This window comes from Bradyrhizobium sp. McL0615, from assembly GCF_049993905.1.
Lineage (GTDB): Bacteria > Pseudomonadota > Alphaproteobacteria > Rhizobiales > Xanthobacteraceae > Bradyrhizobium.
In genome coordinates, this window is record NZ_CP188254.1 from 7,887,366 (window position 1) to 7,945,036 (window position 57,671).

Below are 57,671 nucleotides of genomic sequence, written 5' to 3' on the forward strand. Positions count from 1 at the left end.
CCTCCGAGTTGCTTCCCGCCAAATGGTGTGCCGAGCTCGGATTGCCGGACCGGGCGACTTATGCCTCCGCCGCGGACATCTTCCTTGGCGCCTTCGCAGGCCAGACCATTGTGCCCTGGCCCTACGATTTCCCGAGCAAAGCCGAAATTCCGGATCCGGCGGTCCGCGAGCTGCATCCGCAGCCGTCAGACGACAGCGCCTTTCAGCCCTGACCCGGCTTCCGGCTGCAATGGCGGCGAGGCGAGCGGCGCTTCGGCGCGAAGCAGATCGGCCATTTGCTTGGCGGGCAACGGCTTGGAGAACAGAAAGCCTTGCATCTCGTCGCAGGCGTGGCTGCGCAGGAAGGCCTCCTGCTCCACGGTCTCGACGCCCTCCGCAATGACGGTCATGCCAAGCGCCTTGCCCATGCTGATGATCGCCTGCGCGATGGCCTGGTCTTCGGAATCGATCGGCAGATCCCGAACGAAGGAGCGGTCGATCTTGATGGTGTCGATCGGGAACTGCTTCATCAGCGACATCGACGAATAGCCGGTTCCGAAATCGTCGATCGCAAGCCGGATTCCGCGGCTCTGGATTGCGTCCAGCACCTTGATCGCGCGCGAGACGTTGCGCATCACCATGCTTTCGGTGACTTCAAGCTGCAGCAGCACCGGCGACATGCCGCTTGCCACCAGCGCCTCGTCAACATCGCGCAACAGATTCGGATCGGCGAATTGCCGCGGCGACAGGTTGACCGCCACCGTCACCGGCCGCAGGCCGCGGCGCTGCCAGGCCATGTTCTGCGCGCATGCTTCCTCGAGCACCCAGCGGCCGATCGGAACGATCAACCCGGTTTCCTCGGCGAGCGGAATGAACTGCCCCGGCGACACGGTGCCGAGATCGGGATGATTCCAGCGCAGCAGCGCCTCGACACCGGTGATCTGGCCGCTCGCCATGTCGATCTTGGGCTGATAGTGCAGCGAGAACTGTTCGCGCTCCAGCGCGCGGCGCAAGGCGCTCTCCAGCTTCAGCCGCTCGATCGACTGCGTCTTGAATTCCTTGGTGAAGAAGCGGAAGCCGTTCTTGCCGTCCTCCTTGGCGAGGTACATCGCCATGTCGGCGTTCTTGGTCAGCGTCTGCATGTCGGTGCCGTCGGACGGGTACATCGCGATCCCGATCGAGGCGGTAGTGTGACATTCGTGACCGCTGAGCTGCAGCGGCTGGCTCAGGACGGAAAGAAGCTCGCCGGCAATGCGCTCGACCTCGGGACGCTCGGCGGTCTCCTCCAGAATGACCACGAACTCGTCGCCACCAAGCCGTGCCACGACGTCGCTCGAACGCAGCGCGCGGCGCAGCCTGCCGCCGATCTCCACCAGCAGCATATCGCCCGCGTCGTGTCCCAGCGAGTCGTTGATCACCTTGAACCTGTCGAGGTCGATGAACAGCAGGGCAAACTGCCGCTGGTATCGCGCGGCGGCATCGATCGCGCGACGCAGCAAGCCGTTGAACATTTCCCGGTTCGGCAGGTGCGTGAGACTGTCGTGCGACGCCAGATACTCGATCCGCTCATCCGCCTTGGCCTTTTCATCGACGCGGTCGAAGTTCTCCAGCGCGAAGGATACGTTGTCGACCAGCCGCTGCAACAGCTCGGCAAACTCGGGCGTGAACGTTTCCTTCTCAAGGGAAATGAAAATCATGACGCCGACCACGCGCCCCTGCGCGAACAGAGGGAACGCGCCGCCGGAATTGGCGCCATCCCTGCGCGCTCTGTCGTGGAACGCTTTAACGCTGGAGTCGGCCAGGTAATCGTTGACGATACAGGCTTGTTGGGAACGGATCGCCCCGCCGGAGAGCCCGTGTCCCTCGGGCCGCATGACGTTGGCCGAGACACGCACTTCCAGCGCGCTGGCGGCGGTTGGACCGGCGGCGGCGGCGACATCGAGGAAGTCGTCATCCGGCTTCATCAGCATGATCGAGGTGGAGGTAAATTTTCCGCCTTTGGCAGCTGCTTCGCACACCAGTTCGAACAGCTCCGCCCGCGAACTCGCGCGGATGATCGCTTCGTTGGTCGAGCTCAGGGCCGCCAGCATACGCGTCAGGCGCTCCTTCTGCACCTCGGTCCTTGCCTTGTCGTCGGCATGGTCGAAATTCTCCAGCGCAAAAGACACGTTGTCGACGAGGCGCTGCAACAACTCCGCGAACTCCGGCGTGAACGTGTCCTTATCGAGCGACATGAACGACATCGCGCCGACCACCTGCCCCTGCACCAGCAAGGGGAATGACGCGCCGGAATTTGTGCCGTCAAGCCGCGCTCGATGGTGAAACGCCTCAGCGCTCGGATCGGCAAGATAATCGTTGATGATGCAGGCCCGCCGCGAGCGTATCGCCTGGCCGCACAGCCCACGTCCCTCCGGGTGCGCCTCATTGATCGATATCTTGGCCAGGCGCGCGCTGAGCCCGGTCGGACCGTCGGCCGCCGCAACATCGAGGTAGTCGCTGCCGGGTTTCATCAACGCGATCGAGGTCAGCGTGAACTTGCCGCCATCAGCCGCGGCCTCGCACACCAGATCGAACAATTCCGCCCGTGACGTCGCGCGGATAATCGCCTCATTGGTCGCACTCAGCGCCGCCAGCATTCGCGTCAGGCGTTCCTTCTGGATCTCGGTCCGTACCTTGTCGTCGGCCCGGTCGAAATTCTCCAGCGCGAATGACACGTTGTCGGCCAATCGTTGCAGCAGTTCGGAAAACTCGGGCGTGAAAGTATCCTTGTCGAGCGACATGTAAATCATGACACCGACCGGCTCGCCGCGAACCAGCAGCGGAAAGGCGGCGCCTGACTGTGCGCCGTAGGTGCCGACGACGCCCTGGAACGCGGCGACGCGCTGGTCGGTCACATAATCATTGGTAATGCAGGGCCGTCTGGTTCGGAACGCCGTTCCGCTGAGCCCGCGGCCCTCGGGGCGGGCTTCGTCCACCGACAACCGGACGTGCCGGGTCGTCTCGGCCGCGGGGCCTGCGGCGGCCACGATTCTGAGCAGGTCGCTGCCGGAATCGGCCAGCGCAATGGTGGCCGAGGTGAACCGGCCGCCGTTCGCCGCCGCTTCGCACACCATATTAAACAGTTCGTCGCGGGATTTGGCCCGCATGATGGCTTCGTTGGTTGCGCTCAGAGCGGCGAACATCCGCGTCAGGCGCTCTTTCTGATTCTCGGTTCTCGCCTTCTCGTCGGCCCGATCGAAGGTCGCGATCGCGAACGACACGTTGTCGGTGAGCCGTTGCAACAGTTCGGCGAATTCGGGCGTGAACGTATCGATCTCCGAGGAGATGAAGAACATCACGCCGACCGCCTCGCCGGAAACCATCAGCGGGAACGCCGCGCCCGACATCGCGCCGTCGCTGTGAATGAACTGGTGGAACGCCGACCCGCGGGGATCGGCACGCAAATTGTTGGCAATGCAGGCCTGCCGAGAGCGGAAAGCGTTGCCGCACAGCCCGCGTCCTTCCGGATAATCCGCGTTGGTCGAAACCTTGACCCGGCGCATGTTGGCGGCCGTCGGCCCCGCCACGGCCACCATATCGGTATAGTCGCTGTCCGCTCGTGCCAGGAGAATGCTGGTCGAGTTGAAACGTCCGCCCTTCGCGGCAGCTTCGCATACCAGTTCGAACAGCTCCGTCCGCGACGTTGCACGAACGATCGCTTCGTTGGTCGCACTGAGCGCCGCCAGCATGCGCCCCAGACGTTCCTTCTGGGTATCGGCTCTCGCCTTTTCGCCGGCGCGCTCGAAATTATCCAGCGCGAACGAGACGTTCTCCGCGATCCGCGCCATCAGCGCGACGATCTCTTCGTCCTCCGCCCACAGTCTTCCGACAAAGAACAGCAACACGCCGATGCTCTCGTCGGCCTTGATCAAGGGAACGGCGACGCAGGCGGTGACGCCGGTTTCGCGTGCGGCCTGATGCCAGGGCTGCCCCTGGGTCGAGTTGAGGATATCGTTATTGACGGCTGGCTGCTGCGTTCGGAATGCCCTGCCGCAGACGCCCGTTCCATACACGTTGCCGGCATCGATCGAGAATGGCGCCCGCATGATCTGTTCGACGATCGCGCCCGTCCCGGCGGCCGGCTTCAACCAGATCGAGTCCCGCTCCGCCAGCAGCACCACGGTAGCTGCGGATTTGCCGCTGTGTACCGCGGCATCGCAAACGCGCTGATAGAGTTCCTGTTCGGTCTTGGCGCGCAGAATGGCTTCGTTGGTCGCACTGATGGCGCCGAACATCCGGTTCAACCGCCGCATCACGCGCTCGCCGCTCTTGCGCGCGGCCTCATGGTCGAAATTGTCGAGTGCAAACGAAACGTTTGCCGACACGCGCTCCAGCATCGAAACGATCTGCCCGTCGATCGAGTGCGCCTCGCGCCGCGAAACGAGCAGCACGCCGATACTCTGGCCATTGCAGATCAGCGGCAGCGCTGCCGCTGTGCCCACTTGGCCGGCCTTGGCTCCCTCGCGCCAGGGCAGCGAGCGCGAGTCGTTCAGAAAATCATTGCTGACGCATATTTTCCGGTCGCGGAAGGCATGCCCGGAAACCCCGGACCCCTCGGGCGTACCGGCCACGATCGAGATATCGATGCTGCGCAGGCGCGGAACATCATCGCCAAAACCGGCGGCGAAGCGCAGGAGGTTGGTTTCCGGCTCCAGCAGGAAGATCGCCACGGCCAGGAAGTCGCCAACCGAGAACGCGGCTTCGCACACCTTCGTGTACAGTTCTTCTGGTGATTTGGCGTACAGAATCGCTTCGTTGGTCGCATTCAACGCCGCGAACGTCCGCGCAATATCGGTCTTCACCGTCCCCAAGCTCCTGCCGGCAGCGCCGGGCTGCCCCTTGCGGATTTTATGCGTGCAACAGGCCTAAATGCTCGTTATTGGCGGCTGCGAGTTGCGATTCAGAGTAAATGTCAAACGAACGGCTAACGTCATCGCTCCGAAGAACTACGGTTCATTTCACGATTTATCAGCCATACCAGCGGCAACCGCGGGGCCGGGATACCGGCCGCCGAATTTTGCAGGATGAAATTTCGAGCCATCGAGGGTCGTGCCTGCGACATGGCTAACAGGATATTTCCACGCTTGCCCTGCCGCCGCCGCTTTGACAGCATGACGGCCCCTGCAACAAGCAAGACCCGCCGTTCGCGCGGGCGTTAAATGGTAGAGGAAAGCCCCATGCCGATCGTCCAGGCCGACCGTCTCACACGCATCGGCGCGGCGCTGCTCAGGGCCGCCGGCGCGTCAGAGGAAGAAGCCAACGCCGTCGCGGTTGGCTGCGTCAATGCCAATCTCGCCGGCCATGACTCGCACGGCGTGATCGCGATCCCGACCTATATCGATCGCATCAAGGCCGGCCATATCGTGCCCGGCGCCAAATGGACCATCGTCCAGGAATCGCCGACCACGACCGTGATCGACGGCCATTGGGGGTTCGGCTTCCACGTCAACGCCAAGGCGATGGTGCTGACGATCGAGAAGGCGAAGACCGCGAACGTCGCCGCCTGCACCGTGTTCCGCCAGAGCCATGTCGGGCGCCTCGCCGCCTATCCGATGATGGCGATGCGGGCGGGCATGATCGGCATCGCCACCGCTGATTCCGGCCGCTCGCCAAAACACGTCGCACCGTTCGGTGGTCGCGAGGCAAGGCTTGGCACCAACCCGATCTCGATTGCGGTGCCATCGGATCTCGAAGCGCCGTTCTATCTGGATATGGCGACCTCGGCGGTCGCGGCCGGCAAGATCGCGCTGTCAGTCGCGCGCGGCGAACAGATCCCGCAGGGCTGGATCATCGACGCCGAGGGACGGCACACCACCGATCCGACGCAGTATCGCAAGGGCGGCGCGCTGCTGCCGCTCGGCGGCAGCGAGGGCTACAAGGGAAGTGGGCTTGCCGCGATGGTCGAAGTGTTGTGCGGCCTGCTCACGGGCTTGGGGTTTGGCGTGGAGCCAACCGGCCGCCACAATGACGGATGCTTCATGGCGGTGTTCAATGTCGCCGCCTTCCGCCCGCTGAAGGATTTCGAGAAGGAGGTCGGCGAGTTCGCGCGATACCTGAAATCGACGCCGCCATCCGAAGGCTCGCCTGGCGTGTTCTATCCCGGCGAGGTCGAACACATTCGCGAACAGCAGCGCAGGCGCGACGGTATCGCGGTCGAGGACGCGACCTGGGACAAATTGAAGGCGCTGGCCACCGACTACAGACTGGCTGCCGAACTAGACCTGAAATGACTTCCGCCAGCACAAGGAGAACCGCATGACACGGCAAATGGCGCTGGTGGGATTCCTGCAGGCGCAGAACTGCACCAACCTGCCGAGTTCATGGCGGCATCCGGACTCACGCGACGATTCGATGTCGGCGGATTACTACCAGGAGATCGCCCGGATTCTCGAAGCCGGCAAATTCCACATGGCGTTCTTCGACGACCGCCTGGCGATGCCGGACCGTTACGGCAACGACCACGCCCACACCGTCGAATACGGTATCCGATGCGTGAAGATGGATCCGCTGATCGTGCTAACCACGATGGGCATGGTCACGACGAAGCTTGGACTGGGGTCAACTGCTTCGACCACCTATTTCGAGCCGTTCGACGTCGCGCGCCGTTTTGCGACCCTGGACCTGATGTCGGGCGGACGCGCAGGCTGGAACGTCGTCACCTCCCTCAACGACGGCGAAGCGCACAACATGGGCAAGGACGCCCATCTCGAACATGACTACCGCTACGATCGCGCCGACGAATTCATGGAAGTCGTGCTCGGCCATTGGGACACCTGGGAAGACGGCTCGCTTATCATGGACAAAAAGAGCGGCCGCTTCGCCGATCCGGCCAAGGTGAAGCGGCTCGACCACAAGGGCGAGTTCTACAAATCGCGCGGCCCGTTCACCGTGCCGCGCTCGGCGCAGGGACATCCCGTCATCATACAGGCCGGCGCCTCCGGCCGCGGCCAGCGCTTTGCGGGACGATGGGGCGAAGTGATCTTCACCGCCGCGCGCAACGTGGCGGCAGCGAAGGAAGGATACGCGGCGGTCCGCAACGAAGCGGCGAAAGCCGGCCGCGACCCGGACCAGATGCGCCTCTGCAACCTCATCACGCCCGTCTGCGCCGCTACCAAGGCCGAGGCCGAGGACAAAATGGCCGTGATCAACAAGCTGCCGCTGGAGATCGACGCGCTGTCGCTGCTCGCGGAGGCCTTGAACTTCGACTTCGCCTCCAAGCCGCTCGACGAGCCGCTGACGTCAGAAGACCTCAAGAGCATGCAGGGCATTCTTGGCATTCGCGACGGCGTGCTGAAGAATTCAGGCAAGTCCAATCCCAGCGCGCGCGATTTCGTCACCTTCTCGGGCCGCGGCCAGGTGCATGACGCGATTGTCGGCGGCCCGAAGGAGGTCGCGGACAAGCTCGAGGAAATGTTCGTCGAGCGCGGCTGCGACGGCTTTGTCATCGCGGCCACCATCGTGCCCGGCTCCTACGCCGATTTCGTCCAGCACATCGTGCCGGAATTGCAGCGCCGCGGCCTGTTTCACAAGGATTATGCGGGCACGACGCTGCGCGAAAATCTCGGCCTGACGCGGCCCAAAGCCAGCGCCTGGAAAGCCAGTCCGCGGGCCGCGGCCGAATAACAATAACAAGAGGACACCTCATGCGTTGGCTCAAATTCACCGCCGCCGGCAAGACATCCTGGGGCATTGTCGAGGGCGACAACGTGATCGCCGTCAGTGGCGATCCGCTCAGTGAATGGCAGCGCGGAACGCAGTCGCATGCGCTGAAGGACGTCAAGATCGAACTGCCGCTGATCCCGCGCACCTTCTATTGCGTCGGGCTGAACTATCTCAAGCATCTCAAGGAAGCGGCCGACAAGGCCGGCACGGTGCCCAACGTGCCCGACCGGCCCGAGATCGGCTATCGCGCGCAAAACGCGCTGATCGCCCATGACGAGGATGTCGTGATCCCGGCGAGCGCGACCGAGAAGATCCACTACGAGGGCGAACTCGTGGTCGTGATCGGCAAGAAGGCCAAACACCTGACCGAGGCCAACGCGATGGATTGCGTGTTCGGCTACACCATCGGCAATGACGTCAGCGAGCGCACCTGGCAGAAGGCCGACCGCAGCCTGTGGCGCTCCAAGAACGCCGACACCTTCAAGCCGATGGGTCCGTGGATCGAAACCGATGTCGATCTCGACGAGATGGAAACCGTGATCCGGGTCAACGGCACGGAGACCGGCCGCTTCCATACCAACGATATGATCTTCGGCGTCGTGCCGTTCCTCGTGGAGCTGTCCAAATATTTCACGCTGTCGCCTGGCGACGTGATCTGGATGGGCACCGACGGCGCCTCGCCCAACCTCAGGGACGGCGACGTCGTCGAGATCGACATCACGGGAATCGGCACATTGCGAAACAGGTTTGTGAAGGAGAAGGTTTGAGATCTCCGCCCCTCATCCTGAGGAGCGCGGAACGCGCGTCTCGAAGGATGAAGGCCCGGCTGGTGGCCTCGCCCTTCGAGACCGCCGCTGCGCGGCCGCCTCACGGTGAGGGTCTAACGGCGTCCTCAGAAATGAGGACAGGCGCCGGAACCGGCAGCGGGTAAGGTTCGTCCGGACGGTACCTGGTTCTACGGAGGATTATCATGGCTCGCAGCACACTCCTGCTCGGCTCGGCCCTTACGAGCCTTGTCCTCGCCGCGGCGTCTCCAGCGGCTTCGCAACAGGCAATCGACCTAGATCAGCTGACCGCGACGCAAGCCGCTGCCGACCTCTGCGCCGGAAAGATCACCAGCAAGGCGTTGACCGCGGCAGCGTTGGCGCGCGCCAAGGCAAAGGGCGACCTCAACGCCTTCATCACGCTTGACGAGGCCGGTGCGATGAAGGCTGCCGAAGCCTTCGACGCCGGCCGCAAGAAGGGTTCATGCAAGCCGCTCGGCGGCGTTCCCGTCGTCATCAAGGACAATATCGAGGTGGCCGGGCTTCCGGCCAGCGCGGGAACGCCGGCGCTGAAGGGTTTTGTCCCGAAGAAAGATGCGCCCGTGGCGGCAAAACTGCGCGCGGCGGGCGCGATCATCATCGGCAAGACCAATATGCATGAGCTCGCCTTCGGCATCTCCGGCTACAACGCCGCATTCAAGACCGGCGCGGAGTCCGGGGTTCGCAACGCCTATGATGCGACGAAAATCGCCGGTGGCTCGTCGTCCGGAACAGGGGCTGCTCTCGGCGCACGCATTGTGACCGCAGGACTTGGCACGGATACCGGCGGTTCGGTCAGGGTGCCCTGCGCGCTGAATGGCTGCGCCGCGCTCCGTCCGACCGTCGGCCGCTACCCCCAGGCGGGGATCGCACCGATCTCCCACACCCGCGACACCGCCGGCCCGATGGCTTCCACGATGGCCGACGTGGCAATCCTCGATCGCGTCATCGCCGGAGGCGGCGCGATCACGCCCGCCGAGCTGAAGCAGGTGCGCATCGGCGTCGACAAATCCATGCTGGCCAATCTTGACGGCGATACGGAAGCTGCATTCAAAGCCGCGCTGGAGAAGCTCAAGTCCAGCGGCGTGACGGTGGTCGATATCGAGATGCCAAAATTGGCTGAGCTCAACGGCCAGGTCGGATTTCCGCTCGCGCTTTACGAGGCCTATGACGACATGGTCGTCTATCTCAAGAAGAGCGGCTCCGGCGTCAGCATCGAGAACCTCGCCAAGGAGATCGCAAGCCCGGACGTAAAAGGCACCTATGACGGGCTGGTCATTCCGCGCAAGCTGCCGGGGCCGAACAACACGGTCACCGAGGCCAAGCCGGCCTATGACGCCGCCATGAAGACCGCCCGGCCCGCGCTGCAGGCGCTCTATCGCGATACGTTCGCCAACAACAAGCTCGATGCCATCGTCTTCCCGACCGTGCCGAAGGTCGCAATTGCCTCAAATGCGGACTCGTCGAGCCTCGCCAATTTCCTGCTGTTCATCCAGAACACCGATCCCGGCAGCAATGCCGGCGTCCCCGGCATCCAGCTTCCGGTCGCGCTGGGCGCATCGAGCAAACTGCCGGTCGGGCTCGAACTCGATGGACCCGCGGGAAGCGATCGCAAATTGCTTGCGGTCGGCATGGCGATGGAGAAGATCTTCGGCCGGCTGCCGCCACCGTCACGCTAGAACAGCGCTCGCGCGGCGTTAATGCCGTGCAAACAGGCTCGCGACGCCGCTGCGGCGGCGGACGCCGAGTTTTGCGAATATCCGTTCGATATGGGTGCGGATGGTGGAGACCTCGACCCGCAGCCGATGCGCGATCTCCTTGTCGCTGAGGTCATCAGCAATCATTCGCGCGATCTCGAATTCGCGCACCGAGAGTTTGAGGATCGGTGAACCGTCGGCCGCGATGGCCACCGCGCCACCGGCGGCGCGGACCAGCGCGCCGGTGAAGGCCGGCTCGATCAGCCGCAACAGCTCCAGCGTATGGCCGTCGAAATTCTCGCGCCGCCGGCCACGCCAGATCCTGACGTCGCCGATATTGCGGCCACCGACGTAACTATAGGCATTGACGCCCCAATGCAGGCCGTCGCGGGCGAGGAAATCGTTGAAGAACTCGGTCCGCATCAAATCGCGTTGCGGCATCACCTGCGTGACCAGCGTCGCCTCGCGGCGGGCCTGAAGCTTTGAGGTGATCGGGTCGTGCTGCTGAAAATAGCGATCGTAGGCCGCGATGTTGGCCGGATCCATGTTGAGGTACACGGCCTTTTCGAAACGGCCGGTCGAATCCTGCCACACGAACGAGGCGTAATAATCGGCCTCCAGCAATTCGAGCAGATGGCGGCCAACCGCCTCGCGCACGTCGCGTTCGCTGAGGTCTTCGGACAGCAGCCCGAAGATGCGCGCCAGCACCCGGCTCTCGGAAGCGCTCACATACATGCGGGCGATCCTAGCGGGGAACTGCGATCAGGGAAACCGGCGGGAGCGCCCTACTCGGCCTTGATGCCGGCGTCCTGGATCACCTTGCGCCAGCGCTCTTCTTCGCCGGCAAAATAGCGGTCGAGCGCTGCGGGCGGCTCTGCCACCATGACCAGGCCTTCATTCGTACCCAGTTTCTTAAATGCCTCGGATTGAACGGCTTTCGCGGCCGATCTGTTGAGGCGGTCGATGATCTCGGGTGGCGTTTTGGCCGGCGCGTAGAGGCCGTACCAGGCTTCGGCGGCGTAGCCGGGAACGCCGGCTTCCGACACCGTGGGCAACTGCGGGAACGCCGGCGAGCGTTCAGCCGACGTCACGGCGATGGCGCGTAACTGGCCGGCTTCGACCAGCGACGCAGCGCTTGCGACCGTCGTGAAGATCACGTCGATCTGGCCGCCCATCAGGTCGGTGATCGCGGGCGCCGCGCCTCTGTAGGGCACCGTCGCCAGATCGACCCCGGCCATGTGCTTGAACAATTCGCCGGCCAGATGCGCCGAAGTGCCGGTGCCGTAGGTCCCATAGGTGAGCTTGCCCGGCGCGGCCTTTGCCGCAGCGATCAGGTCCGCGATCGATTTGATCGGCGACGCCGGATTGACCACGACGATGTTGAACGAGCGCGCCAGCAGCGCCACCGCGGCGAAATCCCTGTGCGCGTCATAGGGCAGCTTCGCATTCAGGCTGGGATTGACGGCATTGGCAAACGTTCCCATCAACAGCGTGTAACCGTCCGGCGCGCTGGCTGCGACCAATTGGGTACCGAGAATGGTCCCGGCCCCAGGCTTGTTCTCGATAATAACGGACGCGCCGAGTTCCCTTGCCATCTCCTGCGCCAGCGTCCGTGCCACGACATCGGTACCACCGCCCGGCGCGAACGGCACCACGATCTTGATGATGCGGTCGGGATAGGCAGCCGAAGCCGGCGCAAGCGAGCACGACAACGCTGCAAGCGCGAACAATATCGATGCGAGAAATCTAGACATGGAGAGCCCCGGCGCGAGAGGAGGACCCCTTGATACACGTGTTCGCCATGCAATGGAGCATGGTCCGCCATGACGCGGCAGGCGCGTGGGAATCAAATCGTCCGCGCCACCAGCGGAATCCTTCGCAATAACACCGTGAGCAGCCAGCTGCCGCCAAGCGTGACGGCGAACACGATGGCCGCCTTGATGCCGGCGGGCCATGCCGGGTCGTAGACGAAATATTGCAGCCAGATGATGAACATGTAGTGGAAGAGAAAGATGCCGTAAGCCGATGGCTGCATCGCATCGAGCAGCCACAGGCTGGCGCGCGACAGCCGCAACGAGATCGTGGGCACCGTAAAGGCCATGGCCGCGCTGAACACAGCGAAGGCTGTGCCATACGCGGTTCTCCACCACAGCGGCGGCGCAGCAACGTTCTCGATCCAGTTGTGATGCGCAAAGACCAGGAGCAAGAGCAGGCCAAAAAGCAGAACCGCGAAGGCGAGCCATGTCGCCCAGCGTTTTGCCACTTCCCCATTCTCAGCGAGGATGCCCACCCTCAGGCTGATAACGCCGATGCCGACACCGGTGAAGAAATAGGCGGGATAGAGCAGGATGCGGCTGGTTTGAACTGGAAACGGGTAATGGCCTGGCTCGAACCAGGCGCCGTCGCCGAACCAGACATGCATCGGCAAATAGGACACGACCGAGACGACAACAAAGGCCGCAAAGGCCACTACCGGCCGGCTGCGAAGGGCGCCGATCAGACGACCGAGGGCGCCGAGGATTTTCGGCGCTGTCATCCAGATCGCGGCGGCGATGACGTCGAACACGAGCAGCACCCACAGAAACCATGACTGTCCAGAAGGCCACGGCCCGGTGGTGATCATGCGCCCCCAATAATGGAAGTAGTTGAAGTCTGTCGTGCCGGGCATGTGATAGCGCAGGAACGAAGCATAATAGGCGATCGGGATCAGCACGAAGATCGACACCAGCAGCGGTATCCCCAATCGCCAGGCGCGGCGGCGCAAGTATCCGCCCGCGCCGTGGCGGGTCAGGCTGTCATGGACGAACAGTCCCGAAATCAGGAACATGAAGGCCATGAAGAAGCTGTCATTGAACAGCACGACCAGGTCGAACCCCAGCCAGCGCATTCGGTCGCCATTGCCGAAATGGGTGAAGTTGACGACGGAATGGTGGATCACCACCAACAGCGTGATGAAGGTGCGCGCCCGGTCGAACGCCACGATGCGTCCGGTCATCGTACCGACCTGATCGCTCCCGCCGACCTTTCGCAGCATGGTTTCGACTCCCATCATGCCAGATTCATTTTTCGAATGCATCGTAGATCAGCTTCTTGACGTTCACCTGAACATGCAGGCGGCCGGACGGCGCATTTTGCAGCACGACAAAGAACATGTCCTGGGCACGGTCGACCACGAGGTAGGCGCCGGTCGCACCGTCCCATTTGATCTCGCCGGGCGAACCCGGCGGCGGCGGCACCGCATTGCCGGGGTCGGTACGGACGCCGAAGCCGTAGCCGAACCCAAAGCCGTCGCCGGGGTAATAGAAGTAGTTGCGCGCGACGCCCGAGCCCGGACCGACGTGATCCGTCGTCATCGCCGCAAACGTGTTGGGACTGAGATAGGTCTTGCCGTCGAGCGCGCCGCCGTTCAACAGCATCTGCCCGTAGCGTGCAAAATCGGCGATGGTCGTGACCAATCCGCCGCCGCCGGATTCCCAGCGCGTAACGTCGAGTGAATTGCGTTCGATATGGCGGTCCTTGCGTAGCGGTTGGGCATAGCGTGTCCGCTCCCCCGGATCGGTCAAAAAGAATTTGGTGGTCGGCATGCCGAGCGGGTCGAACAATTCAGTCTTTTCGAACGCGTAGAGCGACTGTCCGGAGGCGACCTCGATGACGCGGCCGAGAACGTCGATCGAGTGCCCGTAGTCCCACAACGTGCGCGGCTGCTCGGCGAGCGGGACCTTGGCGATCCGTTCGGCAAACCCGGCATTGTCGAAATCGCCGAGATAGATCCCGTCATAGGCCGCCTTCACCAGCCCCCGCGGCCCGTAGAAGCCATAGGTGATCCCCGACGTATGCAGCAACAGATCCTCGATCGTGACGGGCCGGCTCAACGGCACGAGATCGAGCACCACCTTGCCGGAATCATCCTTGCGCTCGACGCCGACCTTCATGCCGGCGAAGGAGGGAATGTATTTGGCTACGGGATCGTCGAGCCTGATTTTTCCGCGATCGACCAGCATCATCGCGGCAAAGCTGGTGATGGTCTTGGTGAGCGAATGCAGCGGGAAGATCGCATCCTTCGTCATGTCGATCCCGGCGTCGACATCGCGCTTGCCGAACCACTTGAAATAGACCGGCTTGCCGTGGCGCTGGATCAGGACGATGGCGCCCGGAATTTCCCCTCGTGCGACCTGGTCGTTGAGGAACGCGTCGATCCGCGACAGCTTCTCCAGCGACAAAGGTGCGTTCGGCGGCGGACCGAAGGTGGCCGCGGAGAGCTGGGCCGGCGGGGAAACGAGGATCGTAAAAAGCAGAGCGACGTACCGGCTCAATGATGCAATCCTGCCTGTGAACATCACGCTTCCCTGCCTGAACCGGCAAAAACATAGTATCCGGCCCGCGGCCGTATCACGTCACCCATGTGGCAGACAATAGCAGCAGGAAACAACATCACGAATATGGATTGATCCGCTTCTGCTGTTCGCCGCTGTGCTCTACCAGCATGTCGATGATGGTCCGCACCTTCGCCGAGAGATGATGGCGATGTGGATACACCGCATTCATCGACAATTCGATTGGCCGGTATTCAGGCAGCAATCGAACCAGCCGGCCGGCTTCGAGATCGTCATGCACCAGAAAGCCGGCGGCGAGAGAAATGCCGCCGCCCTGCAGCGCAGTCATTCGCAGCGTGTCACCGCTGTTGGTGAGCAGATTGCCGGCAACCCGAACCGACGCCGGTGCGCCCTTGCGATCGACGAAACGCCACTCGTCATACGGATAGTTCACATGGCGGATGCAATTATGCTCGGCGAGTTCGGACAATTGCTGGGGTCGCCCGTGCTTCTCGATATAGTCATGCGAACAGCACAACACGTGCCGCCAGGTGGCGAGGCTGCGGACGACCAAGCTGGAGTCCGGCGGCGGCGTCAGCCGCACCGCGATATCAAACCCTTCGTCGATCATGTCGATGGCGCGCTCGCCCATCGTCAGATCGACCTTTACGTCCGGATACAGGGCCAGGAATTCCGCGACCACCGGCGACACGAACTGCACGATATGGGTAGCCGTGTAGATTCGCAGTGTGCCGCGCGGCGTCGACTGCAGCGCGCCGGCGATGTCGTCGGCCTGCTCGATGTCGGCAAGGATCTGGATGCAGCGGTCGTAATAAGCCCGGCCTACCTCGGTGAGGCTGACCTTGCGCGTGGTGCGGTTGAGCAACCGCGCGCCGAGCCGATCCTCGAGCGACTGCACATGGTTGCTCACCATGGTGGTGGACATGTTGAGGCGGCGGCCGGCGGCGGAGAACCCGCCGCTGTCCACCACCCGGACGAAAGCCGTCAGACTGGTCAGCCGATCCATCCGGCAAGCCCCTGATTAATTGCTGTCACTGGATAATGCTTCCAATTTTTCCGGGATTATCACACCGCAGCTGACATTGCATCTTGGCGGCGTACCCGGCGCCCTCCTCAAAAGGAGGCGCCCAAGCGGATCCGAGGATGCCATGTCGATCACGTCTTATGTCTCTGACAGCAAAGAAAAAATCAGCTTTCGCCCGTCCCGGAAGGCGGTCAAGCGGGCCGCCCTGGCGCTCGCGGTGGCGCTCGGCGCCACCGGAGCCGGCCATTTTGGCTACAACTACCTCACCACTGGCCGCTACCTGGAATCGACCGATGACGCCTATGTGAAGGCGGACTCGACGATCATCTCGCCAAAAATCTCCGGCTACATCGCGCAGGTGCTGGTCGGCGATAACCAGCCGGTCAAGGCCGGGCAGGTTTTGGCCGAGATCGACAACCGCGACTTCAAGGCAGCGCTGGCGCAGGCCGATGCCGATGTCGCCGCATCCGAAGCCGCGGTGCGTAACCTCGATGCGCAACTCGCCCTGCAGCAACCGATCATCGAGCAGGGCACGGCTGATGTCACCGCCTCTGAGGCCAATCTCAAATTCGCGCAGGAAGAACAGGCCCGCTACGACGGGCTGATGAAGACCGGCTCCGGCACGGTGCAGCGCGCGCAGCAGACCGACGCCGCACTGCGCGCCGGCACCGCGCAAGTTCAGCACGCAAAATCCGGGCTCTCCGCCGCCCAGCGCAAGGTCGACGTGCTCTCCACCGAGCGCGCCAAGGCGACCGCGCAGGTCGATCGCGCCCGCGCTGTGCAGAGCCAGGCCGCCCTCAATCTCTCCTACACGCAGATCAAGGCGCCGGTGGACGGCACGGTCGGCGCTCGTTCGCTCCGGGTCGGACAGTATGTGCAGGCCGGCACGCAATTGATGGCGATCGTGCCGCTGGATGCGGTTTACGTGGTCGCGAATTTCAAGGAGACGCAGCTCACGCATGTCCGCAACGGCCAGCCGGTCGAGATCGAGATCGACAGTTTCCACGGCACCAGGCTGCGCGGCCATGTCGACAGCCTGTCGCCGGCCAGCGGTCTGGAATTCGCGCTGCTGCCGCCGGACAACGCCACCGGCAATTTCACCAAGATCGTGCAACGCGTGCCGGTGAAGATCGTGCTGGACGACCAGCGCCTGAAGGGCCTGCTGCGGCCGGGCATGTCGGCGGTGCCGACCGTCGACACCAAGGCGACCGTCTTGGCCGATCGCGCGACCCAGGCCCGGCTCGCCTCGGACACCGCCTCCACCCACCCGAACGGCGGCGCATGTCGCGCCAGGATTATCAATCCTCACTGGACAATCATTTCACGTCTCACAGGATTATCGAAACCGGCCGCCTAATGCATCCTCGACTTGCCTGCACAAGAGGAGCCCCCGATGACCGCACTGCAGCCCACGCTCAATGCCGCTTTCTCCGCCGGCATCCCGCAGGCCAAGAGCGACACAGCGCCGGCGATCCCGGTCAAAACCTGGATCGCGATCATCGGCGCGACGCTCGGCGCCTTCATGGCGGTGCTCAACATCCAGATCGTCAACGCCTCGCTTGCCGATATCCAGGGCGCGATCGGTGCCGGCATCGATGACGGCGGCTGGATCTCGACTTCCTATCTGGTCGCCGAGATCGTGGTGATCCCCCTGAGCGGCTGGCTCGCCCAGGTGTTCTCGATCCGCAAATATCTCCTGACCAACGCCGTGTTGTTCCTGTTGCTTTCGGTGGCCTGTGCCTTCGCGCAGGATCTTCCGCAGATGATCGTGTTGCGCGCGGTGCAGGGATTTACCGGCGGCGTGCTGATCCCCATGGCGTTTACGCTGATCATCACGCTGCTGCCGAAGGCGAAGCAGCCGGTCGGGCTTGCGCTGTTCGCCCTCTCGGCCACCTTCGCGCCTGCGATCGGCCCGACCATCGGCGGCTATCTGACCGAGAACTGGGGCTGGGAGTACATCTTCTATGTCAACCTGGTGCCCGGCGCGGTCATGGTCGGCATGCTCTATTACGCGCTGGAAGCCAAACCGATGAACCTGTCGCTGCTGCGTGAGGGCGACTGGGCAGGCATCGTCACCATGGCAATCGGCCTGTCGGCGCTGCAGACCGTACTGGAAGAAGGCAACAAGGACGACTGGTTCGGCTCGCCGTTCATCGTCAAGCTGTCCGTGATCGCCGCGGTCGCGCTGACGGCCTTCATCGCGATCGAGCTGACGACGAAGAAGCCGCTGTTGAACCTCAGACTGCTGGCGCGCCGCAATTTTGGCTTCGGGGTGCTTGCCAATTTCCTGCTCGGCATCGCGCTCTATGGTTCGGTGTTCATCCTGCCGGTCTATCTGTCACGCATCCAGGGATACAATGCCGAGCAGATCGGCATGGTGCTGGCATGGACCGGGCTGCCGCAGCTGCTGCTGATCCCGCTGGTGCCGCGCCTGATGCAACGCTTCGACGCACGCATCATCATCGGCATCGGCTTTGCACTTTTCGCCGCCTCCAACTTCATGAACATCTACATGACCAACGATTACGCCACCGATCAGCTGTTCTGGCCGAACATCGTGCGTGCGCTCGGCCAGGCGCTGGTGCTGGCGCCGCTGTCGGCGGTCGCCACATCAGGCATCGAGGCGGAGAACGCCGGTTCGGCTTCCGGCCTGTTCAACATGACGCGCAACCTCGGCGGCGCCGTCGGCATCGCGCTGCTGCAGACCTTGCTGACCAAGCGCGAGCAGTATCATTCCAACGTGCTGATGCAGTCGGTCTCCCTGCTCGAGCAGGCCACCCGGACGCGGATCGAGATGCTGACACAATATTTCGTGAACCACGGCATCGTCGATCACGCCGAAGCCACGCACCGCGCCGTCGTAGCCATCGGCAGGATCGTGCAAAAACAGGCTTTCATCCTGGCCTTCAGCGACACCTTCTATCTGCTCGGCGCCGCATTGGTCGTCGCGCTGATCGCCGCGCTTTTGCTGAAGAAACCGAATACACTTGCCGGCGATGGCGCCCACTAGGATTATCCAGCTCAACCCCAGAGGAGAATGACCATGAAACCCCGCATGAACTACTACCAGGCTGCCCCCGAAACCATCAAAGCGCTCGTCGCCCTGGAAGAGCAGATCCAGGCCTCCGGCCTTGAGAAATCGCTGATTGAGCTGGTCAAGACGCGCGCCTCGCAGATCAATGGCTGCGCTTTCTGCATCAACATGCACACCCAAGACGCCCGCAAGCAGGGCGAGACTGAGCAGCGGCTTTATTTGCTGAACGCCTGGCACGAGTCACCGCTCTATACCGACCGCGAACGCGCCGCGTTGGCGTGGACGGAAGCGCTGACGCTGATCGCCGAAACGCATGCCCCTGACAATCTCTACGAGGACGTGCGCGCCCACTTCTCGGAAGCCGAGACCGTCAATCTGACCATGCTGATCGGAGCGATCAATGCCTGGAACAGGCTTGCCATCGCCTTCCGCGCGGTTCATCCGGTGAAGGCCAAGGCTGCGGTGGCGTAAACAACAGGGGAGGACGCTATGACGCGATCGATTCACGGCATTGCGGCAACGGCCCTGCTCGCGCTGTTCGCAGCCAGCACGCCGGCCGCGCATGCCGAAGGCGACAAGGTGACGCCCGTGCGTTCGGAAAAGCTGCCGAACGTCCCGGGCAAGAGCGTGACCACCGTATTGGTGAACTACGCGCCCGGCGGCAAGTCGGTCAGCCATCATCACGCCGGCAGCGTGATGGCCTATGTGCTGACGGGCCAGATCCGCTCGGAGAACTCGGCGACCGGACCGGCCAAGGTCTACAAGGCCGGCGAGGCGTTCTTCGAACCGCCCGGCAGCGAGCATCTCGTCAGCGAAAATGCCAGCACGACCGAGCCTGCCAGCCTGCTCGCGATCTTCGTTGCCGATGACGGCGCGCAACTGACGGTGTTCGAGAAGAAATAACGACGGCGTGGTAGTCGAGTTCACGCCGTAACTCCGCCGTCATGCCCCGCGCAGGCGGGGCATTCAGTACGCCGCGGCTTACCGATTCAGCGTTGGCGTCTCTGGAATACTGGGTCGTCCGGTCAAGCCGGACGACGACACCGCGGGTGAAGCGCGACTAAATCGCCGTCGCCTTGGCGAATTCAACATAGATCTCGCGCAACCGGTCGGTCATCGGACCGGGCTTGCCGTTGGCGACCTTCTTGCCGTCAATCGACACCACCGCCTGCACGAACACCGTGGCGCTGGTGATGAAGGCTTCCTTGGCGGCCAGCGCTTCCTCGACCGAAAACGCCCGCTCCTCGACGCGGAGCTGGCGCTCTTCCGCCAAGGCGACCACCGCCTTGCGGGTGCAGCCCGGCAGAATGGCGCTGCCGTTCTGCCGCGTCACGATGACATCGTCTTGCGTCAGGATGAAGCATGACGACGAGCCGCCCTCGGTCACCTTGCCATCCTCGATCATCCAGGCCTCGCCCGCGCCGGCCACGGCCGCAGCCTGCTTGGCCAGCACCTGCGCCAGCAGCGCGACGCTCTTGATGTCGCGCCGGGTCCAGCGCAGATCGGGCACCGTGATCACGTTGATGCCGGTCTTGGCCGAGGGCGCGTTGATGATGTCCTTGGTCGAGGTGAACATGATCAGCGTCGGCTTGACGCCTTTGGGAAACGCGAAGTCGCGTCCGGTATCGGCGCCGCGCGTCACTTCCAGATAGACCATGCCATTGACGAGATTGTTGCGCGCGACCAGCTCCTTCTGGATCTCCTGGATACGTGCGGTCGTCTCCGGCAGCGCCAGCTCGATCTCGCCGACCGAGCGCTCCAGCCGCGCCAGATGCGAGGCGTTGTCGATCAGCTTGCCGTCGAGCACGGCCGCGACCTCATAGATGCCGTCGGCAAACAGAAATCCGCGGTCGAAGATCGAGACCTTCGCCTCTGAAAGGGGCACGAACGAGCCGTTGACGTAAGCGATCTGTTCCAAAGCAGAGTCTCCTGGAAGTAGTACAAGGCGGTGTGGCGGACTTTATAGGCAATTTGACATGGGCGAGGAACCCCTTCGCGAGGATCATTCTCGGGCGACACCCTCTCCGCCGTCATTGCGAGGAGCGAAGCGACGAAGCAATCCATTCTTCCCGTACGGCACCATGGATTGCTTCGCTTCGCTCGCAATGACGGTGATAGATGGACGTATCAATGCGACAGAATCTTCGACAAAAATTGCTGCGCGCGCTCGCTGCGCGGACTGCCGAAGAAGTCTTCCTTCAGCGCGTCCTCGACGATTTCGCCTTTGTCCATGAAAATGACGCGATGGGCGACCTTGCGGGCAAAGCCCATCTCGTGGGTGACGACCATCATGGTCATGCCTTCGCGGGCGAGGTCGACCATGACGTCGAGCACCTCGCTGATCATTTCCGGATCAAGCGCTGAGGTCGGCTCGTCGAACAGCATCGCGATCGGGTCCATCGCCAGCGCGCGCGCAATCGCGACGCGCTGCTGCTGCCCGCCGGACAGTTCGGCCGGATATTTGTTCGCATGCACCGTCAACCCGACACGCTCGAGCAGCTTCTCGGCCTTGGCCATGGCCTCGCCATGCGAGCGGCCGAGCACCTTCTCCTGCGCGAGGCACAGATTCTCGATGATGCGCAAATGCGGAAACAGCTCGAAGTGCTGGAACACCATGCCGACGCGGGCGCGCAGTTTTGGCAGATCGGTCTTGGGATCGTTGACCTTGATGCCGTCGAGGATGATCTGGCCTTCCTGGAACGGCTCCAGCGCGTTGACGCATTTGATCAGCGTCGATTTGCCCGAACCTGACGGCCCGCACACCACTACGACTTCGCCCTTGGCGACGCTGGTGGTGCAATCCTTCAGCACCTGAAAGACCGGCCCGTACCATTTATTGACATGACTGATTTCGATCATGAACTCTTCCTACCGTACAATGGCAATGCGCGCCTGCAGGCGCCGGACGCCAAAGGACGCGAAACAGGAAATCACGAAGTAGACCGCGGCCGCGAACAGGTACATCTCGACCAGCCGCCCGTCGCGCTGCGCCACCTTGCTGGCGGCGCCGAGGAAGTCCGGGATCGACAGCACGTAGACCAATGAGGTGTCCTGGAACAGCACGATGGTCTGCGTCAGCAGCACCGGCAGCATGTTGCGGAACGCCTGCGGCAGCACGATATAGCGCATCGACTGACTGTAGGTCAGGCCGAGCGCGCTTGCCGCCGCCGGCTGCCCCTTCGAGATCGACTGGATCCCGGCGCGCATGATCTCGGAGAAATACGCCGCCTCGAACATGATGAAGGTGACGAGCGTGGAGGCGAACGCGCCGACGCGAATCGGCCGCGACGCGCCCGTCAGCCACTGTCCGATGTAGGGCACCAGAAAATAGAACCAGAAGATCACCAGCACCAGCGGCAGCGAGCGCATCAGGTCGACATAAAGGCCGGCGATGCGCCCCAGCAATCTGAGGCTGGACAGCCGCATCAGCGCCAGCAAGGTGCCGAACACCAGGCCACCGACTGCGGAAAGCGCTGTCAGCATCAGGGTGAAAGTCATGCCGTCGAAAAACAGGTATCCGAGCGACCGGCGGATGACGTCGAAGTCGAAGTTGCTGAACATCAGGCGCCCTTCATTTCCCGGAAATGTAGCCGGGAATGGCCACCTGGCGTTCGAGAAGACGCATGCCGATCACGACGACGATGTTGACGAGGAGATACAACACCGTCGCGGCCGTGAAGGCCTCGAACACCTGAAACGAAAACTCCTGCATGGCGCGCGCCTGGCCGGTCAGCTCGATCAGGCCGATGGTGATGGCGACCGAGGTGTTCTTGATCGTGCTGAGAAACTCTGATGTCAGCGGCGGCAGGATGACGCGGAACGCGATCGGCAGCAGCACGTAGCGATAGGCCTGCGTCGTCGTCAGTCCGAGCGCGGTCGCCGCCATTTTTTGCCCGCGCGGCAGCGAGCCGATGCCGGCGCGGAGCTGCTCGGCGACGCGCACCGACATGAACAGGCCGACGCCGATCGATGCCGTCCAGAACGGCGCGTTCGGCATCTGCTTCAGCCATAGTCCGGCGCTGCGCGGCAGCAGCTCCGGCAGCACGAAGAACCACAGGAACAGCTGCACCAGCAACGGAATGTTGCGGAAGAATTCGACATAGCAGAAGCCGATCGCGGACGCGGTCTTCGACGGCAGCGTGCGCATGACGCCGACGATCGTTCCGATTACCAGCGCGATGATCCAGGCCAGCAGCGCCGTCTTGATCGTCAGCACCAGACCCGACAGCAGCATATCCAGATAATTGCCGGTGCCGTTCGGCGACGGCTCGAAGAAGATGTGCCAGTTCCAGTTATAGTTCACGCGCCCCTACCGTCCGTCGTGCCACCACAGCACGATATGCTCATGCAACGACCGGGCCATTCTCACCAAGAAAATGGCCCGGTCAAATACTTCCGATCCCTCATCCTGAGGAGCGGCGCTGGCGCGGCGTCTCGAAGGATGAAGGCCCGGCTGTGGGCCACATGGTTCGAGACGGCGCTGGCGCGCCTCCTCACCATGGGGAGATGGATACTACTTATACGAATCCGGATCCGGCGAATCCGAAGGCTTGGCGAACTCGTTCTTCAGCTCGGCGCCGATCGGGGTATTGAGATTCAATCCCTTCGGCGGGATCTTCTGCGTGAACCACTTGTCGTAGATCTTCTGGCCTTCGCCGCTGGTATAGAGCGCGGCCGTGGCGTCATCGGCTACCTTCTTGAACGCCGGATCGTCCTTGCGCAGCATGATGCCGTAGGGCTCCGGCTTGGAGAACGCGTCGCTGGAAATCACATAAGCGTCCGGGTCCTTCGATCCCGCGACGAAGCTGGCGAGCAGGATGTCGTCCAGCACGGCCGCGACCGCACGGTCGGTTTCGACCAGCAGGAAAGACTCGGCATGCTCCTTGGCGGGAATGATGTTGATGCCGAGGTTGCGCGCCGCGTTGGTCTCGGTGAGCTGTTTGATGTTGGTGGTGCCCGAGGTGGAGGCCACCGGCTTGCCCTTGAGATCGTCGATCGAGCCGAGCTTGCTCGACTTCTTGGAAACGAACCGGGTGGCCGTCAGGAAATGCGTATTGGCGAACGCCACCTGCTTCAGCCGGTCGGCGTTGTTGGTCGTGGATCCGCATTCGAGATCGATGGTCCCGTTGGCCATCAACGGAATCCGCGCCGACGAGCTCACCGGGTTGAGCTTGACCTCGAGTTTGTCGAGCTTCAGCTCCTTCTTCACGGCATCGACGATCTTGTAGCAGATGTCCATGGCGTAGCCGACCGGCTTCTGGCTGTCGTCGAGATAGGAAAACGGGATCGACGATTCGCGGTAGCCGAGCGTGATGGCGCCGGTCTCCTTGATGTTCTTCAATGTCCCGGTCAATTCCTGCGCGCCGGCCTGTCCGGCGCAGCCGGCGATGGCCAGCGTGTACGCAATCATACGCCATTGTCTCATACGAATTTTCTCCTCACTGGATGGTTTCGGACCATTCGACGACAGCCTGCGCTGCCCTTCATGATCGAACCCGGCATAAACGTCAAATGCCCATGCAATGACCGGGCCATTGCATGGGCAGGGAAGACGTCGTTTGCTGGAGCTCCGTTCCGATGGAATCGGAACGGAGCTCCAGGTTTTTGGTTTGAAGCGTTTTCTTGACGCGAACCGGTCCCCACTTCGCTGGAAAACGCTCTGGTACTTACTTATACGAATCCGGATCCGGCGAGTCAGACGGCTTGGCGAATTCGTTCTTGAGTTCGGCGCTGATCGGGGTGTTCAGGTTCAACCCCTTGGGCGCAATCTTCTGCGTGAACCACTTGTCGTAGATCTTCTGGCCCTCGACGCCGGTGTAGAGCGCCGCGGTCGCGGCATCGACCACCTTCTTGAAGGCCGGATCGTCCTTGCGCAGCATGATGCCGTAGGGCTCAGGCTTGGAGAACGCGTCCTTGGAGATGTGGTAGTCATCAGGCGCTTTCGAGCCGGCCACAAGGCTCGCGAGCAGGATGTCGTCCATCACGAAGGCTGCCGCGCGATCGGTCTCGACCATCAGGAACGCCTCGGCGTGATCCTTTGCCGGGATGATGTTGATGTTGAGATTGCGCGCCGCATTGGCCTCGGTGAGCTGCTTGATGTTAGTGGTGCCGGCGGTGGAAACCACCGACTTACCCTTCAGATCGTCGATCGCATTGATCTTGCCGGCCTTCTTGGTGACGTAGCGGCTGGCTGTGAGGAAGTGGGTGTTGGTATAGGCAATCTGCTTCTGGCGCTCGGTATTGTTGGTGGTCGAGCCGCATTCGAGATCGATCGTGCCGTTGGCGAGCAGCGGAATGCGGGTCGACGACGTCACCGGATTGAGCTTGATCTCGAGCTTGTCGAGCTTGAGCTCCTTCTTCACGGCATCGACGATCTTGTAACAGATGTCCATGGCGTAGCCGATCGGCTTCTGGCTGTCGTCAAGATAGGAGAACGGAATCGACGAGTCGCGGAAGCCGAGTGTGATGGCGCCGGTGTCCTTGATGTTCTTCAGCGTCCCGGTGAGTTCCTGCGCCATTGCCGGGGTGGTGCACAACGCACCCGCGAGCAGACAACCGATAATCTGACGGTGTTTCACGTAATTTCTCCTTCTAAAGGTTTCAGATGATTGCTCATCCGCCCTAATTCAGCGACTTGCCGGGCCGTTTGGCCGGCGCTCTCGAAGCCGTCCTTGCCAGACCGCTCCCGGCGTGCCCGGCACTATGCCTGCACAATTCGGACCAAAACAGATTTAGTGCCCGTTGACCATCATGCATTCGACCCCTGAATGCGACTAAAGATAAAGGCAACGCCCATTTGTCGCCGCCAATCGGCTGACGGCGGACATGATCGACCGCAAGCCGGAGGCCAACAAGGCGAGTGCGTTTGCGCGGCGGCGCGCGGCACGAACGGACGGCCGCGGACTGCATTCAGCGTGGCTAGAACGCCCGCTTCATCTCGCCGAGATCCCAGAACACTCCCGCCATGATCGCGAGCGCCTCTTCCGTCACCGGCAGGAGAATGTGCTCGTCCGGCGCGTGCTGCGAGCAGCCGGGATAGGAATGCGGTACCCAGATCGTCGGCAGGCCCAGCCCTTCGGCGAACACGTCGTTGGGCAGCGAGCCGCCGAAATTCGGCAGGATCGCCGGCGCCTTGCCGGTGGTCTTCCGGATCGAATCCGCCGTCCAGTTCACCCAGGGACTGTCGACATCGGTGCGCGAAGCCGCAAAACGCTGCGTGCCGCTGACTTCCACCATGGGAAAGCCGCTGCCATGCAAATACGCCCGCACGGCATCGATGACCTCTTCATATCTGGTGCCGACAACGAAGCGGAGCTGCAGCACGGCATTGGCGCGTCCGGGAATGGCGTTGGCCGGCTTCTCGACATTGCCTGATGACATCGCCAGCACTTCCAGCGTGTTCCAGGCAAATAGCCGCTCTGCCGGGGTTAGTCCCTCCTCGCCCCAGTCTTCCGCCAGCGCCGGCTCGGACGCGGTCGGCTCGATCTTCACGTCCGCAAGCGCTGCGCGGACGGCGTTCGAAATCCGCGGCGGCTTGAGCGCGTCGAGCTTCATTCGCCCCTTGCCATCGACGAGGCTGGCAATGGCGTTGCAAAGGATCGTTGCGGGGTTGGCGAGCACGCCACCCCAATTGCCCGAATGGTTTCCGCCCTCACGCAAATTGACATCGAGATGAATGCGATTGCCGCCACGGCAACCAAGGAAGATGGTCGGCCGGTCGGCCGAAAGCCGTGGGCCGTCGGACGCCAGGAACAGATCCGCCTTCAGCTCCTCGCGATGCGCTTCGCACACCTGCCGCAGGTCTGGCGAACCGATCTCCTCGCCGGTCTCGATGATGAATTTGGCGTTGAAGCCGAGCTTGCCGCCGCGGGTCTCGCGCACCGCGCGCAAGGCCGCGAGATTGATGCTGTGCTGGCCCTTGTTATCGGCGGTGCCGCGACCATAGACGCGCTCGCCTTTGGTCGTGGTTTTCCAGGGATCGAGATTGTCGCGCCATTCGCCTTCCATGCCGTCGACGACATCGCCATGGCCATAGGTGAGCACGGTCGGCAGCGAGGCATCCTCGCGATAATCCGCCAGCAAATACGGCCCCCTGCCGCTCGGCGACTCGATCAGGCGGGTGGAGAAGTCGAGCGCGGCGAAGGCGGGCTGCAGGTCTTCGACGAGATAGGCGCGCAACGCATCGCCGCTGCCGGGGTTCTGGCTTTCGGTCCGGTAGCCGACCCTGCGGCCGAGTTCGGCGAGAAACGCGCCGGAATTCAGATGCTCACGTACCCGCGCAATCGCGTCGGCTCGATCAGCCATATCTTCTTTTCCTTGTTCGCCAATTTGTCGGGCGCAACCTATCGGGATAAGCCGCCCGCTGGAAGTGGCATGGCATACCGAATAAACCTTGCTAAAAGCAGCGGGGATGCAACAAATTCAGGCAACAGCCCGGGGTTTAACCGGGCGAAGGCGCGAGGGCTCCCCGCGCACATTCGAGTTCGTTCCATGACAAAGCAAATCCGGCTCAACGCCTTCGCCATGAACTGCGTGGCGCATCAATCGCCGGGGCTCTGGACCCATCCGCGCGACCGCACGCTCGGTTACAACCGCCTGCCCTATTGGCTCGATCTGGCGAAGACACTGGAGCGCGGCCGGTTCGACGGGCTGTTTCTCGCCGATGTGCTCGGCGTCTACGACGTGTTCGGCGGCAGCCCCGACGCCGCCTTGCGCAATGCCGCGCAGACGCCGGCGAATGAACCACTGATGCTGATCCCGGCGATGGCGGCGGTGACGCAACATCTCGGTTTTGGCGTCACCAGCAATCTCTCGTTCGAACCGCCCTATCCGTTCGCGCGGCGGATGTCGACGCTGGATCATCTGACCGAAGGCCGGATCGGCTGGAACGTGGTGACCGGCTATCTCGACAGCGCGGCGCGCGGTGCCGGTAAGGAAAAACAGACCGCGCATGACGACCGCTACGAGATCGCGGATGAATATATGGAGCTGGTCTACAAGCTCTGGGAAGGAAGCTGGGAGGACGACGCCGTGCTGCGCGACCGCGCGCGTGGGGTTTTTGCCGATCCGTCGAAAGTGCATCGCATTGAACACGAGGGAAACAACTACCGGCTCAATGCAATCCATCTCAGCGAGCCGTCGCCGCAGCGGACGCCGGTGCTGTATCAGGCCGGCACCTCGCCGCGCGGACGGCAATTCGCCGCGGAGCATGCCGAATGCGTGTTCATGTCGGGCCCGTCGGCCAAGATCATCGGTCCGCGCGTGGCCGCTATCCGCGCGGCTGCAAAGGAAATCGGGCGCAATCCGGCCGAGATCCTGATGTTCTCGATGATGACGATCATTCTCGGCCGCACCGAAGCGGAGGCAAAAGCGAAATACGCCGACTATCGCCGCCACATCGCGCCCGAGGGCGCGCTGGCGCTGATGTCGGGCTGGATGGGTATCGATTTCTCGGGTTACGACCTCGACCAGGAGGTGCGCCACGTCCAGAACGACGCCGGCCGCACCGCGCTTGATAACGTCACGCGTGCCGATCCTGACAGGGTCTGGACCGTGCGCGAGGTCGTCGAGCATGTCGGCATCGGCGGCGCCGGGCCGGTCGTGGTCGGCACGCCCGAAAAGGTCGCCGATGATATCGAGGCTTGGTTCGAGCAGACCGATGTCGACGGGCTCAACGTCGCGTTTGCGACGTCGCCCGGCGATTTCGAGGATATTGCGGATATGCTGGTGCCGGAGCTGACGAAGCGTGGGCGATACAAGAGTGAGTATGCGAAGGGGACGTTGCGGGAAAAGCTGTTCGGCGCCGGACGCGCGCGGCTGAACGAGACGCATCCGGCGGCAAGTTATCGCGTGAAAGCACGCGCCGCGGCTGCAGAATGATCGTAGGGTGGGCAAAGGAGCGAAGCGACGTGCCCACCATCCATCACCGAGCGAGATGCGAGATGGTGGGCACGCTTCGCTTTGCCCACCCTACGGCCGCGCGCCGACGGCTGAATCAATTCACCGAATTGCTCACGACCACCTCGATCAGCTTGGCGCCGGGGCGGCTGAAGGCGGATGACAATACGGACTTCAACTGCGCGGGATCGGTCACCCGTGTCGCTTCCAGCCCCAGCGATTTTGCCACGCCGGTAAAATCCACCGGCGGATCGATGAAATCCATGCCGACGTAATTGTCGTCGCCGTGGAAGGCGAGTAGCCGCTGCTTGATGATGCGGTAGCCGCCGTTGTTGACGATCACGAACGTCAGCGGCAGCTTGTGGTTGGCCGCGGTCCATAGCGACTGGATCGAATACATCGAGCTGCCGTCGCCGGAGTAGCACACCACCGGCCGTTCGGGGTTGGCGAGGCTGACGCCGACGGACGCGGGTAATCCCCAGCCGATGCCGCCCGAAGCGAGCGCGTGATAGCCGTAGCGGTCGCGATGCGGGCGCAGTGCGATCATCTGCCGCGACGAGGTCAGTCCCTCGTCGACCAGGATCGCGTTGTCGGGCATCGCCTCGACCACCTGCAATGCCAGCCAGTCCGGATCGATCGGCGAGGTATTGGCATGCTTCGATATCTGCTCGACCAGCGGCCTGCGCCGGGCCGCCCAGTTCTTCGAGGCGAGCGCCGCCAATCCCTGCCTGGCGCGTGCTTCAAGCGCGCCGCCGCCCGCAGCCTTCAGCGCCGGCACCAGCGCACGCAAGGTCTCCCGCACGTCGGCCTTGAGCGCGATGTCGGCGCCGTAATTCCGGGCGAGATCGTGATCGACCAGGCCGACCTGCACGATCGACAGGCCGTCCGGCAGCGGGTCGGTCTCGCTGTAGACCGACATCCGCAGGGGATCGCCGCCGAGCGCGATGATGAGGTCGTAAGGCGCGAGCGTGTCGCGGGCGATCTTCTGGATGCGCGCCAGCGGACCCACGAAGCACGGGCTTTCGGACAGGAAATGCGCGCCATAGGGCGTCGACGACTGATATGCCGGACAGCCCAGCGTCTCCGCCAGTTGAGCCGCCTCCTGCAACGCGTCACTCTTGACGATCTCGTCGCCGACGATGATCACGGGGCGCTCGGCCTTGAGGATGCGCGCGGTCAGCGCCTGCAGCGACTCGTCCGCCGGCTTGACGCGGGTATCGACCCGGGTCGAGCGGCCGAGTTCGATGCCGGCCTCGGCATTGAGGATGTCACCCGGCAGCGAGATGAATACCGGCCCGGTCGGCGGCGTGGTCGCGATCTTGGCGGCGCGGCGCACAATGCGCGGCAGGTCCTCCAGCCGCGTCACCTCGACCGCCCATTTCACCAGCGGCTGCGCCATCTGCACCAGCGGGCCGTACAGCACCGGCTCGGTCAGGCCGTGGCCCTGCTCCTGCTGGCCGGCGGTCAGGATCAACGGCGTGCCGGTAAAGCTGGCGTTATAGAGCGAGCCCATCGCGTTGCCGAGGCCGGGCGCGACATGGACGTTGCAGGCAACGAGTTTTCCGGAGGCGCGGCTGAAGCCATCCGCCATCGCGACGACGAGGCTTTCCTGCATCGCCATCACATAGGTGAGGTCGGGATGGTCCTTCAGCGCGTGCATGATCGGCAGTTCGGTGGTGCCGGGATTGCCGAACAGATGGGTGACCCCCTCGTCTTTCAGCAGTGCAAGGAATGCGGAGCGCCCGGTGATCTTGTTTTTCATGTCCCCTCCTGCCCGCCGGTTCGTTTGCCTGCGGGATGAGGCAGATGACCAAACTTGAACGACGTGCGCAATGGAGGCAGGTCATGGCTGCTCTGCGCGTGCACTCCCGAGTCCTGGACCCGGCGCAGATAGGCATCAGCGGTACACCGCAAGGGCCCAGAAACAAAATCGCGAAAACAACCCCATGCAAAGTAGAAAGGGCGCCGGCTTGCCGCGCTCAGGCCGCTTGCGCCCGGGGCACGAAAAGGTTCGTCGTCACGGCCGAACCTGATTCATCCTGCCCTAGGCCATCCCCTCACGATCGGCGCGCTTTTTCTTTTTCGAGCGCTGCCAGACCACGCCGGGATAGCCCTTCAGCGGCACCAGCGGTTCGCCGGTGTAGGCCCATTCCTGCAATTCCTCGATCGCGATGTGATAGAGCGGCTGCCGCCCGGTGCGGCCCGAAAACAGCGCGCGGGGGATATTGACCATATGCGGCGAGCGCGGACGTTCGTAAGCGATGGGCGTACCGCAGTTCGAACAGAAGCTTCGGGTGGTCTTGGTCGCCGCGTCCTCGTAACGCGTGAGGCTGGTCTTGCCCTTGGTGATACGAAAACGCTTGCGCCAACTCCCGACATAGGTTGCATAGGCCGAGCCATGCGCGCGGCGGCTCGACGGCGAATGATCGTGCCAGGCCCAGCGCGCCGGCACGTCGATCTCGAAAGCGACCTTGCCGCACAGGCATTGGCCGGCGGCGGGCTTTCCGAGCGACACGGCTTTGGTTTTCTTTTTCTCTTCCAGTTCAGGAAACATGTGGTGCAGCCCTTGCCGTCATTGCGAGCGAAGCGAAGCAATCCATCTTGCGTCGAAGCAAGTATGGATTGCTTCGTCGCTTCGCTCCTCGCAATGACCGGCACAGCGTAGCCCGGGTGGAGCGAAGCGCAACCCGGGGAAAATCACCAGCTCCCAGACCGCTCCCGGATGTCGCTTCGCTCATCCGGGCTACGATCTGTTTACGCCTGCTCCAGCTCGTTATGTTCGGGATAATCCGTATAACCCGCCACGTCGCCGCCGTAGAAGGTCGCGCGGTTGTAGGGCGTCAGCGGGAAGCCGCGCTGCAGGCGGCGCGGCAGGTCCGGATTGGAGATGAAGATACGGCCGAATGCCACCGCGTCGGCATGGCCATCCCGGATCGCGGCGTCCGCGGCATCGCCGGTGAAGCCTCCGGCGGTGATCAGCACGCCCTTCCAGATCGGGCGAAACAGCACCATCGCCGACGGCACGTTCTGATGGTTGACCTCGGCGCGGCCGGCGCCGGAGGAGCGCGGCTCGATGAAATGCAGATAGGCGAGCCCCAGCGGGTTGAACTGCTCGACCGCATAGGTATAGAGCGGCATCGGATCCGGTTCGCCGCTGCCATTGGCGACGCCATAAGGCGAGAGCCGCACGCCGACGCGGTCGGCGCCCCAGACGTCAACCACCGCCTGCGTCACTTCCATCAGGAAGCGTGCGCGGTTCGGGATCGAGCCGCCATACTGATCGGTGCGCAGATTGATGTGCGATTGCAAGAACTGCTCGATCAGGTAGCCGTTGGCGCCGTGCACCTCGACACCGTCGAAGCCGGCCGCAAGCGCATTCTTCGCCGCCTGCCGATAGGCATCAACCACGCCGGCAATTTCCGACGTTTCGAGCGCGCGCGGTGTCTCATAAGGCACTGCCTTGCCATCTGCCGTCCCGGTTTTCAGATCGGCAATCGGCACCGCCGACGGCGCGACCGGCAGCGCGCCGCCCGGCTGGAACGAGGAATGCGAGACGCGCCCGACATGCCAGAGCTGCAGAAAAATGATTCCGCCCCGGGCGTGAACGGCGCCGACCACCTCGCGCCAACCCGCGATCTGCTGCTCGGTGTAGATGCCGGGCACACCGGGGCTGCCGAAGCCGGTTTCCACCACCGGCGACGCCTCGGCGATCAGCAACCCGCCCGGCGTCGCGCGCTGCGCGTAATACTCGGCATTCAGCGGTCGCGGCGCGAGCGAGGGTTTCGCCGCCCGCATCCGCGTCAGCGGCGCCAGCGCGAGACGGTGCTGGAGTTGATAGGGACCGACCTTGAGCGGCGAAAACAACGATGAATAATTCATGTCTCTTCCAGAACCCCGTGTTGATACGGATATGTAACCGCCTCAGCTTGTTCGTAAAAGGTTTGGGACGCAACGTGTAGCCTCGAAGCGAGTGAGCACATCTTCCATGCAAAAACCGAACGGCAAAGCCCTTCCTTCGCTCAGCGTCCGCATCGATATCGACGCAGGGGGGCGTATCGGTCCGGGCAAGATCGAATTGCTCGAAACGATCCATCGAAGCGGTTCGATTTCCGCCGCGGGCCGCGCCATGGAAATGTCCTACAAGCGCGCCTGGGATCTGGTCGACGAGATCAACCGGATCTGCCGCCAGGCCGCGGTTGAACGGCAGACCGGCGGCAAGAATGGCGGCGGCGCGGTGCTCACGCCGTTCGGCCGCTCGCTGGTCGCGCGCTACCGCAAGATCGAGCGCACCGCCACAACCGCGGCGCGCAAGGAATTGCAGGCATTGCGTTCCGATATCGGCCGGGCGAAGAAACGCGCGGGCTGATAACAGGCGGAAAGTATGCGATAACTGGACGCGCTGAGGTCCCCCCAAGCCGTCCAGGAAACTTTACATGCCCCATCCCGCCATGTCGCCGAACAACGTTGCCGTGATCACCGGCGGCGCGTCCGGCATTGGCCTTGCCGCCGCCACACATTTCGCCGCCATCGGCATGAAGGTCTGCATCGCCGATATCGGCACTGACCGGCTCACCGAGGCGGCCGCCCAACTGGCATCCGCCGCGAAGGGCGGCGCTGCCGATGTCATGACGGCGTCCGTCGACGTCAGCCGCTTCGATGACCTCGTGGGCCTAGAAGCCACCGTGCAGAAGCGTTTCGGCGGCACCGATATCCTGATGAACAATGCCGGTATCGGGCCCGACAGCAACAGTTTTGGTCCGCTGGAAAACTGGCAGCGCATTCTCGCGGTCAATTTGTGGGGCGTCATTCACGGCACGCAGGCCTTTGCACCCCGCATGGTCGAACGCGGGCGTCCCGGCCTCATCATCAACACCGGCTCCAAGCAGGGCATCACGACGCCACCCGGAAATCCCGCCTATAACGTCTCGAAGGCCGGAGTGAAGGCGCAGACCGAAGCGCTGCAGCACGAGTTGCGCAACATTCCGGGCTGCAGGATATCAGCGCATCTGATGATCCCCGGTCACGTCTTCACGCCGCTGACCGCGCGCGGCCGCACCGAGAAGCCACCCGGCGCCTGGACGGCCGAGCAGACCGTCGACTTCATGGTCGCACGCATCGAGGCCGGCGATTTTTACATCCTGTGCCCGGACAATGACGTGCCACGGCCGCTCGACGAACGTCGCATGCAGTGGGCCGCCGGCGACATCCTGGAAAATCGTCCCGCGCTGTCGCGCTGGCATCCGGATTATGCGGAAGCGTTTGCGAAGTTCGTGAAGGGAGAATAGCGGCCGTCATACCCCACGAATGCGGGGTATCCAGTACGCCGCGGCCTTTCGATTCCATCGCTGGCGTCTCTGGAATACTGGATTGCCCGCCTTCGCGGGCAATGACAGCTTCGGTTGAGCACACAGTTTGTAGGGTGGGCAAAGGCGCTTGGGCCGTGCCCACCATTACGCACGCCGCAAGCAATGGTGGGCACGCTGCGCTTTGCCCACCCTACGAACGGCTACAAACCGCGAAGCCCTACAACGTCACCTGCTTGTCGCCGCATTGCTTGCAGACGTATTTGACGCGGGTGGCGCCCTTTTCCGCCTGGACGCGGTTCGGCGCGCCGCATTTGCCGCAGACCGCCTCGATCCGGGTGTTACCCTGTTTGACGATGAGGGCCTTCTTTTCCATCGTCTCGCGGATCAGGCGCTCGGCCTCCTCGCGCATCGCTTGCTTCGACATCGGCCTGCCCCGTCGTGAACCGTTACGGCGGCGGTCTTATCACAGTCACGATGCATTTCGTAAGCCGGTCGCGTGTGAAAAATCACGTGAAGGAAAGTCAGATGGTCTCCGGCGTCAGCGCCAGCAGGCGCCGCACCAGGGCCAGCGCCGTTTCCGTGGCCGGATCGGCCGAAATCACCGGAACCGCAAGCGCGATGACGTCGATCGGCTCATGCGACAGGACGATGAGATGCGTCGCGCTGTTGGCGGCTAGCAGCGACATCACGCGTTCGACGGCGGGATCGGACAATGTCCGGCCCCACGGCGCGTCGGGGCGGCGCAGCACCCGCACATCAGACAGGAAATCGCGCAGCAACGGCGGATCATAGGCCAGGAGTTCGCTCTCGCGATAGCGCCGGGCGCTCTCGAAGATGGGGTGACGCGCGAGTTCCGCGATCAGCGCGTCGCGCGTCCGGGCCGGCGACGCCGCGACGGAATTGAGAACGCCGGGCACCTGCGCTTCAAAGTGGGCGCGCAGCGCGTCCACCATCAAGCCGATGGTGAGGACGCCGGCGATCGCGATGGCGCTAAATCGCATGACCTGCGCCGCATCGACATCCGGCGCGACAAACGCCGCGGCAATGCCGAGAAGCGCCGAACTCGAGAGCCGCAGCGCCGTCATCAGAAGCGCTTGACGCTGCGTCTCCGCGCCGCGTTCCGCGATCAGGATCGCGGTGACGACGAGCAAGGCCCCCAATGCCCCAAGCCTGACCGGGATATCCGGCATCAGCACCCTGAAATCGGTGATGATGAAGGGAATGACGAGGACGGCGCCGACGGCGAGACGCCCGATGCTGCGATTCTCGGACGCCATCAGCGTGGCCGGGTCGCGCGTCGCCAGCAGCCAGGCGCAGATGGCAAAGCCGCCAAGCTGGAACAAGGCGAGCAGCATGGCAAAGGGCGCGGCAAAACGCTCCGATCCAACGGCGCCGGCAAGGCCGAGCATGATGCTGCCGGCAAGAATCGCGATCTTGGCCGGGCGCGGGGCATGACGCCGCAAAATCCCTTCGGTGACGAGCAAGGCGCCGAGCGGGATCAGCGCGGCCGGGATCATCGACAGGTTGTCGAGCACCCCATTGCCGCTCCACCACGCCGTGCCGCGCACCAGGAACAGCAACGCGATAATGCCAAGCGCGACCAGCAAGCGCCGGGTCAGCGGGCTCCTGGGATCGCGCCGGTAGAGCGTGAGCATGGCGACGCCAAGACCAATCGCGCCGCAGAGGTTGACGATGGAATCGGCGATCAGCTCTGGCGTCATGGGCCGGCTCCGTTTCCGGATGCCCGTGGTCGCAAGATGCCGAAGGGCCGCGTATCGTCCATCCAGTGAGCGGCGGGAAGCACCAGCCGCTGCAGGGCCAGCGCGGTACCGGTTGCGAGCAGCGCCGGCAGCGAACCGGAGGGCACTTCGCTCAGGAGATAGCGGCGCGCGCCCGCGAGATCGATGCGGCCGAGTTGCAGGACGTCGTCGCCCCTGGCGTAGTCCAGTTCCCGGGCGCAAAACGCGTTGTATTGCTCGTCGCGATGTTTTGGCGCGGCTTCGAAGGTTTTCTTGAGCGCGTCCGATCCGCCGGTATAGGCATTGGTGATGATAAACCGGGCTTCATCGAAGCCGGCTTCCTCACCGACGCCGAACACGGCGCGGTGACGCGACATGATGCCGCGCGCCAGTTGCAGATGGGCAAAGCTCTGGCGAGCGTCCGAATGCGGCGACGGAAAGACATCCGAAAAGGTCTGGCTGACCATGCCGACGACGGATGGCACCTGGGTGACGTTCGAGATCCATTTCGGACGCAGCCCATCGCGGACAAAGAGAACCAGCGCTGTCAGGCCATAGAGCACCCAGGACAGTCCGCGCCCGCGCTCGTCGGGATCGACCATCACAAGACCGAGATGGGTGACCTCCGCAGGTTCCCCGTCGAGTTCGACCTCCATCACCGACAGCGCATTGAAGGCGATCGGCCGTCCAGTCTTTTCCTCAGAGATCAGCGTGACGATGGCGCGTGACAACCGTTCGCGGTCGCCGGAGAAAATGCCGTAGGTGAGCCTTTCCTCAGGCAGCGTTTTGGCGGCCACGACACGCAATTGCGACACCAGTTCGCCGAGTTCGGCTTCGGAAAGCGACAGAGCGGGAGTTTCGACAATGCGCGTGATCAGCCCGGCATGGGTGCGAATGGTGAGATCGATGGTCGGCTGGCGCAACGCTTTCAGCCAGAACACGCCATAGCCGCCAAGACTCGCGGCCGCGGAGCTGACCTGCCCCCAGGCACGACGGATCGCCGAATTGCCGCTTGAGAAAAACGCCATGCCACTTGCCCGCACTCGGTCCGGATCTTGTGCGCCGGGCCCATTAAGGAGCCATGAGTGCGACACGTTACGGTGGCCGGAGGGTAAACGATGTGTTGGTGACGTCAAACATTCCGGTAAGGCAGGAAAACGGCGGATGCCGAAGCATCCGCCGCCTGCCTTCGCCAGCACCACGTCACAGGTTGCGCGGCCTTGGAGATTACGAAGTCTTGAACTTACGAGGTCTTGGAAACTTCCATCAGCAGCCGTTCGGCCTTGGCATCCTCGATGCGGTTCACAAAGCGGCTGCTCTCATGCACGTCACGCACCGTTTTGGTCAGGGTGACACAGGACTGAATGAGCATCACGATGCCCATCGCGAGGTAGCCCTTGATCCAGAGGTCAACGGGGAGAAAGTAGACGCCGATGGCGACCAGGAAGGCCGAGGCGCCGAACGAACCGTAGGTAAAGGTGACCCAGGCGTTGCTGTGATGCTGGATATTCTGATTCATGGCGCCATCCTGCAAAATGAGATTGTGCAAAGAAATTTCGCTTTCAGATCGGCTGCATGCGTTTCGCGAAACCGCATCGCAACCTTATCTGCCCGGGATTTCTGCGCCCACGCCAGTTAAGGAGCTATGAGCGGAGCACCTTTAGGTTGCGGCAGGGTAAATGATATATTGAGCGGCGGCGTCAAATGATTCATGACAGGAAACAGCGGAGCGGCCGTACCAGATCAGGCCAGCCGGCTTTTCATGGGCCAGCCGGTTCAACAGCCGCTATAGTCGTGTAACAACAACGCGCAAGCGCCGAGCGTTCTCTTTATCGAGGTGGAACCTCTGCAACACAAGGCTTGCGCTATCATTGGTCGAACGGCTGGATGCTGACGCCGGTCAAGCGAACGGCGGATGCTGAGACATCCGCCGCCCGCGCTCGCCAGCGCCGCGCGTCACAGGTTGCGCGGCCCTTACATCCGATCTTCACGCGCAGGCCGGCTCAATCGAATGCCGTCGCCGGTTGCCGTCATCATCCGACAACAGCGAGCACAAGCCCATCGGCAGCAGCAGGAAGAAGCCGGCGCAGAGTGCGCCATTCATGACCTCTGAGGGCACCGTCGGCGAGAACATGATCGCGAACAGGGCGAGAACCAGGCCGACGGCGATCGTCATGCCGAAGGCTGCGGTCAGGGATGCCCTCAAGAACGTCGGCAAGCCCCGTGCAAGATATCCGTCCATGAGCCCGGTGATCGACGATACAGGCAGGGTGAGCAGAAAGGACGTGATTGCGCATAAGCCGATGAAGCTATCGTCGATCCGGCCCGCGATGGCAGCAGCAACCAACCACACCGCGAGCGCGACCAATGAAGGTCCCAGCAGAAGAAACACCACGGGTCGTTTCATTGAAGTCGATCCTTCCTTTAAGTCTTCGGACGCGCAGCAAGGGCTGCGGCGATTTCTGGATCATGTCTGGCCGCCGAACGGACGGCGAATGCTGAAACATCCGCCGCCCGCCTCGCCAGCACCGCGTCACAGGTTACGCGGCTTTGGAAACTTCCATCAGCAACCGCTCTGCCTTGGCATCCTCGATGCGGTTCACCAGCTTGCCGCTCTCGTGCATGTCACGCACGGTCTTGACCAGGGTGACGCAGGACTGGACGAGCATCACGATGCCCATCGCGAGATAGCCCTTGATCCAGAGATCGAGCGGCAGGAAGAACACGCCGACGGCGACCATGAAGGCCGAAGCGGAGAATGAAGCGTAGGTGAAGGTAACCCAGGCACCGCTGTGGGGTTGGACGTTCTGGTTCATGATAAAATCTCCTGTGTGATATGGGTTAATCGATCAAATTCAGTTTCAGGCAGCCTGCGTGCGTTTGGCGTTCAACCGCGCGAGCACGTCGTCCGCGGTTGATTTCAGCCGAGGGCCGAAACCCTGTTCGGCGAGTTTCTCGGCGGTCGCCAGCGGTCCGCTCGCGGCATCGAGTTCGATCAGGGCATCGGAGGCGGCCTGGGCCTCGATCTGCCGCTCGCGCAGCCGCTTCAGCGTATTCTCCGCTTCCGGCAGCGTGGATTCGTAGGGACGCGCGGCTTCGATGCCGCCCCGGCGCAGCGCGCGAACCGCTTCAGAGGCGCGGGCGATACGGCGACCGCGATCGAGCTCGGTGATCCGCGCCTCGGCATTGGCGACCTGGCGCTTCATGCGCGTGATCTCCGATGCGAACAGCGTCCGCGCGGTCATCGCGGCGTCGCGGTCAGCCTCAAGATTGGCGATCGCCTGTGCGGCCTCGCGGGCGAGATCTTCCCGGCCGCCATCGAGTGCTGCGGTGGCGCGGACTTCGAGATCGGCGATCCGGACGTTGGTGGCGTCGAGACGGCGGCCTTCCTGCTGGTCGCCTGCGATCGCCAGCGCCAGCGTGCGCTTGGAGCGTTCGACGGCGGCCGCCGCATCGCGCATCTGCTGGTCGAGAATGAGAAGCGCCGAGCGGTCTTCCAGTTCTTCCTCAGCGGCAGCCAGGCTGCCCCGGAAGAGCGTCAAAACAGTTTTGAACATTTTCAGCTCCCTGTGTTATGAGCATCGCTCATGAATTACTTGTAGCACCAACGTGAGCGTTGCTCAAGAATTATTTTGAGCGCCGCTCAAGAAATTGGTAAAAAATGTCTAAAGCACTGGAAAGACGAGCGAAATTTCGGGAAGAATTGATCCTGGCGGCGGAACGAAGCCTCTCCGCAGGCGGATTGGCAGGTCTGAAGACGCGGGAGCTGGCGCGGGAAATCGGCGTGGCCAACGGCGCGGTCTACAATCTCGTCGAGGACATGGACGAATTGATCCTGCGGGTGGGATCGCGCACGCTTGGGCGGCTGGATGCTTCGCTCAGCGCGGCTGAAGCCCAGGGGACCGCCTCTGCTCGCGACACGCTGGTGCGCATCGCGGTCGCCTACTGCGATTTCGCCGCTGCAAATCTCGAACTATGGCGCGCACTGTTCGAACACCGGATGACGCCAGGCAAGCCGGTTCCGGAATGGGCGGTCGACGAACAGATGAATCTGTTTCGGCATATCTATCGTCCGCTCGCTGCGCTGTTTCCAAAGCGCTCGGGTGCTGAACTCGGCGTAACGGCACGCAGCCTGTTCTCCGCCGTACACGGCATGGTGCTGCTCGGCCTCGAACAGAAGCTGATCGCGGTGCCGGTGATTGAACTGCGCAAGGAAATCGCCGTCATCGTCGGCGCGATGATCGATGGGCTGACGGCGAAGGCTGCGTGATCGCGGCGATGGCGTTACAGGCGTAACATCGGCTCGCCGATCTTAAATTCTCTTTTAGCCGGGCATCGCGAACAGTTGAGCGACAAACGCGTCGATCTCGATGGCGATTCAAATAACGATCGCCACCTCTGAAGTATCGCGGCTGGGAGCGAAGTCTGACGGAGAGTAATGATGGTGCGCAAGAGTTTGATCGCGTTGTTGGCGGTTGCGGCCCTGGGCCTGGTTTCACCTACGATGGCGTTGGCGCGAGGAGGCGGCGGTGGCGGTGGAGGTGGCCATGGCGGCGGCGGTTTTGGCGGTGGTGGCGGTGGAGGTTTTCACGGCGGTGGCTTTGGCGGCGGTGGCTTCCACGGTGGAGGGTTCGGTGGCGGAGGTTTTCGCGGCGGCGGTTTCGCCGGTGGATTTCACAATGGTGGCTTCGGCCGTGGATTCCATGGCGGCTTTGGACGCCGCTTCGCGTTCGGCTCCGGGATAGGCTACGGCTACTATCCGTACGACTACTACAATGACTACAGCTACGACCCCTACGCCTATAACGACGATGGCGGCTGCTATGTAGCGCAGCGACGCGTGCACACCCGTCACGGCTGGCGGACGCAGCCGGTTCAGGTCTGCGGTTGACCGCGTATCGGCTGAGATCATCAGGTGACCTCGGCGCGGTCTTGCGCTGAGGTCACCATGTTCGAACGGGCCTGCGGCGCGCGACAGAGACGGCCGCTCTCTGCGGCACGTCTTGCGGCCCGCGAAGGCGGTTACACGATCAGGACTGTCGACCCCGTGGTCTTGCGCGCGGCCAGATCGGCATGGGCTTTTGCGGCGTCCTTGAGCGGATAGGTCTGATTGACCTCGATCTTGACCGCGCCTGACTTGACGACGTCGAACAGCTCCTTCGCCATCGCCACGAGATTTTCACGCCCGGCCGCATAGGTATTGAGCGTGGGGCGGGTGACGAAGAGCGATCCCTTCTGCGCCAGCAGGCCGAGATTGAGCGGATCGACCGCGCCGGAAGACGCGCCAAACAGCGCCGCGACGCCGAGCGGCGCCAGACAGTCGAGCGATTTGAGGAACGTGTCCTTGCCGACGGAATCATAGACCACCGGCACCTTCTTGCCGCCCGTGATCTCGTCGACGCGTTTGACGAAATCCTCGCGTGAATAGACGATGGTGTGGGCGCAGCCATGCGCCTTGGCCAGCTTGGCCTTGTCGTCGCTGCCTACGGTGCCGATCACGGTGGCGCCGAGATGCTTTGCCCATTGGCTGAGGATCAGGCCGACGCCGCCGGCCGCGGCGTGCAGCAGGATGGTGTCGCCGGATTTGACGCGATAGGTCTGGCGGATCAGGTACTGCACCGTGAGGCCCTTCAGCATCATGGCCGCGGCGGTCTTGTCGTCGATGCCGTCGGGCAGCTTGAGCAGGCGATCGGCTGGGATCAGGCGCGCTTCGGCATAGGCGCCGACCGGCGCGCTGCCGTAGGCGACGCGATCGCCGGGCTTCAGATCGGTCACGCCGGATCCGACTTCCTCGACCACGCCGGCGGCCTCACCGCCGAGCCCGCTCGGCAATTGCGACGGATAGAGCCCGGAGCGGTTGTAGATGTCGACAAAATTCAGTCCAACAGCAGTGTGGCGGATGCGCGCCTGCCCCGGCCCGGGCTTGCCGACCTCGACCTCTTCCCAGACCAGAACTTCGGGACCGCCGGTTTTGTGAAAGTGGATGGCGTGCGTCATGGAGTGCTCCTTCGGGTGAACTGCAGTGGATGGAAACCGGCCTTTACGCCTCGACGATGACGTAGCTGTCCTCGACATGAACAGGGAATGTCTCGGCGACATAAGGCCCTTTGGCCAGCGTCTCGCCGTCCTCGATCACGACCGGATAGGTCCTGATCTTGACGCGCTGCGGGTCGAACCAGGATTGGCCGTCGCGCATGTCGAACTCCCAGCCGTGCCAGGCGCAGCGGAGCAATTCCCCGACCCGCGAGCGTTCGTAGACGCCGGGCTCCTTCGACGTCAGCCGCGCCACGCAGGCGGCTTTTTCCAGCGGTGCGCCGGCATGCGGACAGCGATTGACCAGCGCAAAATACTCGCCATTGACATGAAACACGACGATGTGGCGGCCGTTGATTTCGACAACCTTGTTGCCGCCGGGCGGAATCTCCGACGTGCTCGCGATGATGTGCCGGGCCATGCTGTCTCGACTATCTAGTCTTTTTGTTTGAGCATGATCTTTTTGGAAAACCGATTCCCACTTTTCCGGATCATGCTCTAGAACTTGTAGATTGCGCGCGCGTTGGTGTTGAAGATTTTTCGGCGCTCGGCTTCGGTCAACGGCGTCCTGAAGGCGAAGCGCGGATCGTCGAAGTCCCAGTGCGGATAGTCCGACGAGAACAGCAGGCGCTCGACGCCGACCCACTCGATCAGCGAGCGCAGATGTCTTGCCTCATCCGGCTCGTCGATCGGCTGCGTCGTGAACCAGAAATGCTCCTTCACATATTCCGACGGCCGGCGCTTGAGGTGCGGCACCTCGCTGCGGAAACTTTCAAAGTGCCGATCCATCCGCCAGGTGGCCGAGGGAATCCAGCCAAAGCCGCCCTCGATGAACACGATCTTCAAGTTCGGGAAGCGCTCGGGTACGCCTTCGAGCACCAGGCTGGTAAGCTGCGCCGCCATGGTGTGCGCGTTCGACTGGTGCTCCTCGACATAATAAGACGGCCAGCCGCCGCCGGTCGGTGCGTGCCCGCCATAGCCGCCGACATGTATGCCGAGCGGCAGGCCCAATTCCTGCGCGCGGGCGTAGATCGGCCAGTAGCGGCGGCGGCCGAGCGGCTCGTTGGCGCGCGGGCAGACGTTGATCTGCACATAGCGGCCGATTTTCGCGCAGCGCTCGATCTCGGCGATCGCGAACTCCGTGTCGTCCTGGCCGGCGAGGATCGAGGCTTTCAGCCGTGGATCGCGGTCGGACCAGAAGGCGAGCTGCCAGTCGTTGATGGCGCGCTGGATCGCGGCGCCGAATTCCAGGTTCTGCTGCGAGAAGATGAAGAGATCGAGCACCTGCAAAATGCCGTACTCGACATCGAGCGGATCGAGGTGCTGCTTGCGCATAAAGTCGAGATCCGAACCAGGCGGCCCTCCGGTCGGCGGCCAAGCATCGCGGCGCGCGATCAGCGGCGAGGAGCGTGGATAGGGCGTGGTGCCGATATAGGGCGTACGCAGATGGCTGCCATAGGTGCGCAAATGCTGTTGCCAGCGTTTCGGCAGGAACTGATCGAGGTCGCTGTGCGCGTGAATGCTCGGATGCACGTCGCAATCGATGATGCGCAGCCGGCTTTGGGCGGCGACTTCCTCCGCGAGGATGGGGCGGTCGATGACATCACTCATGCGATCCTCCTTCGATGTTGCAGTTCACGCAGCAAGCTTCAGCCGCGGAAAGGTCTCTAACGGGTTGTCGGCACACATGCGCGAGGCAATACTGGCCGGCAGATGCGGCGGCATCGGATCGTCGCCGTCGAACTGCCAGTGCGGATAGTCCGACGCAAACAGGAACATCTTGTCGGAGCCGATCTGCTCGATCACGTCGGCGATGCCTGCGGCATCCGGCGGGCCGTCGAACGGCTGCATGGTGACGCGGATATGGTCGCGGATGATCGCGGCCGGCTCGCGCTCGACCCATGGCACCTCGACGCGCACGCCGCGCCAGGTCTTGTTGGCGCGCCACATGAAGGCGGGCAGCCAGCTCACGCCCGACTCCATCAGCACGACCTTGAGATCAGGGAATTTGCCGAACACGCCTTCATAGATCAGGCTCAATATCTGGGCCTGAAACGCCTGCGCTTCCGCCAGATAATATTCGTAGCGATACGACGGCCAGCCGATCGAACTCGGCGCGCCGCGATACGCGCTGCCGGCATGGATCGCGACCGGCAACTTGTGCTTCTCGGCGGCTTGCCAGACCGGCCAGTACTGCCGGCGTCCGAGCAGCGTCTCTCCCTGCGCCAGCACCAGTACGGAGACGAAACGGTTGTCGCCCGCGCGCCGCTCGATTTCTTCCACCGCCAGATCCGGCGCCTGCATCGGCACCACGATCGAGGCGGAGAGCCGCGGATCCTTGGACAGCCATTCGGCCGCGATCCAATCGTTGATCGCCTTGCAGAAGCCGGCCGCCATGTAGGGGTCGAACACCGTCTGCGCGCCATAGACGACGTTACAGATCGCATGGCTCGAACCGAGCTGGTCGAACGCGCCGCGCTGCACCATCTTGAGCTCGCTGCCCGGCTTGCCGTTGGCGGTTCGCCAGTCGGCGCGGCCTGAGAACGGCATATTGGGCGGATAGGAGTTGAGATCGAGGCCGTCGATGGCGCGGCTGACCACCTGCTCTTTCCAGTGGTCGTCGAGATAGGGCAGCAGCGTGGTGCGGGTTCCGCCCACCGCGGGATGGATGTCGCAGTCGATCCGCGTGGCCGCCATGGAGGTTTCCTCGAATATCTTTGTATTATTGGCAACGATTGCGTCGCGCTCGCAAATGTGCCGCCGATAACCCTCCCGCGCAAGGGTTTAGCGGCGGTTTAGCCGCACAGCATAGCGGGTCTGCAGATGACGATACGCGCCAACGGCTGCAATGGATTTATTGAGCTGTCCGCTTACGGCTTCGCTGCAGGGCCGGCAACTTCGCCGAAGATTTCAGCGGCGATACGCGTCGGTTCGATCGCGGCCGGCACGCCGCAATACATCGCCACCAGCAGCAGGACATCCTGAACCTGCGCGGCCGTGCAGCCGTTCGCCAGCGCACCCTTGGCGTGGACGCGGAATTCAGCGGGCTTGTTGCTGGCAGCCATCATGCCGAGCATCACCAGGCTGCGCATCGCGTCGGTGAGGCCCGCCCGCTCCCAGATGTCGCCATAGACATAGGCATTGATGATGTTCTGCAGCGGCGCCCCGAATTCGCCCGCTGCCGCCATGCGGCCGGCCACATCGGCCTCGCCGAACAGCTTTTTGCGCCGGCGCAGGCCACGCGCGTACAATTCACTGGTGTCCAATTTGAGCTCCTCCGCGCAATGGTGGCCCGGTGACTTTGTTTATACGGTCATTTAAAGACAGGCTGAGCCGACCAAACAGCTATTATTAGTAGTCACGCCTTGCACAGCTTAGCCATTTGTCCGTATAAATCCAGCCTAGAAATCCATGAAGAGATTTCGCTGACCATGGCTGGAGGAAACAGGATGAAGCTGCGATTCCACGTTCTCGCCGGTCTGGTCCTGCTCGGACTTGCGGGACCGCGCGCCAACGCCGCCGACGACTATCCGACGCGGCAGATCAAGATCATCGTGCCGTTTCCCGCCGGCGCCGGTCCCGATCAGGTCGCGCGCCTGGTCGGCCAGCGCCTGCAGGAAGAGCTGGGACAGACGGTCGTGATCGAGAACCGCAGCGGCGCGCTCGGCAGTCTCGGCGCGCAAGAGGTCGCACGCAGCGCGCCAGACGGTTACACCCTGCTGATGGGAACCAACACGACGCAGGCCAGCAACGTCGCGATGCTGAAAAACCTGCCCTACGATCCCGCCAGGGATTTTACGCCGATCATCCGCACCATCACCACTGCGATGGTGCTGCTGGTGAAACCGGACTTCCCGGCCAAGGATCTCGAGCAATTCATGGAATACGCAAAAGCCCATCCGAACATGACCGCCGGCTACGGCTCCGGCGCGTCGCAGATATCCAATGCGCAACTGCAAAGCCGGGGCGGCATGACGATCACCTCGGCATCGTATCGCGGCGTGCCGCTGGCGGTCACCGACGTGATCTCGGGCGTGATCGATCTCGCCTTTGCGGATTTTTCGGTCGCGATCCCGCAAATGCAGGGCGGCACGCTGCGCGGCATCGGCGTGACCTCGCCGAAGCGAAACGAACTGACGCCGGACCTGCCCGCGCTCGCCGAGGCGATGCCGGGCTTCGAGGCCACGATCTGGTACGGGCTGCTGGCGCCCGCGAACACGCCGGAGCCGATCGTCAACCGGCTCTACACAACAACCCAGAAAATCCTGTCGACGCCGGCCGTGCGGGAAAGGCTGGCGAGCCTCGGCATGGTCGTCTCCCCGATGCCACCGGTCGAATTTGGCGCCTTCATCCGCAGCGAAATCACGCGGTGGACGGCGGATGCCAAGGCCGCCGGCATCGAAGCCAAATAGTCGCGCCATGGCGGTCGCATCATGACAGCGGACACGCCGGTCGGCATCGTCGGACTGGGCCTGATGGGCTTCGCGCTGTCCACGCGGCTGGGCGATGCGAAGATACCCGTGGTCGGCTTCGATATCGACCCGGTCAGATGCGAGATGATTAAAGCCACCGGCGGCAGGGTGGTGACATCCGTGCGCGAACTCGCCGCGTGTTCCCGAACGATCATCATCGCCGTCTATAGCGGCGAACAGGTCGCGGCGCTGTTCGGTGAAATCGATGATGGCGCGGGCGCCGCCCGGCCGGTCCTGATCTGCATCACGACCTGCGGACCCGCCGAGATCATCGCGATTGCCGAACAAGCATCACGCGCCGGCCTTCCGCTGCTGGAGGCGCCGATATCCGGCACCAGCATCGAAGTGCTTGATGGCACAGCCATGGCACTGCTGGCCGGCGACGACGCTATCATCGACCAGGTCGGCGGACTCCTGAAAATTCTCTGCCCGCGCAGCCTGCGCGTCGGCGCGATCGGGGATGCCAGCCGGGCCAAACTCGCGATCAATCTGATTCTGCAGAACAACCGCGCAGCGTTGGCCGAGGGACTGGCGTTCGCCGAACGCCTGGGGCTCGATGGACCCGCATTCCTGGCGGCGGCGCGGCAATCGGCCGCCTATTCCCGCGTCATGGACACCAAGGGCGAGAAGATGTTGACGCGCGACTACCGGCCGCAGTCACATATCGCGCAGACATTGAAGGATGCCGAGTTGATCATCGAGCAAGCGGGGCGATGCGGCATGCATCTCCCCCTCACTACCATTCAGGCAGAACTTTTGCGCACGGCGATCGCGCTCGAGGGGCCGGACCGCGACAGCGCCGCGGTCATCGAGGCAATCCGGCGGTCGCCCGCCTCACCGGGGGTTTTGCGATGATTCACGCCGCCATTGCCGGTCTCGGCCGCTGGGGCCGCAATCTGGTCGAAGCCGCCGCTGACCACCCACGGCTGAAAATCGTTCGCGCCGTCGAGCCCGACATGACAGCGGCAAAGGAATTTTGTGTCCGGCATGATCTCGAGTTGACGGCCGATCTCGATGCGGTCCTCGCCGATGACACGATCGACGCGGTCCTGCTGGCGACGCCGCATTCGCTACATCCAGCGCAGGTGATCGCCTGTGCGGCTGCGCGAAAGCAGATTTTTTGCGAGAAGCCGCTGGCGCTGACCTACGCGGACGCCGCACGGATGTTCGGCGCCTGCCGCGCGGCCGGGGTCATCCTCGCCGTCGGCCATAACCGGCGCTTCTGGCCATCGATACGCGCGTTGCGTGAAACGCTCGCGAGCGGCCAGCTCGGGACGATCCTCCACGTCGAGGGGCACAACAGCAACGAAAACTCCCGGAAGATCACCAGCGGATGGCGGTTGTCGCCGGAGGAATCGCCCGGCGGCGGCTTGACCGGCGCCGGCCTGCATGTGCTCGACGCCTTCGTCAGCATGCTGGGACCGGTGGAGCGGGTCTATGCCCGGCTGCGCCAGCGCGAGACGGGCCCGCCGCCGATCGATACGGCCGTCGTGGCGCTGGATTTTGTCAATGGCGTCACCGGCACCCTTGCCACCGTCCGTGCCACGCCGTTTTACTGGCGCGTTCACCTGTTCGGGACGGAAAGCTCCGCCGAGGTGCTGGATGAAACGACCATGATCCTGAGAAAAAGTGGCGCTGCGCCGCAACGGCTCACCTACCCCGCGACAGACGTGCTGCGCGCCGAACTCGACGCCTTCGCAAACAGCATCGAGAACAACAACCCGTTCCCGGTGCAGGAAGCCGAGGTGCTGGCGACCTTGTCGGCGTTCGAGGCGGCGCTGCAGTCGATGACTTCAGGCATGCCGGTGCAGTGTCTTGACGGTCAGCATGGCCGCTAAGAAAGAACAGCGCAAATCGACGCGATATCGCGATATCGCCGCCGAGCTGCAGAAGGAAATCCGGCTCGGCGCTACGCCGGTCGGCGAACTGCTGCCGACCGAGACCGAATTGATGGCGCGGTTTGGCGCCAGCCGCCAGACCGTGCGCGAGGCGCTGCGGATCATTACCGAGCAGGGCCTGATCGTGCGGCGGGCCGGGCTCGGCTCGGTGGTGATCGCGGCCGAGCCGCCGGTGCTGTTCACGCACAGCGTCAAATCGCTGAACGAGTGGCTGCGATATTCCAACGAAACCTATCGCCAGGTGGTGGGCTCCAGCGAAATCGTCGCCGACCGCAACCTCGCCGCCCTCCTGAAATGCGAACCGGGCAAGCACTGGTTCCTGATCGAGGCGATCCGGCGCTCCGATGAATTCGCCGCCCCCCTGGGCTGGGTGGAAATCTACGTGTTGCGGAAATTTGCCGGCGTCGTGAAGCGGCGCGATCACGGCCGGACGCCGGTGCATGAGCAGATCGCAAAAATGTTCGGCGAGACCATCGAATATGCGCAACTCGAAGTGTTCGCGCGCGGCATGCCGGCTAGCCTCGCCAAGGCGCTCGGGGTCAAACCCGGTTCGCCCGCGTTGACGATGGTGCGACGCTACTACGGCCTGCGTGAAGAACTGTTCGAGGTCACTGTCACCACGCATCCCGAGGGACGGTACACCTACACCATGGACATGCAACGCTCGCTGCGGCCAAAGGTCTAGCCCGCTCATTCGATCCACCCCAGGAGAGAGCTTCGCCCCCGCAAGGGGAGAGAGAAGAGTAGCGCTGCGCCATTTGACAAGACCAATCGATCCCCCTTCAAATGTCAGCGCAATCGGCGTCCGCATCTGGGGGAATGAAATGCGAATGAAATCCGGCAGGCTGGCTATACTCGTTGTCTCGCTCCTCACCGCCGGCGCGTCCGTCGCATCGGCCGCCCCGGCAACGGCCAGCGGCCCCGCCGCCCTGGCGTTGGCCGGAGTCGTGGCGCTGTATTCGCCGCTGCTGACGGCGGATGAACGGGAAGCCGTCAGCGCATTTTTCGTCGGCCAGAGCGGCGTGCGCTACGCCAAGAAGATTTCGGTCACCGCGGACAAGATCGTCTGCCGCGTCAGCAATGTCGACATCATCGCGCGCTCCTGCGAACTGACCTTCAAGGGCGCCAAGCAGACCATCACCGGACGGCGCGCGAGCGAAATCTTTGCCACCGAAGCCATGGCCGGCATTCCCGCCGACGGCGCCGCCGGATCGATGGTCGAAAGTCTCTCGAAGCTGAACTGCACGCTCGACCCGACCGAGATCAGAAAAAAGGCCGGCGGCGGCGCCGACTGCGCGTTCGAGACAGGCAACTGAAGCCGGTAGCGGCACAGAAGCGCATAAAGACCACGCGGCCTCGCACAATGTGAAATCCGCCACTTGTCATTTCACTCAACTGGAGAAAGAATGTTGTTCGGCCACCCGTAGAGGGTTTGGCGTGTTTTTTGGCCCTTCACGGGCGAAATATTTTCGACAGGGAATTGGCGTTTCCGAAATCAGCATTGGGGGCGGTCGATGACACAAACCGTCAACTTCAAGGATGTTTTCCGGACCGAGCTCGGCGCCATTCGTGACCGCCATAACAAGCTCGGTGCGACGAAAATAAAGCAAGACAACAATGCGACCGATCCCACGACGGCGCTGGAGCTTACCGGCATCACCTGCTCGGGCGGCGGCATCCGCTCCGCATCGTTCTGCCTCGGCGTATTGCAGGGCCTGCAATCAAAAAAGACGCTCGACCGGATGGATTATCTCTCGACCGTCTCCGGCGGCGGCTATATCGGCACCACGCTGACGATCGGGATGTCGTCGCATGGCGAGTTCCCCTTCGGCCGGCTCGATCAGGAGAGCCGCGAGACGCCGGAAGTCCGTCACCTTCGCGACAATTCCCGCTACCTGATGCAGAACGGCCTGCCCAGCGTAATCACGCGATCGTGATCTATCTCCGCGGCATCACGATGAACGTGCTGGTGATGCTGCCGATCCTGTTGTGCGCGGCCGCCTTCCTGCTGCTGCTCAATCCCGACACCAAGGAACCGGTGACCAACCGCTTCCTCTGGATCGACCTGACCGGGATGTTGGGCCACACCCGCCTGCCCTTCACCATCCTGATCCTCCTCATTCTGATGCCCCTGCTGATCCTGTACGCCGTGTGGGTGTCGCTGTCGCCGATCAAGCCGATCGAGCAACGTCAGCGCGGCGCAAAAATCGCCGGCATCATTCTCGTGCTGGCTATGCTGGCGGTGCTGATCGAGATCCATGCCGCGCTGCTGCGGCTCACCTTCGAATCGCAAGGTCTGATCAAGGCCCCGAGCGTCGCCGCGCCGAGCACCGGCAAGTTCTTCGAGTTCGTCTTCAACAACGCCAAGGCGCTGTATGCCAGCCCGCTCGTGTTGCTGGTGCTGCCCTTTCTCAAAGGTCTGATATCGAAGGCGACGACCAGCGCCAGCGCCACCTGGGGAGACCTGCTGCGCAAAGTGGCCAGTCGGGCGGTCCTGCTGTTCGCCGCCGCCATCGTCCCGCTGTTGCTTTGGCTTGCCATGATGCAACTGGCGTACTGGGGAACGGAAATTTCCCAATGTCCCGGCATCGGCAGCGGCCTGGACTGCGACCGCAAGGACATCCTGCACGCCGGCTGGCCGCATGCCCCCGGTTTCCTGCAGACGTATTTCGAGAAAACGGCGTATTGCCGCGGCGCATTTCTCCCGTTCGCAATCGCCGCCGCAGCACTCTTCCTGTTCTGGCCGATCCTGAGCGTCAATTCCAACTCGCTGCATCAGCTCTATCGCGACCGGCTGGGCCAGGCGTTCCTGATCAAGCGCAAGATAAACGGCACGGTCAGGGACGAGATCGACTATGCCGATGCCTTCAAGCTCTCTGCGATCGACGCCGCATGCGCCCCCTATCACTTGATCAACACGGCGCTGAATGTTCCCGGCTCGACGTTTGCAAACCGCCGCGGGCGCAATGCGGATTTCTTCGTGTTCAGCCGCCACTATATCGGCAGCGAGGCGACCGGCTATGTGGATACCGAATCGGCCGAAGCGATCGTGGACGGCCTCAATATCGGCACCGCAATGGCGATCTCGGGCGCAGCCGCAGCGCCTAACATGGGAATGGCCTCGATACGGCCGCTCTCGCCGACGATCGCGCTGTTGAACGTCCGGCTCGGCCGGTGGCTTCGTCACCCGGAGGATATTGCCCTTCGCCGAACCAGGCTCAAGGGCGAAGGAGAGCGTCAGTTCTGGCGCATCCCGCGTCCCCCTTATTTGTTGCAGGAGGCGTTCTCGAAGACCGGCATGTCGGTCGGGCAACTGGACGCCAAGGAGCTCAGGAAACGGCACGGCTTTGTCTTTCTGACCGATGGCGGCCACATCGACAATCTCGGCGTCTACGAGTTGCTGCGCCGGCGCTGCAAGCTGATCATCGCGATCGACGGCGAGGCCGACCCCGACTTCGACTCGGGATCCCTTGTCCAGGTCGAGCGCTTCGCGCGAATCGACATGAACGTGATCGTCAAGCTGAACTGGGAACCGATCGGGATACGAACCCAGGCCGTCACGAATGAAATCAAGAACGGCCCGTTGAAAGAACAGCCGGGGCCCCATGTCGCCCTCGGATCGATCAGCTACCCTCCCCTCATCCCGGGCGGCGAGCGCGAGAGGGGCGCGCTGATCTACATCAAGGCATCGCTGAGCGGCGACGAAAGCGACTATGTCATCGCCTACAAGAAGGCCAACCCGCAATTTCCTCACGAGACGACCCTCGACCAGCTCTTCAGCGAGGAGCAGTTCGAAGCCTACCGGGCGCTCGGCGAACATATTGCGCGCCGGCTTCTCGACGGCCGCGATGGCGTCGCCGTCTATTCCGAAGAAAAGGAAGAGCTCCTGAAGATCGTGAACGCGATGCTGCCGGGGGCCACGGTGAAATAGACCGGAGGGATTGCGGACCGACGAACTCATCGTGTTGCTGACAGCTTCCCGGGAAAAAAATGCCTGCGAGTGACCAAGGTAACGACAGAAAGACTACCGGGCCGGTCGTCATCACGGTCCATGGAACGTTTGCAGGAAACCTGCGCAAGGAGCCGCCGCATTGGTGGCAGTCCGAAGCAACGCTGGCCATCGAACTCATCAAGAAGCTCGGTGGCGATGCGGTCGTGGAACCATTCACGTGGCGGGACCAGGAACGCACGGGGCCGAACCGTGAAAGCGAACGCAAGATCGCCGGGCGGCGGTTACTCGAGAGTCTTTCGGAGCTGGAAGGCAAAAATGGCGAACCGGGCAGACCCTATCATCTGGTCGGCCACAGCCATGGCGGATCGGTCATCTGGCATGCGTTGAGGGAATCCACGCGCGCGAGGAAGCGGCTGAGCGGCCTCAAAAGCTGGACCACCGTGGCGACGCCCTTCATCGAGTTCGGCTCCGACGGTTCCTGGCTGCGTCATCTGCTCGGCGCGGTCGCCGCGATCGTCGTGCTGTACTTCTTCGGATTTTGGCAGCTCGCGTACGATCTGGCCGTGCTGGCGCCGCGGCGTAATCCGCAACTGCTGATGGACCGGCTACCTCTCAGTCACGAGTTGTCCGATTTGCATGCGGCGGTGGGCGATTGGCTTTACTACGCGTTGCTGACCGGCGCCGCCGCGACAGCGCTGTTCTTCCTGGTCGTCCTTCTGTTTCCGCTCAAGGATTTGTTCCGTGTTCTCATCACCTATCCGCGCGAGCGGCGGGCGCTGCAAACGGCAGCCACCTGGTACGAACCGCTGTGGCTCGGCCTGCTGCACCCGAACGACGAGGCCATGGCCGGCCTGAAGGCCACGCTGATCAGGGCGCCCGACTTGGTGTTGCGCCAGCGGCTCAGATTGGCAGGCCTGCTGTTCTCGCCACTCAAGCCGCTCGCCAGACCGGTCGACGAATTCGCCTGGTCGACGCTGATGAAAAACGCGCAAGGCGACGACATCGTCGATCAGATTGTACGCCGGATTGCGACCGCGCCGGAGCCGTTCTCGCGGGGTCCGACCCCTCTCCCCGCGGAGGTCATCGCCAGCATCACGGCCCGCGCCGACGCGGCCAGCGCCACGGTGCTCACGCGGCTGCGCGATCGCATCGGCGCCCTGTCCGATCAGGCCGACGTCGCCGCCCTGATCGCGATCATGTCCGGCACGTATGACGAAGACAGCCTGATCCACACATCGATGTTCGAAGAGCCCGCGATCTGCGACGCCATCGTGGCGCATATAGAGGCCGCCAGGACAGCTGAATCCGCGACGGCTCCGGCTATTCGGACGGCATCCCCGCCGCGGGCGCTGATCTGGGCGAAGGCCATGGTTGCGGTGGCCATCGTCGCGCTGGTCGCGGTACTGGCCAGCGCCGGATACCGCATTCTGGTGTACCCGGAAACCAATCTGGCCGCCGCCGAAGCCATCCTCGCGCGCCTTGACGACCCCGCCTTTCAAAATCTGGCGAACGACCAGAGCCCCGGCAATGCGATCGTGCGCGCGCACCGCCTCGGCATCGCATTCGATCGCGCGCTTGGCGTCGCCGGAAAGCTCGATGACAAACAGACCCGGTCGCAAGCCTATCAGCTTTTGATGCGGGAACTCGTGTTGACGAACCGCACGGGCTATCTGGGCGAGCTGCTGACGGCGCCAATGCCGGCCCCCGTTCCACCCTATCGGACCGTGGACAACCTGACAGTCGGCACGGCGTCGGCGCTGGAAGTGTTTGTCCAGACATCGCCCGTTTCATCTGGCCTGGGAGCGCCGCAACTGCTCCAGGCCATTGCCGACATGGTCAGCCGGTCATTTTCCGGCGAATCGCAGCGGTACCTGCTTGGGCGGTTGATTCCAATGGCGGTCGCCCTGGAAAATACCAATGGTCTTACCTGGATGAAACAAGTCGGCGAAACCGACCCGGACTGCAAAAACTGGGATTCCATCATCCCCGAGGCCGCCGCATTGATCGGCAAGTCCACACAGGCTGTGTTTTTGAACACGCTCATAACGGCATGCAATCCCAAAACGGGCGCCGAGGACAAGCAACGCATGTTGCGCAGGATCGCGGTGGGGGCACTGCGTGCGAATTCGCCGGACCGTTGCTGAAGGAAGTCTCGACCCATCGGGCCGGCAAGGACGCGCCGGTCCCTCCGCATTTCATCGAATGCCTTGCGCGCGAGCGGAAGGACGACGCCAATGCGCTCGCCATCGAGGCCCGACGCCTCCTGGCGCGCACGTCGAAAACCGCCGAGATCCGCCAGATCTGGCAAATGAGCCAGGCCCTGAAAGCAGCCGGCCTGACGGCGGAAGCCACGCAGTGGGCGGAGACGGCGATCAGGTTCGCGACCGAACCCGACAAACAGGAAGAAAAGGAACGGGATACGCTTCAGCAATTCAACAATGATGTGCTGAAGCTTGAGGTACTGGCTGCGACCGACGTCGCAAGACACGATGCGTTCATGGCGCAACTGGCAAAGAGCGCGGACGAGTTCAATGGCGACCGGTCGCGCAAGTTTTCCGAGAGTTGGGCCGCGCTGCGCCACCTCTACGCCGTGCATGCCGAGCGCAAGCCTGGAACCTCCTGCATGCTCAGCAGCACCGAATTCAGCACCGTTCGTGCCGTGATCTTGATAGCGGCCTACTATCCCGAGAAAAACCCTTCCGCCATCGCGACCGTATTGCTGCCTCTGGTCGATCGGTGCAAGATCGAAATGCACGACGGGCTGCTCGCGGATATTGTCAAGATCGTTTCCGGAAACAGTGTTTCTACCGATCGCGCGCGCTATATCGCCATGACGGCGCCGTTTCAGAACAACCTGCGCAGGGCAATGGCAACCGCCGAGACCGCCGCGCTGCCTTCCGATATCCTGAGCGGATATGTCGCCGCGATAGATCGGCACCGTCCGTCTACGCGCAAGCAAACGGAGTACGAATACAATCCGATCAGATACAATCCGGTTGCTGCCTCGACATGGTAGCTGAGCTCCATATCCAAGCCTCCGGCTCTCGCAACAACGGTCAGCAGGGCTGCAGACTCTGGCCGACTCCCGGGCAAGCCGCTCGCCGATGCGATTGACAGGCCGATCCATCCCAATCCAAATGTCCGCCCCGAAATAAGGAAGCAGGGCGGAGCGCGTGGCGGGCAACGAACAAGAAACCTTCGAATGCGACGTGCTGGTGGTGGGCTCCGGCTGTGCCGCGATGTCGGCAGCGGTCACCGCGGGGCATCATGGCCTCAACGTCCTCATTGTCGAGAAGGAGCCGCGCTTCGGCGGCACCACCGCGCGCTCCGGCGGCTGGCTATGGATTCCCGGCACCTCGCTGGCGAAGGCCTGGGGCATCGAGGAAAGCCCTGAACAGGCGCGGACCTATCTGCGCCACGAAGCCGGCAACAGCTTTGATGCCGCTCGTGTCGACGCGTTTCTTTCCGCAGGTCCCGAGGCGGTCGATTTCTTTACGACCAAAACGGCGGTGCGCTTCGACATGCCGCTGACCTTTCCGGATTATCACGCCGAAGCCCCGGGCGGCGCGCAGGGCGGCCGCTCGATGGTGACGCGGCCGTTCGACGGCCGTGAACTGGGCGAGCACGTCAAGACCCTCGGCAGTCCCCTGCCCGAACTCACCGTGTTCGGCATGATGCTGGGATCGGGCAAGGACATCGTCCATTTCATGCGCGCGACCAAATCGCTGACCTCGGCGATCTATGTCGCAAAACGCCTGTCGAAGCATGCCATCGACGTGCTGCGCCACGGCCGCGGCATGACGCTGACCAACGGCAATGCGCTCGCAGGCCGCCTCGCCAAATCGGCATTCGACCTGAAGATACCGATGTGGCTGTCATCGCCGGTGCACGAGCTCGTCGTCGAGGACGGCGCCGTGCGCGGCGCGGTCGTCGAACGCCAGGGAAAGCTGATCCGCGTCAATGCAAGGCGCGGCGTCGTGCTGGCCTGCGGCGGCTTCCCGCACGATGCCGCGAGGCGCAAGGCGATGTTCCCGCACGCGCCCAGCGGGGCCGAGCATTTCTCGCCGGGCCCTGCCGGCAACACCGGCGACGGCTTGCGCCTGGCGGAGGGCGCGGGTGGCCGTATCGAGGATAATTTGCCGAACGCCGCGGCCTGGGTGCCGGTCTCGATCACCGAACGCAAGGACGGCAGCAAAGGCGTGATGCCGCATTTCATCGACCGCGCCAAACCCGGCGTCATCGCCGTGATGCGCGACGGCAGGCGTTTTACGAACGAAGGCAATTCCTACCACGATTTCGTGCAGGCGATGGTGCAAGCGGCGAAGCCCGACGAAGAGATCACGGCGTATCTCCTGTGCGATCACCGCGTCTTGCGAAAATATGGCCTCGGCTGCGTACCACCGTTTCCGATGCCGCTCGGCCATCATCTCAAGACCGGCTATCTCAAGCGTGGCGCCACGCTGGCCGAACTCGCCGACCGCACCGGCATCGACCGACAAGGGCTCGAAGCAACGGTCGCCGAATTCAACGCTTCAGCCGCGGAAGGGCGCGATCCCGCCTTCGGCAAGGGCTCGCGCGCCTATAACCGCTATCAGGGCGATGCGCTGCACGGCCCGAACCCCTGCGTCGCGCCGATCAAGGACGGGCCGTTCTATGCGATCAAGCTTGTCATCGGCGATCTCGGCACCTATGCCGGCATCAGGACCGACGAACACGCCCGCGCACTGGACGAACATGGCCAGCCGATCGCGGGCCTTTATGCCGCCGGCAACGACATGGCGAGCATCATGGGCGGCAACTATCCCGGCGCCGGCATCACGCTCGGGCCCGCGCTGACGTTCGGATATATCGCGGGCAAGCACATCGCGGGCGAACGTTCCTCGGAGCGGCTTCGGTAGACCGGCGCCTCCCCGAAAGACAAACCGTCACTTATCGCCTGCTATTTCGACAGCGGCACGTTGCCCTGATTCCACTTCTCGACTTTGCCAAGGATACCCCAAACGGTCATCGCCAGGAAAATGGGCAGCCCTAGGCCGGGCAAACTGGCTCCGAGGGCCGTCGGCAAGATACCGCTGAGCAGGCCACCTCCAGGAAGAGCGGCAGTCGGGGCTGCGGTCAGCGCCGGCAAGATGGTCGAGAGCAGCGATCCAAAGATGCCGATAGCTGTCTTTTTTCCGTCCAGCGCGCTGCCGATGCCCTGACCAAGCGCCCCGTTGACTTGTCCCAAAGGAAGTTTGCCCGAGACCGCCGGAACGATGACGCCGGCGATCATATCGATGATCCTCTTCATCGCATCGTCAGCCTCGCTCGCAGGCGGAGAGGCTGGCGCAGCAACCGGTGTCGGCGCAACCGGTGTGGCTGAAAGAAGCTTGAGAATCTGCTGCAATAAAGCACTGACATCCTCTGCCGGGATTGGCATCTTCCTTCCTCCATTCTTGGCTAACGCCTGAAGCAACGTGACAAGCAGGGGTATCATCTGCGGCTGGCTGGCCAGCCCTGCCGCGGCTTGCGGAGCCGCAGCGGTGGAAGCGACGAACTCCCAGTCGATCTTGCCCTTGCCGGCGATCCCAAGCGCAACTGCAGCGCCCGGCGTCAGATCAATTCCCGCGAGATTGGTCCTTCGTCCGGACATGTCCGTACCGCTCTCGGCCTGAGGGCGGCCGTTCGTCTCCCAGTATGGATCGTTCGTATTCCATGGACCCACGTCGACAATGCTGCATTCAACTGCCTTGCGCGTGGCGGGGTTGGTTACACGCACTTTTGGCCGGCCGCCGAAGAAGCGGGAAGGCAAAGCGACGCCGA

Annotated in this window: 53 protein-coding genes (2 of these 53 cut by a window edge); 24 read left to right on the forward strand and 29 right to left on the reverse strand. The window is 63.1% G+C overall.

Features of this window, described 5'->3' with window-relative positions; all coding sequences use genetic code 11:
* On the forward strand, positions 1–212 hold the 3' portion of the coding sequence (locus ACPPVP_RS38015; protein WP_426528658.1) for a hypothetical protein. The gene continues 130 nt to the left of window position 1, outside the view; 212 of the gene's 342 nt are visible here — the last part of the coding sequence; its start codon lies off the left edge, out of view; its stop codon occupies positions 210–212.
* On the opposite strand, the gene ACPPVP_RS38020 is transcribed toward ACPPVP_RS38015, so the two are convergent.
* A complete protein-coding gene (locus ACPPVP_RS38020; protein WP_426528659.1) occupies positions 186–4,820 on the reverse strand; it encodes a sensor domain-containing phosphodiesterase in 4,635 nt (1,544 codons plus the stop codon). The genes ACPPVP_RS38015 and ACPPVP_RS38020 overlap by 27 nt on opposite strands.
* Positions 4,821–5,195: 375 nt before the next feature.
* Here ACPPVP_RS38020 and ACPPVP_RS38025 point away from each other — a divergent pair, with 375 nt between their 5' ends.
* The 4 genes from ACPPVP_RS38025 to iaaH all read left to right on the forward strand — a co-directional run bounded on the left by ACPPVP_RS38025 (position 5,196) and on the right by iaaH (position 10,162).
* Positions 5,196–6,248 (forward strand): Ldh family oxidoreductase, encoded by a 1,053-nt coding sequence (locus tag ACPPVP_RS38025; protein WP_426528660.1) that lies wholly within the window; start codon positions 5,196–5,198, stop codon positions 6,246–6,248.
* Positions 6,249–6,273: 25 nt separating this feature from the next.
* On the forward strand, positions 6,274–7,641 hold the full coding sequence (locus tag ACPPVP_RS38030) for an LLM class flavin-dependent oxidoreductase (RefSeq protein ID WP_426528661.1): 1,368 nt from the start codon (positions 6,274–6,276) through the stop codon (positions 7,639–7,641).
* A 20-nt stretch (positions 7,642–7,661) separates the two neighbouring features.
* A complete protein-coding gene (locus ACPPVP_RS38035; RefSeq protein ID WP_426528662.1) occupies positions 7,662–8,447 on the forward strand; it encodes a fumarylacetoacetate hydrolase family protein in 786 nt (261 codons plus the stop codon).
* Between the two features lie 287 nt (positions 8,448–8,734).
* Positions 8,735–10,162, forward strand: a complete 1,428-nt coding sequence (gene iaaH, locus ACPPVP_RS38040; protein ID WP_426538273.1) for an indoleacetamide hydrolase — start codon at positions 8,735–8,737, stop codon at positions 10,160–10,162.
* An 18-nt stretch (positions 10,163–10,180) separates the two neighbouring features.
* Here the strand turns inward: iaaH and ACPPVP_RS38045 are convergent, their stop codons facing one another.
* The 5 genes from ACPPVP_RS38045 to ACPPVP_RS38065 form a co-directional block, all read right to left on the reverse strand.
* Complete coding sequence (locus ACPPVP_RS38045) at positions 10,181–10,915, reverse strand: response regulator transcription factor (RefSeq protein ID WP_426528663.1); 735 nt, start codon at positions 10,913–10,915, stop codon at positions 10,181–10,183.
* 50 nt (positions 10,916–10,965) lie between these two features.
* On the reverse strand, positions 10,966–11,934 hold the full coding sequence (locus ACPPVP_RS38050; RefSeq protein ID WP_426528664.1) for a tripartite tricarboxylate transporter substrate binding protein: 969 nt from the start codon (positions 11,932–11,934) through the stop codon (positions 10,966–10,968).
* Between the two features lie 92 nt (positions 11,935–12,026).
* Positions 12,027–13,214, reverse strand: coding sequence for an acyltransferase family protein (locus ACPPVP_RS38055; RefSeq protein ID WP_426528665.1), 1,188 nt, complete (start codon positions 13,212–13,214; stop codon positions 12,027–12,029).
* A gap of 25 nt (positions 13,215–13,239) precedes the next feature.
* Entirely contained in the window at positions 13,240–14,517 is a 1,278-nt protein-coding gene (locus tag ACPPVP_RS38060) for a serine hydrolase domain-containing protein (RefSeq protein ID WP_426528666.1), read from the reverse strand.
* 94 nt (positions 14,518–14,611) lie between these two features.
* A complete protein-coding gene (locus tag ACPPVP_RS38065; RefSeq protein WP_426528667.1) occupies positions 14,612–15,520 on the reverse strand; it encodes a LysR family transcriptional regulator in 909 nt (302 codons plus the stop codon).
* 142 nt (positions 15,521–15,662) lie between these two features.
* Between ACPPVP_RS38065 and ACPPVP_RS38070 the strand changes: the two genes are divergently transcribed.
* Genes ACPPVP_RS38070 through ACPPVP_RS38085 form a run of 4 tightly spaced genes read left to right on the forward strand, consistent with a single transcriptional unit; the run spans position 15,663 to position 19,475 of the window.
* Positions 15,663–16,895: an HlyD family secretion protein gene (locus tag ACPPVP_RS38070; RefSeq protein ID WP_426528668.1), complete on the forward strand. Its 1,233-nt coding sequence runs from the start codon at positions 15,663–15,665 to the stop codon at positions 16,893–16,895.
* Positions 16,896–16,931: 36 nt separating this feature from the next.
* Positions 16,932–18,548, forward strand: coding sequence for an MDR family MFS transporter (locus ACPPVP_RS38075; RefSeq protein ID WP_426528669.1), 1,617 nt, complete (start codon positions 16,932–16,934; stop codon positions 18,546–18,548).
* A gap of 33 nt (positions 18,549–18,581) precedes the next feature.
* A complete protein-coding gene (locus ACPPVP_RS38080; protein WP_426528670.1) occupies positions 18,582–19,043 on the forward strand; it encodes a carboxymuconolactone decarboxylase family protein in 462 nt (153 codons plus the stop codon).
* An 18-nt stretch (positions 19,044–19,061) separates the two neighbouring features.
* The gene (locus ACPPVP_RS38085) at positions 19,062–19,475 is read left to right on the forward strand and encodes a cupin domain-containing protein (protein WP_426528671.1); all 414 of its coding nucleotides are present in this window, start codon (positions 19,062–19,064) and stop codon (positions 19,473–19,475) included.
* Between the two features lie 157 nt (positions 19,476–19,632).
* Here ACPPVP_RS38085 and ACPPVP_RS38090 read toward each other — a convergent pair whose 3' ends face one another.
* From ACPPVP_RS38090 to ACPPVP_RS38120, 7 genes are all read right to left on the reverse strand, one after another.
* A complete protein-coding gene (locus tag ACPPVP_RS38090) occupies positions 19,633–20,490 on the reverse strand; it encodes a D-amino-acid transaminase (protein ID WP_426528672.1) in 858 nt (285 codons plus the stop codon).
* Between the two features lie 209 nt (positions 20,491–20,699).
* Complete coding sequence (locus tag ACPPVP_RS38095) at positions 20,700–21,431, reverse strand: amino acid ABC transporter ATP-binding protein (protein WP_426528673.1); 732 nt, start codon at positions 21,429–21,431, stop codon at positions 20,700–20,702.
* 9 nt (positions 21,432–21,440) lie between these two features.
* Complete coding sequence (locus ACPPVP_RS38100) at positions 21,441–22,133, reverse strand: amino acid ABC transporter permease (protein ID WP_426528674.1); 693 nt, start codon at positions 22,131–22,133, stop codon at positions 21,441–21,443.
* A gap of 10 nt (positions 22,134–22,143) precedes the next feature.
* The gene (locus ACPPVP_RS38105) at positions 22,144–22,875 is read right to left on the reverse strand and encodes an amino acid ABC transporter permease (RefSeq protein WP_426528675.1); all 732 of its coding nucleotides are present in this window, start codon (positions 22,873–22,875) and stop codon (positions 22,144–22,146) included.
* Positions 22,876–23,085: 210 nt separating this feature from the next.
* Positions 23,086–23,997, reverse strand: a complete 912-nt coding sequence (locus ACPPVP_RS38110) for an amino acid ABC transporter substrate-binding protein (protein ID WP_426528676.1) — start codon at positions 23,995–23,997, stop codon at positions 23,086–23,088.
* Positions 23,998–24,238: 241 nt separating this feature from the next.
* Positions 24,239–25,090 carry an amino acid ABC transporter substrate-binding protein gene (locus ACPPVP_RS38115; protein WP_426538275.1) on the reverse strand — a complete coding sequence of 284 codons (852 nt, stop codon included), beginning with the start codon at positions 25,088–25,090 and terminating at the stop codon, positions 24,239–24,241.
* 400 nt (positions 25,091–25,490) lie between these two features.
* The gene (locus ACPPVP_RS38120; protein WP_426528677.1) at positions 25,491–26,876 is read right to left on the reverse strand and encodes a M20 family metallopeptidase; all 1,386 of its coding nucleotides are present in this window, start codon (positions 26,874–26,876) and stop codon (positions 25,491–25,493) included.
* Between the two features lie 186 nt (positions 26,877–27,062).
* Between ACPPVP_RS38120 and ACPPVP_RS38125 the strand changes: the two genes are divergently transcribed.
* The gene (locus ACPPVP_RS38125) at positions 27,063–28,451 is read left to right on the forward strand and encodes an LLM class flavin-dependent oxidoreductase (RefSeq protein WP_426528678.1); all 1,389 of its coding nucleotides are present in this window, start codon (positions 27,063–27,065) and stop codon (positions 28,449–28,451) included.
* Between the two features lie 115 nt (positions 28,452–28,566).
* Here ACPPVP_RS38125 and ACPPVP_RS38130 read toward each other — a convergent pair whose 3' ends face one another.
* The 3 genes from ACPPVP_RS38130 to ACPPVP_RS38140 all read right to left on the reverse strand — a co-directional run bounded on the left by ACPPVP_RS38130 (position 28,567) and on the right by ACPPVP_RS38140 (position 32,348).
* Entirely contained in the window at positions 28,567–30,231 is a 1,665-nt protein-coding gene (locus tag ACPPVP_RS38130; RefSeq protein WP_426528679.1) for a thiamine pyrophosphate-binding protein, read from the reverse strand.
* 282 nt (positions 30,232–30,513) lie between these two features.
* Positions 30,514–31,023, reverse strand: coding sequence for a GFA family protein (locus tag ACPPVP_RS38135; RefSeq protein WP_426528680.1), 510 nt, complete (start codon positions 31,021–31,023; stop codon positions 30,514–30,516).
* Between the two features lie 200 nt (positions 31,024–31,223).
* Positions 31,224–32,348, reverse strand: a complete 1,125-nt coding sequence (locus ACPPVP_RS38140; RefSeq protein ID WP_426528681.1) for an alkene reductase — start codon at positions 32,346–32,348, stop codon at positions 31,224–31,226.
* A 106-nt stretch (positions 32,349–32,454) separates the two neighbouring features.
* On the opposite strand from ACPPVP_RS38140, the gene ACPPVP_RS38145 reads away from it, so the two are divergent.
* Both ACPPVP_RS38145 and ACPPVP_RS38150 read left to right on the forward strand, forming a co-directional pair.
* Positions 32,455–32,835, forward strand: a complete 381-nt coding sequence (locus ACPPVP_RS38145) for a winged helix-turn-helix domain-containing protein (protein WP_426528682.1) — start codon at positions 32,455–32,457, stop codon at positions 32,833–32,835.
* 67 nt (positions 32,836–32,902) lie between these two features.
* Positions 32,903–33,754 (forward strand): SDR family NAD(P)-dependent oxidoreductase, encoded by an 852-nt coding sequence (locus ACPPVP_RS38150; RefSeq protein ID WP_426528683.1) that lies wholly within the window; start codon positions 32,903–32,905, stop codon positions 33,752–33,754.
* Between the two features lie 238 nt (positions 33,755–33,992).
* Here the strand turns inward: ACPPVP_RS38150 and ACPPVP_RS38155 are convergent, their stop codons facing one another.
* The 7 genes from ACPPVP_RS38155 to ACPPVP_RS38185 form a co-directional block, all read right to left on the reverse strand.
* Complete coding sequence (locus ACPPVP_RS38155) at positions 33,993–34,199, reverse strand: hypothetical protein (RefSeq protein WP_426528684.1); 207 nt, start codon at positions 34,197–34,199, stop codon at positions 33,993–33,995.
* A gap of 97 nt (positions 34,200–34,296) precedes the next feature.
* On the reverse strand, positions 34,297–35,496 hold the full coding sequence (locus ACPPVP_RS38160) for a hypothetical protein (RefSeq protein WP_426528685.1): 1,200 nt from the start codon (positions 35,494–35,496) through the stop codon (positions 34,297–34,299).
* Positions 35,493–36,542, reverse strand: a complete 1,050-nt coding sequence (locus ACPPVP_RS38165) for a hypothetical protein (RefSeq protein WP_426528686.1) — start codon at positions 36,540–36,542, stop codon at positions 35,493–35,495. The genes ACPPVP_RS38160 and ACPPVP_RS38165 overlap by 4 nt, the downstream gene beginning before the upstream one ends.
* A gap of 215 nt (positions 36,543–36,757) precedes the next feature.
* Positions 36,758–37,033: a YiaA/YiaB family inner membrane protein gene (locus ACPPVP_RS38170; protein ID WP_426528687.1), complete on the reverse strand. Its 276-nt coding sequence runs from the start codon at positions 37,031–37,033 to the stop codon at positions 36,758–36,760.
* 468 nt (positions 37,034–37,501) lie between these two features.
* On the reverse strand, positions 37,502–37,909 hold the full coding sequence (locus ACPPVP_RS38175; protein WP_426528688.1) for a hypothetical protein: 408 nt from the start codon (positions 37,907–37,909) through the stop codon (positions 37,502–37,504).
* 145 nt (positions 37,910–38,054) lie between these two features.
* Complete coding sequence (locus tag ACPPVP_RS38180; RefSeq protein ID WP_214487957.1) at positions 38,055–38,330, reverse strand: YiaA/YiaB family inner membrane protein; 276 nt, start codon at positions 38,328–38,330, stop codon at positions 38,055–38,057.
* A gap of 45 nt (positions 38,331–38,375) precedes the next feature.
* Positions 38,376–39,071, reverse strand: a complete 696-nt coding sequence (locus tag ACPPVP_RS38185; protein WP_426528689.1) for a PspA/IM30 family protein — start codon at positions 39,069–39,071, stop codon at positions 38,376–38,378.
* Between the two features lie 104 nt (positions 39,072–39,175).
* Between ACPPVP_RS38185 and ACPPVP_RS38190 the strand changes: the two genes are divergently transcribed.
* Entirely contained in the window at positions 39,176–39,784 is a 609-nt protein-coding gene (locus ACPPVP_RS38190) for a TetR/AcrR family transcriptional regulator (RefSeq protein WP_426528690.1), read from the forward strand.
* Between the two features lie 171 nt (positions 39,785–39,955).
* Positions 39,956–40,405 (forward strand): hypothetical protein, encoded by a 450-nt coding sequence (locus tag ACPPVP_RS38195; protein WP_426528691.1) that lies wholly within the window; start codon positions 39,956–39,958, stop codon positions 40,403–40,405.
* A gap of 131 nt (positions 40,406–40,536) precedes the next feature.
* Here ACPPVP_RS38195 and ACPPVP_RS38200 read toward each other — a convergent pair whose 3' ends face one another.
* The 5 genes from ACPPVP_RS38200 to ACPPVP_RS38220 all read right to left on the reverse strand — a co-directional run bounded on the left by ACPPVP_RS38200 (position 40,537) and on the right by ACPPVP_RS38220 (position 44,813).
* Positions 40,537–41,511 (reverse strand): quinone oxidoreductase family protein, encoded by a 975-nt coding sequence (locus tag ACPPVP_RS38200; RefSeq protein ID WP_426528692.1) that lies wholly within the window; start codon positions 41,509–41,511, stop codon positions 40,537–40,539.
* Positions 41,512–41,554: 43 nt separating this feature from the next.
* Positions 41,555–41,968, reverse strand: a complete 414-nt coding sequence (locus tag ACPPVP_RS38205; RefSeq protein WP_426528693.1) for a Rieske (2Fe-2S) protein — start codon at positions 41,966–41,968, stop codon at positions 41,555–41,557.
* A gap of 77 nt (positions 41,969–42,045) precedes the next feature.
* Positions 42,046–43,158, reverse strand: a complete 1,113-nt coding sequence (locus ACPPVP_RS38210; RefSeq protein WP_426528694.1) for an amidohydrolase family protein — start codon at positions 43,156–43,158, stop codon at positions 42,046–42,048.
* 24 nt (positions 43,159–43,182) lie between these two features.
* Complete coding sequence (locus ACPPVP_RS38215) at positions 43,183–44,244, reverse strand: amidohydrolase family protein (protein ID WP_426528695.1); 1,062 nt, start codon at positions 44,242–44,244, stop codon at positions 43,183–43,185.
* A gap of 173 nt (positions 44,245–44,417) precedes the next feature.
* Positions 44,418–44,813, reverse strand: a complete 396-nt coding sequence (locus ACPPVP_RS38220) for a carboxymuconolactone decarboxylase family protein (RefSeq protein ID WP_426528696.1) — start codon at positions 44,811–44,813, stop codon at positions 44,418–44,420.
* A gap of 183 nt (positions 44,814–44,996) precedes the next feature.
* On the opposite strand from ACPPVP_RS38220, the gene ACPPVP_RS38225 reads away from it, so the two are divergent.
* The 10 genes from ACPPVP_RS38225 to ACPPVP_RS38270 all read left to right on the forward strand — a co-directional run bounded on the left by ACPPVP_RS38225 (position 44,997) and on the right by ACPPVP_RS38270 (position 56,767).
* Complete coding sequence (locus ACPPVP_RS38225; RefSeq protein WP_426528697.1) at positions 44,997–45,959, forward strand: Bug family tripartite tricarboxylate transporter substrate binding protein; 963 nt, start codon at positions 44,997–44,999, stop codon at positions 45,957–45,959.
* A gap of 21 nt (positions 45,960–45,980) precedes the next feature.
* On the forward strand, positions 45,981–46,874 hold the full coding sequence (locus ACPPVP_RS38230) for an NAD(P)-dependent oxidoreductase (RefSeq protein WP_426528698.1): 894 nt from the start codon (positions 45,981–45,983) through the stop codon (positions 46,872–46,874).
* Entirely contained in the window at positions 46,871–47,857 is a 987-nt protein-coding gene (locus ACPPVP_RS38235) for a Gfo/Idh/MocA family protein (RefSeq protein ID WP_426528699.1), read from the forward strand. Before ACPPVP_RS38230 ends, ACPPVP_RS38235 begins: the two co-directional genes overlap by 4 nt.
* The gene (locus tag ACPPVP_RS38240) at positions 47,847–48,602 is read left to right on the forward strand and encodes a GntR family transcriptional regulator (protein ID WP_426528700.1); all 756 of its coding nucleotides are present in this window, start codon (positions 47,847–47,849) and stop codon (positions 48,600–48,602) included. The genes ACPPVP_RS38235 and ACPPVP_RS38240 overlap by 11 nt, the downstream gene beginning before the upstream one ends.
* 139 nt (positions 48,603–48,741) lie before the next feature.
* A complete protein-coding gene (locus ACPPVP_RS38245) occupies positions 48,742–49,233 on the forward strand; it encodes a hypothetical protein (protein WP_426528701.1) in 492 nt (163 codons plus the stop codon).
* A gap of 198 nt (positions 49,234–49,431) precedes the next feature.
* Positions 49,432–49,854, forward strand: coding sequence for a patatin-like phospholipase family protein (locus ACPPVP_RS38250; protein ID WP_426528702.1), 423 nt, complete (start codon positions 49,432–49,434; stop codon positions 49,852–49,854).
* Positions 49,851–51,848, forward strand: coding sequence for a hypothetical protein (locus tag ACPPVP_RS38255; RefSeq protein WP_426528703.1), 1,998 nt, complete (start codon positions 49,851–49,853; stop codon positions 51,846–51,848). The genes ACPPVP_RS38250 and ACPPVP_RS38255 overlap by 4 nt, the downstream gene beginning before the upstream one ends.
* A 59-nt stretch (positions 51,849–51,907) precedes the next feature.
* On the forward strand, positions 51,908–54,013 hold the full coding sequence (locus tag ACPPVP_RS38260) for a hypothetical protein (protein ID WP_426528704.1): 2,106 nt from the start codon (positions 51,908–51,910) through the stop codon (positions 54,011–54,013).
* A complete protein-coding gene (locus ACPPVP_RS38265) occupies positions 54,007–54,885 on the forward strand; it encodes a hypothetical protein (protein ID WP_426528705.1) in 879 nt (292 codons plus the stop codon). The genes ACPPVP_RS38260 and ACPPVP_RS38265 overlap by 7 nt, the downstream gene beginning before the upstream one ends.
* 223 nt (positions 54,886–55,108) lie before the next feature.
* A complete protein-coding gene (locus ACPPVP_RS38270) occupies positions 55,109–56,767 on the forward strand; it encodes an FAD-dependent oxidoreductase (RefSeq protein ID WP_426538277.1) in 1,659 nt (552 codons plus the stop codon).
* A 41-nt stretch (positions 56,768–56,808) separates the two neighbouring features.
* On the opposite strand, the gene ACPPVP_RS38275 is transcribed toward ACPPVP_RS38270, so the two are convergent.
* Positions 56,809–57,671, reverse strand: the 3' portion of a protein-coding gene (locus ACPPVP_RS38275) for a hypothetical protein (RefSeq protein ID WP_426528706.1). 541 nt of this gene lie beyond the right edge of the window; only the last 863 of its 1,404 coding nucleotides appear in the window; its start codon lies beyond the right edge, outside the window — the gene reads right to left on this strand; its stop codon occupies positions 56,809–56,811.

Coding starts and splice junctions, on each gene's coding strand:
- ACPPVP_RS38205 (WP_426528693.1), bottom strand. CDS start 41,968: ATGGCCCGGCACATCATCGCGAGCACGTCGGAGATTCCGCCCGGCGGC.
- ACPPVP_RS38195 (WP_426528691.1), top strand. CDS start 39,956: ATGGTGCGCAAGAGTTTGATCGCGTTGTTGGCGGTTGCGGCCCTGGGC.
- ACPPVP_RS38210 (WP_426528694.1), bottom strand. CDS start 43,158: ATGAGTGATGTCATCGACCGCCCCATCCTCGCGGAGGAAGTCGCCGCC.
- ACPPVP_RS38115 (WP_426538275.1), bottom strand. CDS start 25,090: ATGGCGCAGGAACTCACCGGGACGCTGAAGAACATCAAGGACACCGGC.
- ACPPVP_RS38065 (WP_426528667.1), bottom strand. CDS start 15,520: ATGGATCGGCTGACCAGTCTGACGGCTTTCGTCCGGGTGGTGGACAGC.
- ACPPVP_RS38155 (WP_426528684.1), bottom strand. CDS start 34,199: ATGTCGAAGCAAGCGATGCGCGAGGAGGCCGAGCGCCTGATCCGCGAG.
- ACPPVP_RS38025 (WP_426528660.1), top strand. CDS start 5,196: ATGCCGATCGTCCAGGCCGACCGTCTCACACGCATCGGCGCGGCGCTG.
- ACPPVP_RS38200 (WP_426528692.1), bottom strand. CDS start 41,511: ATGACGCACGCCATCCACTTTCACAAAACCGGCGGTCCCGAAGTTCTG.
- ACPPVP_RS38050 (WP_426528664.1), bottom strand. CDS start 11,934: ATGTCTAGATTTCTCGCATCGATATTGTTCGCGCTTGCAGCGTTGTCG.
- ACPPVP_RS38095 (WP_426528673.1), bottom strand. CDS start 21,431: ATGATCGAAATCAGTCATGTCAATAAATGGTACGGGCCGGTCTTTCAG.
- ACPPVP_RS38075 (WP_426528669.1), top strand. CDS start 16,932: ATGACCGCACTGCAGCCCACGCTCAATGCCGCTTTCTCCGCCGGCATC.
- ACPPVP_RS38120 (WP_426528677.1), bottom strand. CDS start 26,876: ATGGCTGATCGAGCCGACGCGATTGCGCGGGTACGTGAGCATCTGAAT.
- ACPPVP_RS38055 (WP_426528665.1), bottom strand. CDS start 13,214: ATGCTGCGAAAGGTCGGCGGGAGCGATCAGGTCGGTACGATGACCGGA.
- ACPPVP_RS38135 (WP_426528680.1), bottom strand. CDS start 31,023: ATGTTTCCTGAACTGGAAGAGAAAAAGAAAACCAAAGCCGTGTCGCTC.
- ACPPVP_RS38225 (WP_426528697.1), top strand. CDS start 44,997: ATGAAGCTGCGATTCCACGTTCTCGCCGGTCTGGTCCTGCTCGGACTT.
- ACPPVP_RS38145 (WP_426528682.1), top strand. CDS start 32,455: ATGCAAAAACCGAACGGCAAAGCCCTTCCTTCGCTCAGCGTCCGCATC.
- ACPPVP_RS38260 (WP_426528704.1), top strand. CDS start 51,908: ATGCCTGCGAGTGACCAAGGTAACGACAGAAAGACTACCGGGCCGGTC.
- ACPPVP_RS38100 (WP_426528674.1), bottom strand. CDS start 22,133: ATGTTCAGCAACTTCGACTTCGACGTCATCCGCCGGTCGCTCGGATAC.
- ACPPVP_RS38160 (WP_426528685.1), bottom strand. CDS start 35,496: ATGACGCCAGAGCTGATCGCCGATTCCATCGTCAACCTCTGCGGCGCG.
- ACPPVP_RS38190 (WP_426528690.1), top strand. CDS start 39,176: ATGTCTAAAGCACTGGAAAGACGAGCGAAATTTCGGGAAGAATTGATC.
- ACPPVP_RS38245 (WP_426528701.1), top strand. CDS start 48,742: ATGCGAATGAAATCCGGCAGGCTGGCTATACTCGTTGTCTCGCTCCTC.
- ACPPVP_RS38170 (WP_426528687.1), bottom strand. CDS start 37,033: ATGAATCAGAATATCCAGCATCACAGCAACGCCTGGGTCACCTTTACC.
- ACPPVP_RS38180 (WP_214487957.1), bottom strand. CDS start 38,330: ATGAACCAGAACGTCCAACCCCACAGCGGTGCCTGGGTTACCTTCACC.
- ACPPVP_RS38230 (WP_426528698.1), top strand. CDS start 45,981: ATGACAGCGGACACGCCGGTCGGCATCGTCGGACTGGGCCTGATGGGC.
- ACPPVP_RS38125 (WP_426528678.1), top strand. CDS start 27,063: ATGACAAAGCAAATCCGGCTCAACGCCTTCGCCATGAACTGCGTGGCG.
- ACPPVP_RS38250 (WP_426528702.1), top strand. CDS start 49,432: ATGACACAAACCGTCAACTTCAAGGATGTTTTCCGGACCGAGCTCGGC.
- ACPPVP_RS38045 (WP_426528663.1), bottom strand. CDS start 10,915: ATGTATGTGAGCGCTTCCGAGAGCCGGGTGCTGGCGCGCATCTTCGGG.
- ACPPVP_RS38110 (WP_426528676.1), bottom strand. CDS start 23,997: ATGAGACAATGGCGTATGATTGCGTACACGCTGGCCATCGCCGGCTGC.
- ACPPVP_RS38130 (WP_426528679.1), bottom strand. CDS start 30,231: ATGAAAAACAAGATCACCGGGCGCTCCGCATTCCTTGCACTGCTGAAA.
- ACPPVP_RS38140 (WP_426528681.1), bottom strand. CDS start 32,348: ATGAATTATTCATCGTTGTTTTCGCCGCTCAAGGTCGGTCCCTATCAA.
- ACPPVP_RS38240 (WP_426528700.1), top strand. CDS start 47,847: ATGGCCGCTAAGAAAGAACAGCGCAAATCGACGCGATATCGCGATATC.
- ACPPVP_RS38070 (WP_426528668.1), top strand. CDS start 15,663: ATGTCGATCACGTCTTATGTCTCTGACAGCAAAGAAAAAATCAGCTTT.
- ACPPVP_RS38030 (WP_426528661.1), top strand. CDS start 6,274: ATGACACGGCAAATGGCGCTGGTGGGATTCCTGCAGGCGCAGAACTGC.
- ACPPVP_RS38150 (WP_426528683.1), top strand. CDS start 32,903: ATGCCCCATCCCGCCATGTCGCCGAACAACGTTGCCGTGATCACCGGC.
- ACPPVP_RS38060 (WP_426528666.1), bottom strand. CDS start 14,517: ATGTTCACAGGCAGGATTGCATCATTGAGCCGGTACGTCGCTCTGCTT.
- ACPPVP_RS38270 (WP_426538277.1), top strand. CDS start 55,109: ATGTCGGCAGCGGTCACCGCGGGGCATCATGGCCTCAACGTCCTCATT.
- ACPPVP_RS38085 (WP_426528671.1), top strand. CDS start 19,062: ATGACGCGATCGATTCACGGCATTGCGGCAACGGCCCTGCTCGCGCTG.
- ACPPVP_RS38235 (WP_426528699.1), top strand. CDS start 46,871: ATGATTCACGCCGCCATTGCCGGTCTCGGCCGCTGGGGCCGCAATCTG.
- ACPPVP_RS38165 (WP_426528686.1), bottom strand. CDS start 36,542: ATGGCGTTTTTCTCAAGCGGCAATTCGGCGATCCGTCGTGCCTGGGGG.
- ACPPVP_RS38215 (WP_426528695.1), bottom strand. CDS start 44,244: ATGGCGGCCACGCGGATCGACTGCGACATCCATCCCGCGGTGGGCGGA.
- ACPPVP_RS38035 (WP_426528662.1), top strand. CDS start 7,662: ATGCGTTGGCTCAAATTCACCGCCGCCGGCAAGACATCCTGGGGCATT.
- ACPPVP_RS38080 (WP_426528670.1), top strand. CDS start 18,582: ATGAAACCCCGCATGAACTACTACCAGGCTGCCCCCGAAACCATCAAA.
- ACPPVP_RS38185 (WP_426528689.1), bottom strand. CDS start 39,071: ATGTTCAAAACTGTTTTGACGCTCTTCCGGGGCAGCCTGGCTGCCGCT.